47 protein-coding genes, 1 pseudogene and 1 CRISPR repeat array (1 of these 49 only partly in view) are annotated in these 57,671 nt (G+C 66.2%); of the genes and pseudogenes, 27 read left to right on the top strand and 21 right to left on the bottom strand.

Going from position 1 to position 57,671, the window contains the following annotated elements; genetic code table 11:
* Positions 1-3,322: the 3' portion of a M56 family metallopeptidase gene (locus BSF38_RS24045; RefSeq protein WP_076349635.1), read on the top strand. 41 nt of this gene lie to the left of the window's left edge; the window shows 3,322 of its 3,363 coding nt (coding positions 42-3,363); its start codon lies off the left edge, out of view; it ends in the stop codon at positions 3,320-3,322.
* 793 nt (positions 3,323-4,115) lie between these two features.
* A complete protein-coding gene (locus BSF38_RS24040; RefSeq protein ID WP_076343043.1) occupies positions 4,116-5,264 on the top strand; it encodes an IS110 family RNA-guided transposase in 1,149 nt (382 codons plus the stop codon).
* Between the two features lie 74 nt (positions 5,265-5,338).
* Here the strand turns inward: BSF38_RS24040 and BSF38_RS24035 are convergent, their stop codons facing one another.
* On the bottom strand, positions 5,339-5,659 hold the full coding sequence (locus BSF38_RS24035; RefSeq protein WP_237170588.1) for a hypothetical protein: 321 nt from the start codon (positions 5,657-5,659) through the stop codon (positions 5,339-5,341).
* 52 nt (positions 5,660-5,711) lie between these two features.
* Between BSF38_RS24035 and BSF38_RS30455 the strand changes: the two genes are divergently transcribed.
* Both BSF38_RS30455 and BSF38_RS24025 read left to right on the top strand, forming a co-directional pair.
* Complete coding sequence (locus tag BSF38_RS30455; RefSeq protein WP_076351384.1) at positions 5,712-6,017, top strand: DUF971 domain-containing protein; 306 nt, start codon at positions 5,712-5,714, stop codon at positions 6,015-6,017.
* The gene (locus tag BSF38_RS24025) at positions 6,014-7,003 is read left to right on the top strand and encodes a glycosyltransferase family 2 protein (protein WP_076349634.1); all 990 of its coding nucleotides are present in this window, start codon (positions 6,014-6,016) and stop codon (positions 7,001-7,003) included. The genes BSF38_RS30455 and BSF38_RS24025 overlap by 4 nt, the downstream gene beginning before the upstream one ends.
* A gap of 29 nt (positions 7,004-7,032) precedes the next feature.
* Here BSF38_RS24025 and BSF38_RS24020 read toward each other — a convergent pair whose 3' ends face one another.
* Positions 7,033-7,518 (bottom strand): RDD family protein, encoded by a 486-nt coding sequence (locus tag BSF38_RS24020; RefSeq protein WP_076349633.1) that lies wholly within the window; start codon positions 7,516-7,518, stop codon positions 7,033-7,035.
* Between the two features lie 300 nt (positions 7,519-7,818).
* Between BSF38_RS24020 and BSF38_RS24015 the strand changes: the two genes are divergently transcribed.
* Both BSF38_RS24015 and BSF38_RS24010 read left to right on the top strand, forming a co-directional pair.
* On the top strand, positions 7,819-9,897 hold the full coding sequence (locus tag BSF38_RS24015) for a YgiQ family radical SAM protein (RefSeq protein WP_076351382.1): 2,079 nt from the start codon (positions 7,819-7,821) through the stop codon (positions 9,895-9,897).
* An 84-nt stretch (positions 9,898-9,981) separates the two neighbouring features.
* On the top strand, positions 9,982-11,385 hold the full coding sequence (locus BSF38_RS24010; protein WP_076349632.1) for an RsmB/NOP family class I SAM-dependent RNA methyltransferase: 1,404 nt from the start codon (positions 9,982-9,984) through the stop codon (positions 11,383-11,385).
* A 9-nt stretch (positions 11,386-11,394) separates the two neighbouring features.
* Here BSF38_RS24010 and BSF38_RS24005 read toward each other — a convergent pair whose 3' ends face one another.
* The 8 genes from BSF38_RS24005 to BSF38_RS30940 form a co-directional block, all read right to left on the bottom strand.
* Positions 11,395-12,174, bottom strand: a complete 780-nt coding sequence (locus tag BSF38_RS24005) for a sugar phosphate isomerase/epimerase family protein (protein WP_076349631.1) — start codon at positions 12,172-12,174, stop codon at positions 11,395-11,397.
* 75 nt (positions 12,175-12,249) lie between these two features.
* A complete protein-coding gene (locus BSF38_RS24000; protein ID WP_076349630.1) occupies positions 12,250-13,623 on the bottom strand; it encodes a DUF1501 domain-containing protein in 1,374 nt (457 codons plus the stop codon).
* A gap of 574 nt (positions 13,624-14,197) precedes the next feature.
* On the bottom strand, positions 14,198-15,478 hold the full coding sequence (locus BSF38_RS23995; RefSeq protein ID WP_168189446.1) for a tyrosine-type recombinase/integrase: 1,281 nt from the start codon (positions 15,476-15,478) through the stop codon (positions 14,198-14,200).
* Positions 15,479-15,851: 373 nt separating this feature from the next.
* Positions 15,852-17,384, bottom strand: coding sequence for a hypothetical protein (locus BSF38_RS23990; RefSeq protein ID WP_076349628.1), 1,533 nt, complete (start codon positions 17,382-17,384; stop codon positions 15,852-15,854).
* A 92-nt stretch (positions 17,385-17,476) separates the two neighbouring features.
* Positions 17,477-17,704 (bottom strand): helix-turn-helix transcriptional regulator, encoded by a 228-nt coding sequence (locus BSF38_RS32730; protein WP_373926483.1) that lies wholly within the window; start codon positions 17,702-17,704, stop codon positions 17,477-17,479.
* A gap of 574 nt (positions 17,705-18,278) precedes the next feature.
* The gene (locus BSF38_RS23985) at positions 18,279-19,955 is read right to left on the bottom strand and encodes a hypothetical protein (RefSeq protein ID WP_076349627.1); all 1,677 of its coding nucleotides are present in this window, start codon (positions 19,953-19,955) and stop codon (positions 18,279-18,281) included.
* Between the two features lie 118 nt (positions 19,956-20,073).
* On the bottom strand, positions 20,074-20,292 hold the full coding sequence (locus BSF38_RS23980; protein WP_076349626.1) for a hypothetical protein: 219 nt from the start codon (positions 20,290-20,292) through the stop codon (positions 20,074-20,076).
* Between the two features lie 88 nt (positions 20,293-20,380).
* Positions 20,381-20,668 carry a hypothetical protein gene (locus BSF38_RS30940; RefSeq protein ID WP_145952301.1) on the bottom strand — a complete coding sequence of 96 codons (288 nt, stop codon included), beginning with the start codon at positions 20,666-20,668 and terminating at the stop codon, positions 20,381-20,383.
* A 343-nt stretch (positions 20,669-21,011) separates the two neighbouring features.
* Here BSF38_RS30940 and BSF38_RS23975 point away from each other — a divergent pair, with 343 nt between their 5' ends.
* The 4 genes and pseudogenes from BSF38_RS23975 to BSF38_RS32725 all read left to right on the top strand — a co-directional run.
* A complete protein-coding gene (locus BSF38_RS23975) occupies positions 21,012-21,545 on the top strand; it encodes a hypothetical protein (RefSeq protein ID WP_145952300.1) in 534 nt (177 codons plus the stop codon).
* A 496-nt stretch (positions 21,546-22,041) separates the two neighbouring features.
* Positions 22,042-23,169, top strand: coding sequence for an AAA family ATPase (locus BSF38_RS23970; protein ID WP_076349624.1), 1,128 nt, complete (start codon positions 22,042-22,044; stop codon positions 23,167-23,169).
* A gap of 594 nt (positions 23,170-23,763) precedes the next feature.
* On the top strand, positions 23,764-24,129 hold the full coding sequence (locus BSF38_RS23965) for a hypothetical protein (protein ID WP_076349623.1): 366 nt from the start codon (positions 23,764-23,766) through the stop codon (positions 24,127-24,129).
* A gap of 250 nt (positions 24,130-24,379) precedes the next feature.
* Positions 24,380-24,562: pseudogene (locus BSF38_RS32725) on the top strand (DNA cytosine methyltransferase); the annotation flags it as partial.
* A gap of 227 nt (positions 24,563-24,789) precedes the next feature.
* On the opposite strand, the gene BSF38_RS32240 reads toward BSF38_RS32725, so the two are convergent.
* A complete protein-coding gene (locus tag BSF38_RS32240; RefSeq protein ID WP_145952299.1) occupies positions 24,790-25,068 on the bottom strand; it encodes a hypothetical protein in 279 nt (92 codons plus the stop codon).
* A gap of 162 nt (positions 25,069-25,230) precedes the next feature.
* Between BSF38_RS32240 and BSF38_RS23955 the strand changes: the two genes are divergently transcribed.
* A complete protein-coding gene (locus BSF38_RS23955) occupies positions 25,231-25,833 on the top strand; it encodes a hypothetical protein (protein WP_076349621.1) in 603 nt (200 codons plus the stop codon).
* A 115-nt stretch (positions 25,834-25,948) separates the two neighbouring features.
* On the opposite strand, the gene BSF38_RS23950 is transcribed toward BSF38_RS23955, so the two are convergent.
* Positions 25,949-27,280 (bottom strand): 4Fe-4S binding protein, encoded by a 1,332-nt coding sequence (locus BSF38_RS23950; RefSeq protein ID WP_076349620.1) that lies wholly within the window; start codon positions 27,278-27,280, stop codon positions 25,949-25,951.
* A 112-nt stretch (positions 27,281-27,392) separates the two neighbouring features.
* Complete coding sequence (locus BSF38_RS23945) at positions 27,393-27,854, bottom strand: MarR family winged helix-turn-helix transcriptional regulator (RefSeq protein WP_076349619.1); 462 nt, start codon at positions 27,852-27,854, stop codon at positions 27,393-27,395.
* 53 nt (positions 27,855-27,907) lie between these two features.
* On the opposite strand from BSF38_RS23945, the gene BSF38_RS30925 reads away from it, so the two are divergent.
* Positions 27,908-28,093 (top strand): hypothetical protein, encoded by a 186-nt coding sequence (locus BSF38_RS30925; RefSeq protein ID WP_145952298.1) that lies wholly within the window; start codon positions 27,908-27,910, stop codon positions 28,091-28,093.
* A 368-nt stretch (positions 28,094-28,461) separates the two neighbouring features.
* Here BSF38_RS30925 and BSF38_RS31505 read toward each other — a convergent pair whose 3' ends face one another.
* Together BSF38_RS31505 and BSF38_RS23940 are read right to left on the bottom strand one after the other, a co-directional pair.
* Positions 28,462-28,632: a hypothetical protein gene (locus BSF38_RS31505; protein ID WP_168189445.1), complete on the bottom strand. Its 171-nt coding sequence runs from the start codon at positions 28,630-28,632 to the stop codon at positions 28,462-28,464.
* A 13-nt stretch (positions 28,633-28,645) separates the two neighbouring features.
* The gene (locus tag BSF38_RS23940) at positions 28,646-28,852 is read right to left on the bottom strand and encodes a hypothetical protein (protein ID WP_076349618.1); all 207 of its coding nucleotides are present in this window, start codon (positions 28,850-28,852) and stop codon (positions 28,646-28,648) included.
* Between the two features lie 643 nt (positions 28,853-29,495).
* On the opposite strand from BSF38_RS23940, the gene BSF38_RS23935 reads away from it, so the two are divergent.
* Together BSF38_RS23935 and BSF38_RS23930 are read left to right on the top strand one after the other, a co-directional pair.
* A complete protein-coding gene (locus tag BSF38_RS23935; protein ID WP_237170586.1) occupies positions 29,496-30,878 on the top strand; it encodes a carbon-nitrogen hydrolase family protein in 1,383 nt (460 codons plus the stop codon).
* 146 nt (positions 30,879-31,024) lie between these two features.
* Positions 31,025-32,986, top strand: coding sequence for a CocE/NonD family hydrolase (locus tag BSF38_RS23930; protein ID WP_076349616.1), 1,962 nt, complete (start codon positions 31,025-31,027; stop codon positions 32,984-32,986).
* 778 nt (positions 32,987-33,764) lie between these two features.
* On the opposite strand, the gene BSF38_RS31500 is transcribed toward BSF38_RS23930, so the two are convergent.
* The 6 genes from BSF38_RS31500 to BSF38_RS23900 all read right to left on the bottom strand — a co-directional run bounded on the left by BSF38_RS31500 (position 33,765) and on the right by BSF38_RS23900 (position 38,735).
* Positions 33,765-33,929: a hypothetical protein gene (locus BSF38_RS31500; RefSeq protein WP_168189444.1), complete on the bottom strand. Its 165-nt coding sequence runs from the start codon at positions 33,927-33,929 to the stop codon at positions 33,765-33,767.
* 509 nt (positions 33,930-34,438) lie between these two features.
* Positions 34,439-36,979: an excinuclease ABC subunit UvrA gene (locus BSF38_RS23920; protein ID WP_076349614.1), complete on the bottom strand. Its 2,541-nt coding sequence runs from the start codon at positions 36,977-36,979 to the stop codon at positions 34,439-34,441.
* A gap of 240 nt (positions 36,980-37,219) precedes the next feature.
* A complete protein-coding gene (locus tag BSF38_RS23915; RefSeq protein ID WP_076349613.1) occupies positions 37,220-37,582 on the bottom strand; it encodes a hypothetical protein in 363 nt (120 codons plus the stop codon).
* A gap of 27 nt (positions 37,583-37,609) precedes the next feature.
* Positions 37,610-38,101: a hypothetical protein gene (locus BSF38_RS23910; protein WP_076349612.1), complete on the bottom strand. Its 492-nt coding sequence runs from the start codon at positions 38,099-38,101 to the stop codon at positions 37,610-37,612.
* A gap of 199 nt (positions 38,102-38,300) precedes the next feature.
* Positions 38,301-38,504, bottom strand: coding sequence for a hypothetical protein (locus tag BSF38_RS23905; protein ID WP_076349611.1), 204 nt, complete (start codon positions 38,502-38,504; stop codon positions 38,301-38,303).
* A 39-nt stretch (positions 38,505-38,543) separates the two neighbouring features.
* Positions 38,544-38,735, bottom strand: coding sequence for a hypothetical protein (locus BSF38_RS23900; protein ID WP_145952296.1), 192 nt, complete (start codon positions 38,733-38,735; stop codon positions 38,544-38,546).
* A 353-nt stretch (positions 38,736-39,088) separates the two neighbouring features.
* On the opposite strand from BSF38_RS23900, the gene BSF38_RS23895 reads away from it, so the two are divergent.
* The 13 genes from BSF38_RS23895 to BSF38_RS23830 all read left to right on the top strand — a co-directional run bounded on the left by BSF38_RS23895 (position 39,089) and on the right by BSF38_RS23830 (position 57,645).
* Positions 39,089-41,401 (top strand): CRISPR-associated helicase/endonuclease Cas3, encoded by a 2,313-nt coding sequence (locus BSF38_RS23895; protein WP_076349609.1) that lies wholly within the window; start codon positions 39,089-39,091, stop codon positions 41,399-41,401.
* A gap of 635 nt (positions 41,402-42,036) precedes the next feature.
* Entirely contained in the window at positions 42,037-42,693 is a 657-nt protein-coding gene (gene cas5c / locus BSF38_RS23890; RefSeq protein ID WP_076349608.1) for a type I-C CRISPR-associated protein Cas5c, read from the top strand.
* The gene (gene cas8c, locus BSF38_RS23885) at positions 42,690-44,870 is read left to right on the top strand and encodes a type I-C CRISPR-associated protein Cas8c/Csd1 (protein ID WP_076349607.1); all 2,181 of its coding nucleotides are present in this window, start codon (positions 42,690-42,692) and stop codon (positions 44,868-44,870) included. The genes cas5c and cas8c overlap by 4 nt, the downstream gene beginning before the upstream one ends.
* Complete coding sequence (cas7c, locus tag BSF38_RS23880) at positions 44,863-45,792, top strand: type I-C CRISPR-associated protein Cas7/Csd2 (protein WP_076349606.1); 930 nt, start codon at positions 44,863-44,865, stop codon at positions 45,790-45,792. Before cas8c ends, cas7c begins: the two co-directional genes overlap by 8 nt.
* A gap of 3 nt (positions 45,793-45,795) precedes the next feature.
* Complete coding sequence (gene cas4, locus BSF38_RS23875; RefSeq protein WP_076349605.1) at positions 45,796-46,458, top strand: CRISPR-associated protein Cas4; 663 nt, start codon at positions 45,796-45,798, stop codon at positions 46,456-46,458.
* Positions 46,455-47,498, top strand: coding sequence for a type I-C CRISPR-associated endonuclease Cas1c (gene cas1c, locus BSF38_RS23870; RefSeq protein ID WP_076349604.1), 1,044 nt, complete (start codon positions 46,455-46,457; stop codon positions 47,496-47,498). The genes cas4 and cas1c overlap by 4 nt, the downstream gene beginning before the upstream one ends.
* A 50-nt stretch (positions 47,499-47,548) precedes the next feature.
* Positions 47,549-47,839, top strand: coding sequence for a CRISPR-associated endonuclease Cas2 (cas2, locus tag BSF38_RS23865; RefSeq protein ID WP_076349603.1), 291 nt, complete (start codon positions 47,549-47,551; stop codon positions 47,837-47,839).
* A 188-nt stretch (positions 47,840-48,027) separates the two neighbouring features.
* Positions 48,028-53,052: a CRISPR direct-repeat array (repeat unit 32 nt; unit sequence GTTCGTCCCCTCACGGGGACGCGGATTGAAAC).
* Between the two features lie 625 nt (positions 53,053-53,677).
* The gene (locus BSF38_RS23855; protein ID WP_076349601.1) at positions 53,678-54,040 is read left to right on the top strand and encodes a hypothetical protein; all 363 of its coding nucleotides are present in this window, start codon (positions 53,678-53,680) and stop codon (positions 54,038-54,040) included.
* A gap of 90 nt (positions 54,041-54,130) precedes the next feature.
* Complete coding sequence (locus tag BSF38_RS23850; RefSeq protein WP_076349600.1) at positions 54,131-54,325, top strand: DUF2997 domain-containing protein; 195 nt, start codon at positions 54,131-54,133, stop codon at positions 54,323-54,325.
* Positions 54,326-54,437: 112 nt separating this feature from the next.
* A complete protein-coding gene (locus BSF38_RS23845) occupies positions 54,438-55,916 on the top strand; it encodes an AAA family ATPase (RefSeq protein WP_076349599.1) in 1,479 nt (492 codons plus the stop codon).
* A gap of 110 nt (positions 55,917-56,026) precedes the next feature.
* Positions 56,027-56,995, top strand: coding sequence for a hypothetical protein (locus BSF38_RS23840; RefSeq protein WP_076351380.1), 969 nt, complete (start codon positions 56,027-56,029; stop codon positions 56,993-56,995).
* A complete protein-coding gene (locus BSF38_RS23835; protein ID WP_076349598.1) occupies positions 56,995-57,273 on the top strand; it encodes a hypothetical protein in 279 nt (92 codons plus the stop codon). Before BSF38_RS23840 ends, BSF38_RS23835 begins: the two co-directional genes overlap by 1 nt.
* Positions 57,274-57,372: 99 nt before the next feature.
* Positions 57,373-57,645, top strand: coding sequence for a hypothetical protein (locus BSF38_RS23830; protein ID WP_076349597.1), 273 nt, complete (start codon positions 57,373-57,375; stop codon positions 57,643-57,645).
* Positions 57,646-57,671 lie beyond the last annotated feature (26 nt).

Below are 57,671 nucleotides of genomic sequence, written 5' to 3'. Positions count from 1 at the left end.
CCTGGTCGCGGCTCTCCTGCACACGCTCTGGCAAGGGGCCTTGATCTCTTTGCTATTAGCCTTCGTGCTGCGGAAGTTGCCGGCCGGCCGACACGAGACACGCTACCTGCTGACTCTCGCCGCGCAGTTCAGCGTCTTGCTCGCGGGGCTGACGACCTGGGGCTGGCTCGAACGCCCCGAGGCCGCCGTCCCCGTCTCTCCGGTCCGTCGGGAAGCCGCCATCGAGAAGGCGACGCCCGAGATCGTCACCGAACCGATGGCGAAGCCAGTACAGCCGGCATCCATCATCGTCGAATCGACCTGGGTTCCGGTCCTCGCGATCGGCTGGCTGGCGGGCGTCGGCTTGATGCTGCTCAGGAGCGCCGGGTCTGTTCTCTCGGCCCATCGCCTGGCTCGCGGATCACGCGTCACGGAACCCTCGATCGTCTCGTTGCTCGATCGGCTGCGGGGGGAGCTTCGAATCCGACGTCCGATCCGGGTGGTCGCCTGCGAAACGATCGCCGGTCCCGCCGTGCTCGGAATGATCCGGCCGACGCTCATCCTGCCGATCGCGCTGATGACGGGCCTGCCGCCCGACGCCGTCCGCGCGATCCTGGCTCATGAATTAGCCCATATCCGTCGTCACGACTACGCCGTGAACCTGTTGCAGATGCTTATCGAGTCGCTCTTGTACTTCAATCCGACGGTCTGGTGGTTGGGCCGACAGGTTCGGATCGAGCGCGAGGCCTGCTGCGACGCCCTGGCCGTCCGCCTGCTGGGAAATCCACTGGCCTACTCGCACGCCCTGGCGGAATGGGCCGGCATGATGAGCGTCCCCCTCGGCGTCGCGGCCTGGAGCGGTGACGGTCGACCTTCCACATTATTGGAGCGGATTCGCCGCGTCCTCCGCCCCGGCGAGCGGTTCGGCCCCCAGCGGATCTCGCTTGCGAGTCTGTTCGTCCTGCTGGCGATCGGCCCGATCTTGCTGGCGTTGCTCTGGAAGGGGACCCAGGCCGCCGTCGTCCTGGCCGTTCAGGCCCTCACGCCCGCCCAACGCGTCGAGAAGATCGAGCAGGCGCAGGCGATCTACGGCGTCGGTTCCGGCGGCAAAGCCGTGCTCAAGGGGACGATCCGGACGTCGGACGGCAAGGCGCTCGCCTCGGGGGGGACGCTGTTCCTGCTCACATCCAACGGCAACAGCAGCAGCCAGGGGACGGCCGGCGATTTCCGTGACACGTTCTCCATCGAGTCGGGAACCGGCTCCGCCTGGATCTTGGCCGATGCCGACGATTACGCTCCCAGGCTGGTCGGCCCTTTCAAGGCCGAAGCCGGCAAGACGATCGAGGACATCGCGATCGTCCTCGATCCAGGCTTCCCTTACCGAGTTCGCGTGATCGACGATCGCGGCAAGCCGATCGCGGGCGCTCTGGTCAAAGGGAACTTGCTCAGCAGGGGCAGTTGGTCGTCGAGCCGCCCGGGCTGGACGACGGATGCGAACGGCGTCGCGACGATCGCACACGCCGCGGCTCGGACCTACGGCTTCTCGATCTCGGCTCACGGTTTCCAGATCCCCGATACGAACTTCCGAGCGACTCCTGAGCCGGGAGGAACGGCGAGCTTCTCCCTTCAGCACGCCCAGGAGACGCGCGGAGTCGTCGTCGATCGCGACGGCCGCCCGGTGGCCGACGCGACCATCCGGATCATGGCGGAACACCAACCCGACCGAGGCGGTCGCGACAATGGAACCAATGGGCCGATCGTCGGCAAGACCGACGCCGAAGGCCGATTTCGAATCGACACCCTGTCGGACGGGGCCAGATACTTGCTTCTCGTCGAGTCCAAGACCAAGGATAGCGGCTTCATTCCCAACGTGCAGCCGGGGCAGAACGATCTGCGGGCGACGGTCGTCCCATGCCCGACTCTCGAAGGTCGAGTCGTGGGAGATCTGAAGGCCCTGGAGCATCACCACGGCGTGCCGATCCTCTGGTCGACCCAGGACGTGCCGACCGGTTTCGTCGCGAAGGGCGCGAGCGGACCGGAGACGACGCGATCCAACGGGAGAGTCGCCGTTGATCCATCCGGCGGCTTCAAGCTTGAGAACCTCGTCCCTGGCGCGATGTCCATCCGGTCCGGGAATCGAGTCTGGAAGTATACGATCCCCGCGACGACCGCCCCGCTGATCGTCGACCTGAATCAAGCCCTCAAGGGGCCGGCCGACCGTCGCGTCGCGCTTCATGTCGTCTCGGCGGATGGGGCGGTTCGTTCCCCGGGCTTGATCCGGATCTTTTACAAGAACGGCGACGTCGATCTCGATCGCAAGGTCGAGCTTCGCGATGGACGAGCGGGTTTCGACGCGCCAGTCGGCAGTCAGGTGAGCTATGAGCTTGAAGCGTTGGCCGGTTATTGGTTTGCAAGCGGCAACCTGACGGTGAAGCCGGGAGACGACGATCAAACGGTCGAGATCAAGGCGATCCCGGCGGGCGCGATCGTGGGTCGGGTGCTCAATGTCGACGGCGCGGCGATTGTTGAGAATGTGAGCCTGAACTGCAAGTGCGTGAAGCCCCCCGCGGGTCTCGCCGACCAGTATCTGCACGTCAACAACGTCAGCGTGGACGCCGGCGGCCGGTTCTTCATCTCTCCGCTGCCGCTGGGAGGGACCTACGTCGCGGTCGCGAGTCGCGGCCATGCACCGCAAGCCGGCGATTCGATCCTGCTCGACGAGGTGGAGCCGACGAAGGAGGTCGAGATCCGACTGCCGCGCACAACCGTCGCGACCGGCCGGGTCCTCGGACCCGACGGCCGTCCGTTGCGTGACGCGCCCGTCTCCCTGGTCCTCGAAGACCCCCTTGTGGGAACCAGTTGGGGGTCGCCGGTCTTGACCGATCACGACGGCCGATTCCGGTTCGACGATCTTGCGGCGGATAGGAACGGGTACGCCGCAAAATTGAACTTCCGGAAGGACTTCCAGCCCACCAAGGCGTCGCTGCACCCCGGCGGCGGCCCCACGGAGATCCAGGTCGAGCGCGGAAGGCGGCTGGAGGGCCGGGTCGTGGAGGCGTCGACGGGTCGGCCGATCCCCGGCGTCGAGATGTACGCGATGACGCGAGATCCGGGCATTCCGGGCAGCTACCGGCGATTCGACCCGGAATCGGTGACGGACGACGACGGGCGGTTTCGGTTCAGCAACTTGCCCGAGCAAACGGTTGAGCTGAACGACGGCTCCGGCCTCGATTGGAAGTCGCCGACCTCGCGCGAGGCCCACCCCGACCAGAGCCCGCCGATCGTCATCCGCGCGGCGCTGCCGAGTTGGAGTCAGCTCAAGCCGTCGCCGCCGAAGGAGTGATCGACCGGGTTGCCATGAAAATAGTCCGTGGGACGATCGGGAGAGCGAAATACGAGCCCGAAGCGCCAGCGAGTGAATTCCCCCGTCAGCGTGCCGAGTCAGCGAACGCAAACCAATGCACTCGCTGGCGCTTCGGGCTCGTTTAGGGAGGGCGCTCGCGGCACGACCCGGAGTCCATTTTCATGAGGACGGGCCCCCCAAACTGGGCGATCGCGTCGTATGCTTTAGGTAAGGGAATCTCCGTCCGGAGCGTCCTGGCTCGTTGACAATTCGGTATCGGTGAAGGCGGAAGCGACGTCGAACCATCCCAAATCCGCGCGAACCAACCTAATTGACCAGCGGACGGCCGGGGCGGCGGAAGCAGGGTCGATAACCAACGTGTTCCGAGCGATCGAAGCCAATCCGGCGGCGCGGCGTGAGGCATAGCCATCGCCCGAAAGCATTACAACGGTGAAGCTTGGAACGGACAGTGCCGCCCGCTTTACCTGGGGCGACTCGCTGGTTCCTCTACGAAGGAACGGTCATGAGCCTTTGGCTCAACCCGTCCCATGAAAATGGGGTCGGGTTGGGTTATGCTGCGGATGTCCGGCCCTGGGCGAGAGGCCGTCATTGGCTTTGGTGTCGCGAACCCGCGAAGGAACTTGGTCCCGGCCTCGGCTCGACTTCACGTCGAACCCCGTCCTGTCGCCCCCCGGAAGCGGGGGAGCACGTAGAAGAAACTGCTTTACGCCCCGAGGTCGTCCCACCGGCTCGGACTGCTTCGTTTCCGACCACTCGAGTTGGAGGGGACGTCATGGACATCGTTCACGATCGCTGCGCCGGGCTCGACGTCCACAAGAAGACCGTCGTCGCCTGCGTCCGCCACATCAACCCCGACGGCTCGGTCGCCTCGGTGGTCCACACCTTCGGCACGATGACCGCGGACTTGCTGGCCCTGGCCGACTGGCTCGACGCCCACGGCGTCCGCGAGGTCGCCATGGAGAGCACGGGCGTCTACTGGAAGCCGATCTTCCACATCCTGGAAGGGCGATTCGACGTGATGCTGGTCAACGCCGGGCGGCTCAAGCAGGTCCCCGGCCGCAAGACCGACGTCAAGGACGCCGAGTGGATCGCCCAGTTGCTCCAGCACGGGCTGCTGTCGCCCAGCTTCATCCCCAAGCCGGAGATCCGCGAGCTTCGCGACCTGACCCGGCAGCGCACCGAGTTGGTCCGCGACCGCGCCGCGGTGGCCAATCGCCTCCAGAAGACGCTGGAGGACGCCAACGTCAAGCTGGGGTCGGTGGCCAGCGACGTCCTGGGGGCCTCGGGGCGCGCCATGATCCGGGCGATCATCGACGGCCAGGACGACCCGGAGAAGCTGGCCGATCTGGCCAAGCAGCGGCTCCGGGGCAAGATCCCCGAGCTGAGGCGGGCGCTGTTGGGCCGGGTCACCGACCACCACCGCTTCGTGCTCCGGCTGCTGACGGATCAGATCGACGCGTTGGAACGCCTGATCGAGCGGCTGGACGAGCGGATCGACGAGGCCATGAGGCCGTTCGACGAGGCGGCGGGCCGGCTCCAGGGGATCCCCGGAGTGGGGGATCGGGCGGCGGAGGTGATCGTGGGGGAGATCGGGCCGGACGTGGAGTCGTTCCCGACCGCGGGCCACCTCTGCTCCTGGGCGGGGCTGTGCCCGGGCAACGACCAAAGCGCCGGCAAACGCCGCAGCGGCAAGACGACCAAGGGGAGTCCGTGGCTGCGTTCGCTCCTGGTGCAGTCGGCGTGGTCGGCCAGCCACGCCAAGAACACCGCCTTCAGCATCTGCTACCGTCGATGGGTCCCACGACTCGGGAAAAAGAAGGCTCTCATCGCCGTGGCGCACAAGATCCTGGTGGTGATCTGGCACCTGCTCAAGAACGGGGCCGACTACCGCGAACGCCAACTACCAGCCCCTGCAGCCTGACACATGGCCCGGAAGATTTTCAGAAGAAGCCAATTTCCGCGAGTCGGGTCGGTGGGCGGCTGCCGCTGCTCAAGTCAGATCTCGTGCCGGATTCGGTTGTCGACCGATCCCGGCCGAGGCACCACGCGCAGGCCGGCCTTGCCGAGGCGGCTGACGAGGATCGACCAGTGGCGAGCGAGGCTGTGGGCGTCCATCGTGTGCGAGCAGGCGATCGTCTCGCGGTCGTGCCGGCCGACGACTTTGGCACCGCCGGGGGCGCGAAACAGCGCCCGACGCACGGCGTTGACGCTCGGGGCCAGGACGTAGAATCGTCCATCAAGTGCGTCGGCGTCGGCGTGTTCCGGGGGCGTCGCCTCTTCGTGCCAGGGACGTTTTTTGCTATCCTGGTGTCTCATGCTTGCGATCCCGCGAGCGGCGGCTGATTCTGATTTTCGGGGCTTCGTGGCCATGGTTGATCCTCCCAGCAATATCCGGGCCCATCAAGCCGAGCAGCTTCTCGAGATCGTCTGGCCCGACGGCGCGGTGAATCGGTTCCCGTACCGGTTCCTCCGCTCGGAATGCCCGTGCGCCAGTTGCCGGGACGAGTGGACCGGCGAGCGGATCATCCGGATCGAGCACGTCCGCGAGGACGTCAAGCTCGCCGGGATGGAGATGGTCGGCAACTACGCGGTCCAGCCCTCGTGGAGCGACGGCCATTCGTCGGGCATCTACACCTGGGAGATGCTTCACAACCTGGCCACCGAGATCCCGTGACGCCGACCATCACCGTCGCGATCCCCACCTACAACGGCGAACGCCACATTACCGAAGCCCTGCGCGGGATCTTGGCCCAGGAAGACGCCGCGTTCGACCTTCTCGTCTGCGACGACTCTTCGGACGACCGCACGCTCGAATGGGTTCGCGCCGAGGCCGGCGACCGCGCGCGAATCGTGACCGGCTCGGAGCGGCTCGGCCTGGCGGCGAACTGGAACCGCTGCATGGCCGAGAGCCGCACCCCCTGGGTCGCGATTTTTCATCAAGACGACGTGATGCGGCCGGGGCATCTTCGCGACCATCTCGAAGCGATCGACCGCGAACGGCCCTACGCGCTGGGCTTGATCGCCGGCCCTGCCGACGTCGTCGACGAGTCGGGTAAGCCGGTCGCCGCCGACGTCGTCGACCCCGGTGGCGTTCCGGACTCGACCGGGGCCAGCCCGGGCCGAATCGGGCTTTACCAGCCAGGTGGATTCGTGAGGTCGCTCGCGAGCGGCAACATTCTCCGATGCTCGGCCGTGACGACGAACAAGCGGGCTCACGAGATCGTCAGCGGCTTCGACTCGTCGCTTCGCTACGCCGTCGACTGGGATTTCTGGATCCGCGTCGCCGAGCGGTTCGGCGTGGCGTGGTGCAACGGCCCGGCGACCGTCTCCGTGCGGTGGCACGCGGCTAGCGAGACGCATCGCTTCAAGGCGACCCTCGACGATCTGGAAGAAACCGCACGGATCACGGCCAAATTCCCGGCTCTCGATCAGCGAGCCTGCCGCCGCAAACTCGCCCGCGCATATCTCAACCGCGCGTATGACGCACTCCGCGCCGGCCGGATCGAGCTGGCCCGCGCGGCGCTCGGCCGATCGGTCCATCTCGCGCCGGCGATCGTCGCCACGATCCTTGCCGATCCCCGACTCGCCGCGCAGATGGGCGTTCTCACGCTCGCGCCTGGGCTGGCAAGGCATTGGTTTACCTCGAATCAAGGCGACTGAGAACGCGGTCGAGTCGGAGGCGGCGAGTGTTAGCCTTTCTGCCGCCTGGCCTGCTCTCGCATGTACTTCCGGAAATTCTTCTGGGTCGGGGTCAGGCCGGTCGGCCGCAGGTCGTCCACTTCGAGATCGAGCCACTCGTCGTAGAAGGTCCGGCGTCGGGTCGCGAGGCTCTGAATCGCCCAGAAGATGCCAAGGATGAAAGCCAGGGAGACGGCCTTGATGAGTTCCCGGACGATCCCTTGCGCGATCCCGGGCGGGTCGCCTCCGCCGTCCTCGACCTTCAAGAAGGTGATCAACTTGCCTGGCGAGCGACCGGTCAGCCCCGTAACCGTCCCGAGGAACAGGACCGGGAGCGCCAGAGGAAGCGCCCAGGAAACCGGGGAACCGAAGCTGAGGAACTGCGAGGGGACTCGTTCGAAAACCTCGTTCTCGGCGAAGGCGGAGAGCGCAGAGAGCGGGGCCACGACCACCATCAGGTCAATCATGTACGCGGCGATCCGCTTCAGGATATACATTGGGAGTCGCCCTTCGAGGAATCCGGGTCTTCTTCGCCCGCATTGCATGCGCTCAGTCAGACACGCCGCGAATTGCCATCTGAGCATAAGACCGGCCGAACTCCCTGTAAACGACGTGCAGATCCCTCACTTTTCGATTTTTCAAAAGCGCCGCATTCGACTCATCGCTTATTGGCCCAAGCCTCTTGCGACGGCGGCTGGGTCTTCAGCGTGCCTTGTGTTACGGTTGACGCCTGGAGCATAATGGTAAGATTCCCTGGTTCTGGATCAGACGCTTACCGTGTTGGCCAATCGAGAATGATGAATCCCGTGGCGATCGCCCCACCCCCCTGCTCTTCCCGGAACGCGGGTCCGAACGAGGCGCCGACGCAACTGCCGGTACTGCCGCTCGTTCCGCTCACGCTTCCGCACCTGCCGTCGTCTCGGGCCGAGATGGACGCGCGCGGATGGGACTACGTGGACGTGGTGTTCGTCACCGGCGACGCCTACGTCGACCACCCGGCGTTCGCCATGGGCATTCTGGGCCGCGTGCTGGAGGCGGCCGGATTTCGGGTGGCGATCTTGAGCCAGCCCGATTGGCGGAGCGCCGCCCCCTGGCGGCAGTTCGGCCGCCCCCGGCTGTTCTTCGGCATCAGCGCCGGCAACATGGACAGCATGATCAACCACTACACCGCGAACAAGAAGGTTCGCAACGACGACGCCTACAGCCCCGGCGGCCAGATCGGCCTGCGTCCCGATCGCGCGACGATCCCCTACTCGCATCGCGCCCGCGAAGCCTTTTCGGGCGTGCCGATCATCGCCGGAGGCGTGGAAGCCTCGCTCCGCCGCCTGGCTCATTACGACTACTGGAGCGACACCGTCAAGCGGTCGATCGTGCTCGACGCCAAGGCCGACCTCGTCGTCTTCGGCATGGGCGAGCAGCAGATCGTCGAGATCGCCCGACGGCTCGCGGCCGGCGAGACCGTCAAGGACCTCCGCGACATGCGCGGGATCGCCTACGCCTTGGGCGCGAGCGAGACCCCGCCGGAACTCGCCCTCAAGCTGCCATCGTATGAAGAGGTGAAGACCGACAAGCGGAAGTTCGCCCTGGCGACCAAGACCATCCACCACGAGACGAACCCGCTCAACGCCAAGACGCTCGTGCAGTACCACGACCGCCAGGCGATCATCTGCAATCCGCCTCCGTTGCCGATCAGCCAGGAAGACATGGATCGCGTCTACGGCCTCTCTTACACCCGCCGTCCGCACCCGATGTATAAGGGCGCGCGGATTCCGGCCTACGAGGTCGTCAAGGACTCGGTGACGATCATGCGCGGCTGCTTCGGCGGCTGCACGTTCTGCTCGATCACGGCCCACCAGGGGCGGATCATCCAGTCGCGGTCGAAGGAATCGATCCTCACCGAGCTTCAGCAGATGGGCCGCGACCCGAAGTTCTCCGGCGTGGTCTCGGACATCGGCGGCCCGACGGCGAACATGTACGAGATGCGTTGCACGAAGCCGGAGGTCGAGGCCAAGTGCAAGCGGCTGTCGTGCGTCCATCCGACGGTCTGCAAACTGCTGGGGACCGACCACGGCCCGCTGATCGAGGTGATGCGCGAGAGCCGCCAGGTGGCGGGAATCGACAAGGTGCTCGTGGCCTCGGGCATCCGGATGGACCTCGCGCAGAAGTCGCCCGAGTACCTTGAGGAGCTGGCGCGGCACCACGTCGGCGGCCATCTCAAGGTCGCGCCCGAGCACACCGACTCGAACGTCCTGAAGCTGATGAAGAAGCCGAACTCGAACGACTACGACGGTTTCGCCGAGGCGTTCCAGGCGGCGAGCGCCAAGGCGGGCAAGAAGCAGTTCCTCGTGCCCTATTACATCGCCTCGCATCCGGGCAGCGACCTGGACGCGATGATCGACCTGGCCCTGTTCCTGAAGCGCAACGGCTACCGGCCCGACCAGGTGCAGGACTTCATCCCAGCCCCGTTCGACATCGCCACCTGCATGTATTACACCGGCTTCGACCCGTTCAGCGGCGAGCCGGTCTACGTCGCCCAGCACCTCCGCGACCGCAAGCTTCAGCGGGCGCTTCTCCAGTACTTCCGGCCCGAGAATTACTTCGAGGTCCGCAAAGCGCTCATGGCGGCCGGTCGACAAGACCTGATCGGCTCGGGCTGCGACGCCCTGATCCCCGCTCAACCTCCCAAAGCCGCCCTGCAATCGCGGATGGCCGACGCCCAGCGCTCGCTCGGCGAAGGGAAATACGTCCATACGATCCCTTCTAAGGACGGCGACAAGCCGACCCCCGCCCCGGGCGCGAAGCCTCCCAAGCGGGCCGGCGCCGGAGGGGGTTATCGACCCCACCGCCGCACCGCCCAGAAGCGTAAATCGCGCTGAGGCTCGCCCCCGATATTCCGTCGCCAGGCCGACCGCGTCAGCCGGCGACTTTCGCTCGATTTCCCCCTCCGAGGTCGCTCCGGCATGTCGCGCAAAAACACCCAACCTCCTCGTAAAAGAACCTCAAAACCCTCAACGAACCGTCGACTCTCGGCGGGCGGACGGCCGGTCGGTCCCGCTCGCGGCAAGTCGATCCCCGCGCTCGCCAGCCTGATCGCCTCGCTCGCCCCGGGAGTCCTCCGCGACGTCGTCGAGAAGGACAAGCGGCTGGAGACCTCGCTCACCGCCGCCCACGAATCGATGCGCGGTCTGCCGCGCGCCGACCGTCGGCTGATCTACCGCGCGTTGTCGTCGCTCGTCCGGTGGTGGGGCTGGATCGAACCGCTCAAGCTGGTCCACGTCGAGGATCAGCTTCTGCTCGCCTGGCTGCTCGAGGCGCCCGACGTCCCGGCGGTCTGCCGGTTCTGGGCGAACAAGTCGATGCGCGACCCCGACCGATTGTTCTCCAGCGGCGACGCCCCCAACTGGACGGCCCGGGCGCAGGGCCTGAAGCGGTTCATGGACGGGAAGACGGTCACCGCCGACCCCTGGATGCTGTTTCCGGCCTGGCTCCGCGACGAGCTTCCGGTGCCTCCCGGCGACGAGCCCGCCAAGAGCCGCCGCTTGGCCTTCCTGCATTCGCTACAGACCCGGCTGCCGCTCTGGGTGGGCGTCCGCGGCAAGCCCGAGAAGCCGGTCTGGAACGAGCTGCGCGACACGGGCCTCAAGCCCTGGATTCACCGCCGGATCGAGACCGCGGCGAAGCTCGACCGCGACACCGACGTGGGATCGCTGGAACCCGTCAATCAGGGCTTCGTGGTCGTCGAAGACCTCGCTTCGCAGGCCGTGGCCAAGGTCTGCGATCCCGACCCCGGCGAGCGCTGGTGGGTCGCCTGCGGCGGCACCGGGCTGCACGCGCTGGACCTCGGCGCCGAGATGGCGAACAAGGGGGCGGTCATCGCCACCTTCGACCACGACGCCGCCCGTCACGCGGCCGCGCTGCGGCTGCGCAAGAGCCCCTTCCGCAACGTCGCGGCGAAAGTCTGGGACGGCAAGTACGCGCCCGGCAAGTCGGGCACCTACGACGGCGTGCTGCTCGACGCTCCTTGTTCGGGCGTCGGCGTCTGGCGGCGTCACCCCGAGGTCCGTTGGATCGTCCGCAAGCCGCAGCTCGCCCTATTCGTGGAGCGCCAGCGCCAGCTTCTCGAACTGGCGGCCACGGCCGTTCGACCGGGAGGCGTCATCGTCTACACCGTCGCCACGGCCACGCTCTGTGAAACCCAGGGGCTGGTCACGAAGTTTCTCGCGGACCATCCCGAGTTCCAGCTCGACCCGTTCCCGAACCCGCTCGAAGAAGCGTCGACGACCGGCATCCTCCAGATCTGGCCCCAGATTCACGACTGCGAAGCCCGGTTCATCGCCCGACTGATCCGGTCCCGGGCGAAATGACTCGACGCCTCAGCGGCCGTCGGCCTCGGCCTTCGGCTGGTACGCGGTCCAGAGAGCGCGAAAGTAGCGCAAGACGCGCTCGGGATCGCGACTTTCGGGGATCTCGGCGAGCGTGAAGCCGTCGTACTGCTGACCGGCGAGGAGGGCGAACAGCTCGCGCCAGGGGTACTGGGCGTCGAAGAGATCGCGGAGGTGGACTTCGCGAATCTTGGGCGCCACCAGCGCGAACGTCTCCTTGATCGAGCCGTCGACCACGTCGGACGGATTCGAGTTCCAGCATACGTAGACGTTGGGATGGTCGGCGTACCCGATGATCTTGGCGAGGTTGCGAAGCTCGGACGTGACCGCGCCGTGCACCTCGACCCGGATCTCGACGCCGAAGCCGGAGGCGTGCTCGCCGACCTCGTGAAGCGCCCGGCCGATCTGCCGCAGCGTCTGATCGAGGTTCGCCCCGGCGGGTATCCCGTTGGGCCGGACCTTCACCCCGGGCGAGCCGACGTCGTGGGCGAGGAGGACGTATTCCTTGGTCCCCTCGACGTTCTTGCGAACCACGGCCGGGTCGGCCGCCTGATACTCGAACGCGCTGCCGAGCCCCGCGAGCTGCACCGGCGAATCCTCGAACCGCTTGCGAACCTCGGCCCGCTGCCCGGCGTTCAGCCCGACCTCGACGCCGTGCGCGTGAGTCGTCCGCAGCTCGACCCCCTCGTAACCGAGCGTCCCGAGCGTCTTGATGATCGTCGGGAGGTCCCAATCCTTGGCGATGTTGTACGTGACGGTGCCGAGCTGCATGATCCGCGTTCCCGTGCTCGAGTTGAAGATCGACCGAAAGCGGCGTGACGCTCGGCCGCACTCGCCAAGGATCGGTCAGGCGAACAGGCTCGTCAAGGCCGCGCCGGTGTTGATCCGCATCGGTCGGCCGAAGGTGTCGGGGATCTCGCTGGCCGGATCGACGCCCAGGGAGTGGAGGATCGTGGCGCCGAGGTCGTCGGGGCTGGCCGGGTCGCGCGCCGGGTAGGCACCCCAGCGATCGGAGGTACCCCAGATCTGGCCGCCGCCGATTCCCGCGCCGGCCAGGGCGGCCGAATAACAGCGCGGCCAGTGCTCGCGCCCCGCATTGGCGGCGGTGATCTTCGGGGCTCGACCGAACTCGCCGACCCAGACGACCAGGGTCTCGTCGAGCAGCCCCCGCGCGTGCAGGTCGTCCAGAAGGGCCGAGAAGCCGCGATCAGCCGGTGGCATCAGATCGTTTTTGAGACGGTTGAAGTTGTCGCCGTGCGTGTCCCAGAAGTTCTGGCCGTCGTTGTGCCAGTTGACCGTGACGAGCCGGACGCCGGATTCGACCAGGCGACGGGCCATCAGCAGGCATTGTCCGTGGATGTTCCGACCGTACATCTCGCGGATTCGCGGGGCCTCGCCGTCGATGCGGAACGCGCCCTGCGCCTCGGCCGAGCCCAACGCGTCGAGCGCCCGGGCCTGGTAGGAGTCCCACGCGGGGAGGTCGAGCGCATCGTTCGAGCTCGCCAGCAGCGCCCGCCGCTCGTCGAGCCGTCCGAGCGAGACGCCGTCGGGCAGGCCGAGCCCCGGCACGCGGAAATCGGGCGCGTTGGGGTCGCCGTCGATCCGGAATGGATCGTAGACCTTGCCGAGCCAGCCGCCATGCTGACCGGGCGCCTTCCCTCCGGGCGCCGCCGGGTGGGCGACCGTCCAGGGCATCGTCACGGAGTCGGGTATGGCACCGCTTCGAGGATGAACCTTGGCGACGAGCGCGCCCAGGTGGGGCCAGTCATTGGGCGACGGGCCGGCGTCGTCCGAATTCGGCCGGGGCGCCAGGTGTCCGGTCACGACGCGATGGGCCGTCGAAAGATGGGCCGCGTCGTCGTGGGTCATCGACCGAATGACGGCCAGCCGATGCGACCGCGCCGCGAGCATCGGGAAGTGCTCGCTGATCATCAGGCCGGGCGTACTCGTTGCGATCGTCGAGAACTCGCCGCGAATGCCCGCCGGAGCGTCGGGCTTGGGGTCCCAGGTGTCCAGGTGGCTGGGACCTCCCCACTGGAAAATGAGGATGCACGCCCGGGCGCGGCCGAACCCGTTGGCCCCTGCCCCCTGCCCCCTCGCGTAGAGCTGCGGCAGACTCAGGCCGGTCAATGCCAGGGCTCCGGCCCGCAGCGCTTCGCGGCGTGAGACGTTCTGACGCCGGAAATCACCGCAGCCGAAAGCTTCGGAGGGGCTTGCCATCGCGATCGATCCCCCAGCGCAAAACGAACCCGCCCGGCCGTAATTATTTGAGGCTTGATTAACAATCGTCGGCATCGAAACTATACCGGACGCTCGTGGAGGCGTCCAGTACGGACGATCGATCCGTGGTCGCCGCGAAACGCGATGGCGGAGGACGATCCGGTTATCCCGACGGTGACGACTGAAGTCGATGAGTGCGCGGCGAGCCGTTCCAAACATGCCTTGGCTGAGCAACGGGGGCTGGACTCGCGAGGCTGAAAAGCGTACCTTAGTCGTGTCTTTGACATTTAGCGACCGGGTAGCTCAGTCGGTAGAGCAACGGACTTCAGTTGCGGTTTGCACTGCATTCGGAGCCTCGCGCGGGAAGAAACCGAACCGCGACGAGTGGATGCCGCAGTATGCTGGGACGCCCTGAGAGCCCCTTGCACCACAACGAGGCCGGCGACGGCGATCGTGAAGGTTGAAAAGCCGAGGGGATTGGGTAATCAGCAGGCAAGGGACCGATGGATCATCGGCCCCAGCCTCAGAGACTAGACGCGGCACGCCTGTGATGGCGAAGAGATAGTCCAGACTTTCAACACCGATCCTCGGCGGATCGGTTGGTCGGTGAAAGCCGATGAGGTATGTTAATCCGTTGGTCGTGGGTTCGAGCCCCACCCCGGTCACTCGACGCAGAAGCCGCCGTAAGGCGGCTTTTTGCGTCTAGATCCGTCTTTTCTCGGGGCGAACCCTTCATCGCCGATTGCTCATCCGATCCCGTCAAAACGTCAGGATGCGACAGATCCCGCCCCAATCCGTCCCCTCCGGTGGGCAAATGGTGGGCAAAGACATCGCTTATGGGTTGGCCTTCTGTCCAGTGATTCACCGGATCGGTGGGGTTCGGCCCCTCAGAGGGAACCGCGAGACGGTGGGCAAGACCAGCGGTTCCCGTCGCGGTCTGGATGAATAGGGCGGCTTGAAAAGGCTCGGGAGAACGTAGCGACGGCAGAGACAAGGCCGCGCGTTCCACGTCAACGGCTCGGGGCTTCGTGTAGCGGTCGGTCAGGCCGGGCGTACTGTGCCGCATGATGCGTTGGGCGACGCGCGGCGTCACCCCGGCGGCGTCAAGTAACGTCGCGGTTTGGCATCGAAGGGAATGAAAGTCGAAGAATCGGCCGGATGCATCCACGTAGGGGATGCCGGCGGTCGCCAGGTCGGCGCGCAGCATCTCGGCTCCCTTGTCGACGGGCAGAGGGAAGACGGCCGCATCATTGGCCGTGGACGTCACGAGGGGCCGTAGGTCGCTTGCCAGGTCGCCAGGCAGAGGCATCGTCGCGGCTTCGCCGTTCTTCGTGTAGGCGGGGCTTACGGCGACGGTGGGCGGATCGGCCGTCCAGTCGAACGACGCGGGTGTGATGCTCGCCAGCTCCGCATACCGCAAGCCAGAGGCGACGGCCAGCCGGTAGCACAAGGCTCGGGCCGGGCCGGTCATTCCCAGAACAACAGGGCCGGTGCGGGCGGCTTCCACGAGCTTGTGCAGTTCGGCCACGGCGATGGTTCGTCGATCGTGGCGTCGGTCTTCCTTGGCGTTGTACGTCTTCACCCCTCGCAAGACGCTCTCTCGCGTGCGGTTCGTGTCGTGGCACCAGATGGCGAACGACCGCACGGCCGCGCGGTAATGGTTGAGCGACTGGAGCGACATGCCTTGCGACCGGAGCGCCGCCAGGGCCTTTTGCACGCTTTCAGTCGTCAGGTCGCCAAGCCGGGCCGACGCCAGCCACCCGGCCACCCTCGCTTCATGTTGGGGCAGGTCGGCGCGCTTCGCGGTTCGTGGGTACTCGACATCGGAAAGCGCCGCCCCTCGAACGATCGCCACGAGGCGGCGGACGCGGGAAACCGACATGGAGACGTGACGCGGCGTCCCTCCCTTGTCCCGGATTGCGTCCCCCCACGAAGTGATATGCTCGCCGATCGGTCGGGCCTCATGCTCTCGCCGCACCAGGTCGCGGGGATCGACCAGCCCTGCCTTGATTTTCGCGGCCTCGGACTCGGCGGCCCGAGCCAGCTCTTCGGTCGCGCGTTTGTCGGAACATCCCTTCCTCTCGACCTTCTGGCCGTCGGCGTCGGTGAATCGGTAATACCAAGCCCTACCACGCTTTCGCAGACTCGCCATCGAGTTCCTCTCCTGTTGTCTCAGAGTTCGAATCAGGGGTGCGGGACCGCCGGCGACGATCCCGCCCCCTCGACTCCTATAGGGTTTGCGGCCGGACCGCCCAGCGGGCCACGTTCTGGACGCCGTCCCGTCCGACTTTGGTCAGGACGCGACCGTCGACCACGCACCCATAGAGCGTTCGGAGATGGTTTCCGAGCTTCCTCTTGAGAACGCGCGGATCGCTCGTGGCGAACTCCGCCTCGAGGGCTTCGCGGAAGCCGGCGAGGTCGTCTCGGGTCTGGATCGCCGCGACGGCGTCGCGGACCGTCAGGCCCTCGGTTCCTCCCGGGATCGCGGCCCAGCCCTCGATGAGGCGACGGCGGAAATCCTCCCCAACATCCGTCGCGACGACGGCGGCCTGCGCGGCGATCGGGTCCACGCCCGTCACCCAGTGGACGGCGCCGGCGATCGCCTCCGACCACGCCTCGAAGCTTCCCAGCCTAGTCGGCGGCTCGGGGCGCCCCGCGACGTGGAAAGCCCGCAGGATCACGAGGCAGTCGCGGAGCAATGAGGCTCGGTCGGCCGCGACGTGGGCGAGTAGGCTGTCGTGCCGAAACCCCGTCCGCATCTCGGGGAACTCGTCGGCCGACGCCAGGTGGATCGGGAGCATGCGGCGGGCGAAGTCTCCTTTCGTACGGAGATTGTTCCCGGTCGCGAACCATGTCAGCGACAGGGTGAGCGACGGCGTCATGGTGCTCTGATTGAGGACGCGATCCGTCCAGTTCACGGTCGTCATGGCGTCCTCCAGGGCGGCGCCCCCCAACGGTTCCGTGACGTTGCCCAGCAACACGACCCGGACGCCCGATCGCGCCATGGCCGTGATGCGTCGCCGCATCTCGGAGTTGGACTCGGGCGGCGGCGACGAGTCCAGCGGACGGCCGGCGGCGATCGTCGCGAGTGATCGCACGAGAAGATCCTTGCCGGTCCCCCGGCGGTTCGCCGACACGCCGAACAGCGGCGTCGGGCCGGAATAGGTCGGCCGCCCGACCAGCGTGAGAAGCGACGCCAGGGCGACCGCTCGATCAATGTCGCCGCGAAACGGGAAGTCCACGAGCACTTCGCCGCGGAGACGCTCCCAGGCGGCTCTGGCGTCCTCCAGCGAGGGATTCGCCGGGGTCGGTTCGATGACGATGTTGGGCGCCAGGATCAACCCCGTGAGCGGGTCGTAACCAGGCACGGAAAGAATCGAGCCGTCGGGGCGGATCGTCGGCGCGTCGAGCACGCCGCGAACCACGGGAAAGCGGCCGTCGGGGGCGCGAGCCAAGACCAGTGACAGGACTGAGGGCGGCGGCGAGATCGTCCTGCCGGTAGCCACGTTGAACCACCCCACGCGGCGGTCGAGATGCTCGCGGATTCGCGGCTGGTCGAGCGGTTGAAGTCGCGGCGTCTCGCTTGTCGGCGTGAACTCGACCAGCTTGCCGCCTTGCAGATAAAGATCGGGCGCGGCCTCCAGGGCGCTCATGGCACTGTCAGCGGCGACGGCGGCGTCGTGGTCCCACGGGAGGATCATCCGGTCGGGCCGTAGTCCGGCTGCGGAAGCCGGGGCTTCGGGCTCATAGCCCGTGATCAATCGAAGATTCGCGCCCGGAGAAGTCCGAGACTCCCGGACTCCCGGGGGCTGGTCGGCCCCCGGGAACGAGGAAGAGGAGGCTGGGGCGTCCGTCATGGGCGGCCGCCATTCTCGATGAAGGTGCGAATCGTCTCGACCCGCCACCGCGGCATTTTCCCGACGTGCAGGTCGGGCCGGGGCAGTTTACCTGCGGCCCGAAGTCGTTCGACTACGCGGCGACTGCACGATAGGTGCTGCGCCAGGTCCGTGATGGAGAGAAGCGGGGCGAGAGTGGGCGTGGAGCTGGCGCGGGGCGCCGTTGGAGGAAGAATGATTGGCATGTTGCTGCCTTCAAGATGAGGCGTTTGCGGGGCATGCCGCGTGTGCTCCAGGGCGGAGCGGTCGCGTATATCCGGGAAGTCCGGTCGAGGGGCCCCAACGCGCAGGGAGGGGCCTGGTCTCTGTTGAAATGCTTAGGGCGATCGATTACGGCGGCAAGGGGGGTAGTGGAGAAATCGAGAAAAAAAGCCCTGCCAGCGGTCTAGGGGAAGATCGCGGAAAGGGCCGAGTCGCGTTGCAAATCCCATTTTCGTAATGGTTTAGGGCCGGCGATTAACGTTAATCGCCCAGCTGGTCAGATGTGGGACCAGGTGCGCCGGGTGACTATGTTTGAGACGGTCTGAGGGGCGATCCCGAACCGCGAAGCGATCACTTTCTGTGTAAGTTCGCCAACCAGCGATCGGATAGTCGCGACGTCGGCGTCGGTGAGCTTGGCGCAGCTGTTCTTCTCGCCATGGGCGGAGCGGCCCCAGGTCGAGACCGAGTAGGCGTGGTCGAACGGCGCAGGCGGGGTTCCAGACTTCGGGAGATGGTTCGGACAAGGCGGTGGATTCCGGAGGGAGAAGGGTCGGGGATTCAGGAAGATAAGGCGGCCCGCGCGGCGACGAACCAGGCGGGTCTCATCGGCTTCCTGACAGACCCAGACTCGGGCGCATCGTCCGGAAAAACGGGCTCGGGCGCGGATTCGTCGGCGGGCATCACGTCGTCGCGATCGAGCGACCAGCTCTCAGGGCCGGCGGGCGCGGGGCCGACGGGCGCGGCGGCGGGGGCTGGCTCGGGAACGGGAGGGCAGGCGGCCGACACCGCGAGAGAAGCGACGAACGCCGGCAGCGGCTCCAGGTGGAGCAGGAGGCCGGACTTGAGCGCGAACGAGATCCGGAAGCTCCGGTCCCGCTGCGCCACGTCGCTGTGATGGTTGTGGAGGACGCAGAAACTCCCGCAGCCGCGTACGCCCGTCTTGACCCGCGACCAGGGGAAGATGACGCCCAGCCGCTTCTCGTGCGGGTATCGCGAACGCAGGTCGATCCAAGCGGAGTACATCGAGGACGACGTCACGTCGTTGAGCAGGTTAGTGGCGACGTCGTCGTAGTGGAACACGTACCGCCCGACGGAGAGCCGGACAGGGAAGTCGCGATGGATGCGATGGAAGTCGTCGAAGCTGGCCAGGTTGCCTTCGCGACTCTTGGCCCCCTCGGCGCGCACTTCCTGGATCGTCCCGAGCTTGGTCAGCTGGAGCACGGCGGATACCGCCTTGTCCTCCAGGTTGGACAGGTTGTCCTCGAAACGCCGCAGGAAGGTCGGCGTCCGCGCGAGGGTCTCGGCCCGGCGGCGCACCTCCTCCCATTTTTCACTCGGATTCCGCGGCGTAGCGATCGGGGCGGGCGGGGGCGGCGAGGGCTCGTCGTCGCCGAAAGGCCACGGATCGCCGTCCCTCGGGTCGTCTTCGTACTCCGGTGCCGGCGTCGGTTCCACGACGTGCGCGGGCTTCTCCGCGACGAGCTGGTCGCGGACGACCTGGTCGGGTTCGGGCGCGACGTCCAGGGCAACGGGCGCGGACGTGGGATCGGATTCGTCTGGGTAAACCACGTCGTCGAGATAGAGCGGCCAGCCAGCAGGGGCGTCGGGTTCGTCGGACGGCGCGGGTGGCAGGTCCGGGCCGACGAACTTGTATTCCTTGGACTTGGCGAGATCGCCCTTTCGAGGGTGGAACGTGTAGTCGTCCGAAACGCAGACGATCAGTCTTTCGTCGCCCATCCACCGCAAGAATTGCGTCACGGTGTTCGACTTCAAGCCGGACAGTTGCTCCAACTGTGTCCGCGCGACGAAGAACGTCCGCCCCGGGTTCCCGCGACTCAACAAGTAACACATCGAGACAAAGCGTTTGTACTTGGGAGTCAGGTCCAGGCACGGATACGGAGTCACTTCGCCCACGATCCATGCGAGCGCCAGGGGGTTGGTGTCGCCCGGGAAGCGCACCAGGGCGAACGCGCGGAGGAAGTACCCGCCGTAGAAGTTATCGAAATCCCGGCCTTGAAGTACGCAAAAGTGAGCCGCGGCGGGCGCCAAGGGGGTTGGGTCGGCGCTGACGCCCCTGAGCGCGCGGGCGAGCTTGAAGGCGGCTCTGTAATCCGGAATACGCGGGTCGACCGCGGCGTGGATCTCTTCCGCCTTGCGGATGAAACGGGCGGCGTCGGATAGGTCGGAATCGGTGTTGCTCGGCGCGACGGCTGGCGTAGTATCGATGCTGCTCATGGAACTCCGGGACCGCGGCGGTTGCACCCGCCTCGGTCCTTTCGCATTGGGGCTGGGCCGGGATGAGGAAGTGAGGGGCGCGCGGGGATGGGCCGGTGCGCGCGACCGGGTGCAGCCGTCAGTCGGCGAGCGTGGCGGCGGCTTCAAGGCGGGCGACCTCTGCATACAGCAGTGTGCGGATGGCGGCGCTCACGGTTGTGCGCGGGGGCAGGCTCGCCAGCAGGAGGTCGAGCATCGGCATCTCGTCCCGGGCGAGCGCGAAGCCGAACGTGGCGCGACGGGAACCCACGGCGCGGCGTTGCTGGGTCGGGATGATGGTCGGGGTCTGGGTGGGCATCGTTGAGCATTCCTGAGAAGACCGGCGGAGCGGATGTTCGCTCCCCAGACCTGATGCTGCCATAGGCTGCGAGATTGCAACAACAATATCAATCGAAGAAAATCGCTGCCGTGATGCTTTTTTGAAACACGCGGCCCAACGTGCTGGGCAGCTCGCCCGGACCTTCGCTGCACGCGGCGCGGACGTCGAACCACGTCGCCATCGAACCACGTCGCCATCGAACCACGTCGCCATCGAACCACGTCGCCATCGAACCACGTCGAACCACGTACAAGCGGGGTCCAGGGGCGGCAGCCCCTGGAAGAGCGAAGCGAACATCGATTCGCGGATGAGCCGAAGGCGAACCGCGAATCGATAAATCAATCTGTTGGCTCATGGAGATTCCTGGAAAGACTAGAGATACTGAAGAGACTGGAGATTCGTGGAGAGACTGTTGTTTCTGGTGTCTCTGGTGAAAACGCAGGAATTTCGATGGATTCGCCCGGTCAGATATATCGCCCTCATCCGCCGACTGGCCGCCTCACCAGCTCACCCCACCTCATCCGCCGACTGGTCGCCCCCTTGCCGTCGGGGCTGGTCGGCCTACTATGCTGGTAGCAGTACAGGCCCGTCCTCCCACGACGGTAGCCCCTGCGACCGGATTTCCCGGATATACGCGACCGCCCCGCCCTGGGGCACCCGCGGCATGCAACACGAACGCCTCATCCGAAGGCAGCACCATGCCAATCATGATTCCCCCGCCGACGCCCCGCGCCGGTTCCGCGCCCGGACTCACGTTGAAGGCCGCCCTTTCCCGCTTCCCCGAATCCACGACTCAGTGTCCGCACTGCACCGACAGTCAGCAACGGTGCGTCGCCTTCTTTTCCCACCGCCGCTGGCGATGGCACAACGAATCGGGCAAGCCGTGCCGCTACCTCTTCTCGCCGCCGGTCGACCCTGCCAACACGCTCGCCTGCGCGTGGTGCGGCGTCTCCGGTCCCGCCGAATCGTTCGACGCGACGACTGAAGCCTGGCGGGAAGTCCGCCGAACCGCCCGCACGGCCGCCGAGATCCGGGCCGCGCGGGACGCGGCTCTAGGTGGTGACGACCCCTTCGCCGGCCTCTTCGACGACGCCGACGACGAAGCCGACTGGGGCCCGACCGACGCCGGCGAAGCCGACGACGAAGCCGGGACCACGACCGACGTTCCGATGGCGGAGCGAATCTACGTCATTCCTCACAGCCCCGGTTGCACGATTCGACTCGTGGGCTGATTCGACGGCGTGCTGGTTGGCACCTTGTCGGCGCCCTGGGGGTCTCATGATTCTTTTTTGAAACATGAGACCCGCCCGGGTGTCCATCCGTAGGTGCCCTCCTTGTCAGTTCGCTCGCCCTTCGTTTCAATATGCCCGGGATCGCAGGCTTGATCGGGGTGCCACCCCCACCCCCGGCCGCTCGTATTTTCGCCGTAACACGATCAAGCCCGCACGTGGACCTCGTTGAACATCACGAAAGGCCCCGCATGCCGAGTAGCATGCCCCTCCCCCGCCCCGCGCAACAAGCCGCGACAGCCTCGCTTCCTGAAACCGGCCCCGAACGTCCGCCTCTCGAAACGCTCTCGTCCATCGCGACCCTGGCTGCCAGCCGTCGCGCCCCGGGGCGGATTTGGTCCGCCGGCAGACTCCCCCAGCCCGCCCTCCATGCCGGCAAGATAGCATCCCGCAGGGCGCACTCATGGATCCACCGTGGGATCGAGGAAGGCGGTCGCGCATGACGCGCACGACCAAACGCCCGCCGGACCACACAGCCAAGCTCGTGACGCGCCCGTTCAGCGAGGTCGTCGGCGAGGAGGTGGGTTGGTTGCTGGACGAGCGCGTTCCCTACGGAATGCTGACCGTGTTCGCGGGCGAGCCCAAGTCCGGGAAGTCCCTCGCCACGCTCGCGATCGCCGCCGCGCTCAGCCGCGGCAGACCTCAGCCCCTCACGCCGCCGGGCGAAGCCCGGGACGTAGTCCTTCTGAACGCGGAGGACCACTCGGCGAGCGTGGTGCGGCCCCGGCTTGAAGCCGCGGGTGCCGACATGGCCCGAGTCCATCAAGTGCAGGCAGTCCATCGCGGCGACGACGATCCCGCGTCGCCATTCGATCTCGGCCGCGACGTCGCATTGCTGGCCGAAAAGGTCGAGTCGGTGGGGGCCGGGCTGGTCGTGATCGACCCGATCAGCGCCTACCTGCCCCGGGGCGCGACCGAGAACGGGGCGTTGCGGCGGATACTGATGCCGCTTAAGAAAATCGCCGAAGACGTGAACGCTGCGGTGGTTGTGGTGACGCACCTGACCAAGAGACCCCAGTCGAGCGCCAAAAATCGCATCATTGGCTCGATCGGTTTGGCCGGAGTCGCCCGGTCGAATTTCATTTTCGAGCCGGCCGACGGGGGCGGCGTCATGACGGACGTGGGTTGTAACCTGGCGGCCCCGCGCCCCCTAGCCTACCGGATCGACCCCGGCGACAAGGCCGCCGCGCTCGTTTGGCTGGACGAGATCGACGAGCGCAGCGAGGACGTAGCATCGCCGGTGGTCGTTTGGCTGGCGGACCTTTTGGCCGGGGGCTCCGTATCGGCGACCGAGGTCTTTGCTCGGGGCGCCGCTGTGGGCTTGTCCGAAGACCAGCTCAAAGGGGCCAAACTCAAGCTGGGGGCTCAGAGCAAGCGAGTCGGCTTCGGTCCCGGCTCGCACATCGAATGGGTGCCGCCCGCGAACGCTCCGTTGCATAGAGGGGACGCTCCGCTATGCGCTCTATGTCCCCCACAGCGTCTCGCCCTGCCCGCTCCGGAGCGTCCGCCGGGGAGGGAAATCGTCCTCTGGCGCCCCCCCGCCGAGTCCGTCGCGGAAGCCGCCTGACAGCCTCCGATGTAGCAAAATGCGGAGGATGGGTCAACTTGGCACCCATCCTCCGCCCGTTCATCCGCGGTGAGATCGACGCAACAGATCCCGCCCGATCTTCAAACCAAGAGAGCCTGACTCGATGTTGCCTGGTCGTCAGGCACGTCCGGGACTCCCGGGACTTCTCGCCGTTCAGCTCGCTGTCAGGTGACAGTTGGCACCCCCGGCCGAACCGTCACCTAGCTGCTCCGCTGGTAGCTGATCCCCGTCGACCTGGTCCCCGACCAGCCCACTCATGAGCTGGTGCCTCATGAGCTGGTCCCGGCGCCGTCTCGTGAGCTGGTGCCTCATCAGCTGATCCCCTGGTAACTGATCCTACGTAGCCGGGTGCGTCACGAACTGGTCCCGCAACAGCTGTCGGAAATTTCCGCTCTGTGAGTCTGAGTCAGGGGCGAAAGCCACTTGGCATAGGCGAGGGTGCCCCTGGCTCTCGGTCCGCGGCCGGGCGGATTAACGTTAATCGCCCGACCTCCCCCGCATTCGCTCTGCTCGTCGCGTCCGCGCCACACTCGGGGCATCGAACACATTCCTTCCCCGAAAGGCTTCCCGGTCTTGTCCACCGTCTCCTCGCTGATCTCGTTCCTTCGCCCCAATTGGTCGGCCGTCGCGGCGATCCTGTCGACGGTGCTGGCGGTCGCCTTGCCCAACTCGCCCGCTGTCGTGGCCGACGTCCTTCAGCTCCTCACGGCCCTGTTCGGCGGCGGCGCGATCCTCAAGTCGGCCATCCGTCAGCAGGCCGCTGAAAACTTCAAGGCGGCGTGCGCCCTGTGCGACGTCTCCTCCACCACGGTGACTGGCGTTGCGGCGGCTCACGGCTTCCGACAAACCCGCGCCGCGGAGTGGACACCGCCCGTGTCCTGCCCGTACGTCCCGCAATGCACGTCCTCTCACTCTGCTCCGGCGGCGGACTCGACCTAGGAATCCGGCTCGCTGTTCCGGCGGCCCGATGCATTTGTCATGTGGAGGGGGAAGTCTATGCGGCCTCGCTCCTCGTCCGCCGCATGGGAGCGCACGCCTTGGATCAGGCTATTGTCTCGTCTGACGTGCGGTTCTTCGACGACTGCCCTTGGCGCGTCGTGGATTGCGTCGCCGGCAGATACCCGTGTCGGCCTTTCAAAACGGCCGGAATCCGACTCGGCCACGCTGACCCCGCCACCCCTGGCCCTCCATCAGCCGAATCGTCGACGAAGTCCGGCCCGGCGTCTGTTTCTTCGAGAACGTTCCCGGCCATATATCGCCGGGATTCGAGGCCGTCGCCGACGACCTGCAAGCGATGGGCTACCGAGTTGCGGCGGGCCTGTTCTCGGCGGAGGAAGTCGGCGCCTCACACAGACGGGAACGGCTCTTCATCATGGCCCACGCCGGCCGCGTCGAACCTGAACGAGGGGGAGCATCCTTCGACCTGGTCGACCCGCCAACCGCGGATCAAGCGGGCGACGAGGACCGGGCGCGGGATGCCGCTGGGGATTGCGGTCCAGTCGTGGGCGATGGCGGCGTTCCAGTTCTACTGCTGTTCCGATGGGTCTCATGCCTATGCCACGATCGGACCGCCGGGTTGTTTCCTGGGCCATGCTGGAGTCAGCAAGCAAGACCAGCGCACGGTCCAAGATCACCGGGCGAGCTTTCATCGCGTCGAGCATCGCCTCGCGGGCGTGGTCGCGGGCGGCTCGCCCGGCTCACGTCGAGCTTGAACAGGCCCGACTCGGGGTCGACGTGGATGTCGTGCGACACGCCCTGGCCGGGCATGACGTCGACGTGGCCGTCGAGCTCGCCGTCCTCTTCGAGCCGGGTGAAGACGTCGGGGCGGAGCCGGAGCTGGCTCGCCAGGCTGTCCTGCGACCCGCCGAACATAAACATATCATTATTCGTATAGTAGGGGACGTGGGTTAGCGCGACGTAGCGGGACGACATTACCTGACGAAGGCCGAGATCAACGCCCTCTACTTCGCTACCTACAAAATGGGGCGGCCGCGTGGCTGAGACGGCGCTTTCCCCGTCGGGAGGTACCGGCGCGCCTCGTTGGTCGTCTTCTTCAACTATTGCGTCGACACCGGGACTGTCTGGCAGTCCACGTCCATTCACGAGCCGACCCTCCGGCGACACGTCATCTGGGACCGTCGTCCGCCCGACCGCGAGGCCAAGGAGCAGTCGCCCCGGGGCCGGCTGTTCTACCGCCGGATGAAGACCGGCAAGGCGTTCTGCCGCCCGATGAACCGCGTGGTGCACGCCCACCTCAGGGACATTATGCCGGCCGACCCGCGACCCGACGCGCCGATACTCCTCGGCGGCGGTGCCCGGCCAAACGCACGCTTCCAGTCGCTCTGTTCGCTCGCCGGAATCAAGCCGAGGCTGGACGTCGAGACCGGCATGGAGGAACCGTGGGAGCTGAAGGATTCGCGGAAGACCTGCACCACTTACTATGACGAGCACGTCCCCGAGTCGTCGATCGAGATCCTCGGCCACTCGGTCGGCGGGATCACCTACCGCCACTACGCCCATCGCGCCCCGCTGGCTTTCCGGGCCATCATGACCCTGCCGCAGCCGACGGCCTTTACGGCCATCCTGAAGGGCATCGACGGCGAGAGCCCGTGCTGCCGAAGGCGGTTCGCCGACGTCGGTTGAATCGGTCGACCACACCGAAGCTTGCTTCGCCGTCATCAGGGCTGCTGGCTCGTCCTCATCAAGAGGGACCCGAGATAAAGGGAATAATCTCGGGCAAAGCCCTCGGAGGGGTCCTTCAGGATGGGAAGCATCGCCCGAAGGCGACTAGAAACCGAGGGGAACCCTTCAGGCGTATCTTCCTCCGAACCAAGGCCCAGGCGAGGTTCCGCTCCTTCGCCAGGAAGCCGAGCCAGGTCATGCTGTCGGCGGCGATGCGGAGGTTGGGGGTGCCGACGTGCCCCGGTTCGACCCGGATCGTTTTGTCGCGGATGACGACCGTGGCCTCGGCGGCCTCCTCGCCGGTGAACGTGAAGTGATAGGTCGCCTCCAGCCCCTCCGAGGCGTGCCGCTGGAAGGCGTGGGGGAGTGCGGACAGGAAGGACCGGATCGACCTGAGCCGTCGGCCTCCGCCGACCCGCCTGGGCCGCTTGTGGGGGAACCGCTTCGAGACATACGCCTCGGCGTCCGAGCCCGGCACGACGTAGACCGGCTCAACCTTCTCCTGTAAGGGGGTCACAACCTCCTTCAGGAAGCCCTTGCGGTCGGTCAAGAACGGCCCGATGATGTCGTCGCCCGCCGGGCAAGCCGCCATGCAGTAGGCCGCCTTGTAGTTCGGGCCAAAACTCAAGCTCTGCCACACCGAGACGGTCTCGGAGTCCTCGACCCGGCGGCGATAGTCGAGGGCGTCCTTGCTGTCGGCGACCTGCTCGACCCAGTCGGTGAAGCCCCCGAGGAACTCCCGGTAGTTGTGCGTCAGGCAGGCCGTGAAGTCGAAGTGGCCGTCGGGGCCGATGGCCCCGACCGGGCAAGCCGCCACGCACAGCTTGCAACTCAAGCACGGGTTGTAATCGATGGGTCGCGACTGCTCGGGGATTTCGGCCTCGACGAGGACCGTGCCCAGGAGGATGAAGTTGCCGAACTTCGGGTGGATGACATTGCGGTGGATGCCCATCTGACCGAGTCCCGCCGCGACGGCGACCGGCTTGTGCGAGACGACCCAGATCTTATCGGGGAACCGGCCCACCTCCATCGGGAAGCCCATCGCCGGGTTGACCGCCCGGATCCCCTCGACCTCTAGGGCGGTGACGATTCCGCTCGCGACCGCGTCGACCTCGTGGCCCGTGTTGTGGAATTCCAGGTTGGCGACCGACCGGGCCGGGCTACGGACCGGCTCGCGGTTCATCCGGCATACGATGCTGATGAGCCCCTTCGTCCACGGGTAGAGGCCGAGGATCTCGGCCCGCTGGTCGTCGAGTTCCTGGCGGTCGATGGCCACGAAGCCGACGTCGTCGGCCCCGGCATCCAGGCAGATTCGCCGCAGCTTCTCGATGTCGATACGCCCCGGTTCGGTGCGGGTTTCGGATTGTCGGAAGCGGACCACGCTGGGATGGTCTTCGAGCTTGGGCATGATGCTCTCCTCGTCCTGTTTCTCGCCGAGCCGAGCCCGCCTACACCGTTGGTCGCGATGGTCCCGTAGCGGCTTCGTTGCAATTACAACAAAATGGCCTTAAGAGAGACTCTCACGGCCCGGTCGCCCCGTCTTTCCAGAGGCGGTCGACGGCACGCCCCAGAAAGGCGGTCACATCGCCCCCCAGCATCGCCCGTACTCGCTCCTGGGCATGCCGCCAAGCCGGGACGACCAATTCGATCAGAGCACGTCCCTCCGCCGAAAGCTTCAAAGGCCGGGTTCGCTTGTCCCCCGAATCACCCACTTCGAGCCAACCCTTCCGCCGCATCAGCTCAACGTCTCGGCTGAGGGTGGATTTCTCCATCCTGAGGAAGCGGCAAAGATCATTCGGCTTGGCGGGCTCCATCCTGGCAACAGCAACGAGGAGGTTCAGTTGCCCAGCCCTCAGCCCGTGGGGCCGCAGGGCCTCGTCGTAGAGTGCGGTGACGGCTCGGTTGAGCGTCCGCACCCGGACGCCCAAGCACTCGCCCGCGATCAGTTCGGCGGCCGGTGTGGTGTCCTTCGTCCGCGACATGGCTCCTCCTCCTTTAGACTAGTTGTATATGCAACAAATTAGGAAGTCAAGAGATGGTCGAGGCAACTCGGGAAACTAAAGACGACTTATGCGACATCCGTCCGGTCAGGGCGCGCTGCAATCAGGCTAATCAATACAGTTTTTCTCAATCGAACATAAAGAGTATTCGCGGCCGCAGCGAAGAGGGCGTCACCCGGGGGCAGATGGAAGCGATGGCGACGGCGGCCCAAAGTCGCTGATTGGTGATCCCGTCGGGGACCAACCTACATGCTTCGGTCCGGCATACCGACGCGTTCTCGAACTTTGCATGACTGGTTCGCGCATCGTACCTCGAAGGGGCCTTCTGCGAGGAAGCACGCAGCCGCAACGGCAAGAGTCCGAGCCCACTCGAGGGATCCCTCTTCCCGTTCCATAGCGATCAGGGCACCCCTCCTCAGCTCTCGATGTATGAGCATCGGCTGGGAGTCGCGATCTCTGCGGCTTCCGCGATGATCAGCGTAGGCGCCACGCGAGGGTCCGTACTTGGGCACACATGATGAACCCTCATTGGTCCGGTTGCATCGCGATGCCGGATGATCAATTTCCGACGATGGAGGCACTTTGTCTACTACTTCCAGAATGGGCAGACGTCGGGGTCTTCGGTCAGTTCATCCACCTTAGCGTTGCAACCCTCGCACAACCATTCACGGCAGACTTCGCACCAGCGGACGTCGCCGCCGGAGTCGGAGTCGAACACGTCGCGGCAGCAACTGTAGACCTGATGTTGAACTTCGCTCATCGGCGTCCTCTTGTCAGCCAGGGCTGTACCCGGTGAGCTCGTACGTGGAGCGCCACGCTTTCTCGCAAACCACGCAGATGACTTGCTGAGTGGCGCGCGGCCCGTCGACGTCGATTGGGCCGCCCTCGACCGCATCACCGCCGCAGGATGGACGAACCACGCCTCCGGCCGCGACGCATCCCTCGTCGGTCATCGGCTCGTCGCGCTCGCGCATCGTCATGACAATCCTCTTCGGGCTCCAGCACTCGAGACATCCTCCACCGGAAGGCCTGCGCGAGCCGGTTCATCTTCCGGTCGATCTCCAGGGTCCCGCGCCGGCCCCAGGTCCAGCTGAACTCGCAACCCAGGGCCGCCATCCGATCGAACGTCGCCCCGAGCGGCCGCGCGACCTGGAGCCTACGGGCATCGACCATCTGGCCCCCGTCGCGCCGTCGGCGTCCGGCGACCCGGCCGGTTGGATTAACGTTAATCGACCCGGCGGGCCCGCCTTTCATCCGTTGGAGAAAGCCGCTTGTCCGGCCGAGCCACCGAGATCCTCTTGTCGCGATCCCTCCCCGAACCGCTCGTTCAATCCGTCTGCGCGCCGGCTTCGACCCATGACCCGTTGTTTCGCACCTGGTCGAGGAGGTCGTGCGCAGCTGATCGAAAACCGGCCCTCTCGGGATCCCGGATCGACTCGGGCTGGCTGCGGCGGGTCGGCGACCGTTCGGTGCTTCCAGGGGCGGGACCTTGGTGTGATCGACCCATCCCAAAGCGGGTCGAGCAGCGTCTACCTTGGATCGCTCCGGCTGATAGAGTAGGAGGGGGTGAGAATCGGAGCCCGACCGAAAACTCGATCAGCAGCGGGGTGAACGATGAGATCGATGACGCGCGGCCGACTTCCTGGTCGCCTGTTCGCGGCGGCGCTGGTGGGCGCGTGCATCGCCGCAGCGCCGCCGCCGAGCGCGGCTGTCGAGGTCCCAGACGATGCGGGCTGGTCGACCGGCGCGCCGCGCGACGAGATCCGGCCCGAATTCGCATGCGAGCCCGGCGACGAGCCGGGCCGTCCAGCGGTGCTGATCATCAAGGCCGGGCCGCGCGACGGTGTGGACGGCTGCTGGACGAAGGCTTTTCCGGTGCAGGGGGGCCGCCATTACCGCTTCGACGCGCGCTACCAGGCGAAGGGCGTGGAGGTCCCCCGACGCAGCGTCGTGGCCGAGCTCCACTGGAGAGACGCGAACGGGCGGCACGTCCCGCTCGATGAGCCGGCCGTCAGCGGCTACTTGCGGGGGGCGACGCCGATGGCCGAGACGGAATTCCCCGCGACGCGGGGGGACGACGTCCGGGGCTGGGCCGAGGTTTCCGACACCTACCGAGCCCCTTCGCGAGCCACGCAGGCGGTCGTCGAGCTGCACTTGCGATGGGCCCGGGGCGGCGAGGTGCGATGGCGCGGCGTTTCCCTGAGCGAAACGACGGCTCCTTCGCCGCGCACGGTGCGGCTCGCCACCGTCCACTTCAAGCCGTCGGGCGGCAACACGCCGGAGGAGAACCGCCGGCTGTACGAGCCGTTCATCGCCGAGGCCGCCCGCCAGAAGGCCGATCTCGTGGTGCTCGGCGAGACGCTGACCTACCCGGGACTGGGCAAGAAGTACCACGAGGTGGCCGAGCCCATCCCCGGCCCGTCCACCGAGTACTTCGGCCGGCTCGCGAAGCGGCACGACCTCCACATCGTGGCCGGCCTGCTGGAGCGAGACGGGAACCTCGTGTACAACGTCGCGGTGCTCATCGGCCCCGATGGCGCGATCGTCGGCAAGTACCGCAAGGTCTGCCTCCCGCGCGGCGAGGTCGAAGGGGGCATCGCGCCGGGCTCCAGCTATCCCGTCTTCTCGACCCGCTTCGGCAAGGTCGGGATGATGGTCTGCTACGACGGCTTCTTCCCCGAGGTCGCCCGCGAGCTGACCAACCGCGGCGCCGAGGTGATCGCCTGGCCGGTCTGGGGTTGCAACCCGTTGCTCGCCCGCGCCCGGGCGTGCGAGAACCACGTCTACGTCGTCAGCAGCACGTACGAGGACGTCTCGCGCAACTGGATGATCTCGGCCGTCTTCGACCACACCGGCGAGGTCATCGCCCAGGCGAAGGACTGGGGCACCGTCGCGGTCGCCGAGGTGGACCTGGACAGGCGCCTGAAGTGGGTCAGCCTCGGCGACTTCAAGGCCGAGATCCCCCGGCACAGGCCGGTCGCAGCAGCCGGTGAAACCGACAGGTAGTCCGACGTCGCCCGCCGTACCGTGCTCCGAGACGACCGCAAGAGGTCCCCGTGATGCCCAGGCGTCTGGTCCAGCTTACCCGGATGGAGTGTGCCCCCATGAGAAGTCGGAGAGGCAAGACCATGAGGTCCGAGAGGGATCGGTTCATGGCGGGCGCCTGTTCTCGCGCGTTCCTCCTCGGGTTGGCCGCGCTGGCCGGGACGGCCTCGGCGCAGGATGAGACCAAGCCGCCCGCGACTTATAAAGACCTGCCGAGCGAGACCCCCGCGAAGTTCGAGCCGACGAACGACGGCTTCGACCACGTCAGACGGGAGGTGATGATCCCCATGCGGGACGGCGTGAAACTCCATACGGCGCTCCTGGTCCCGAAGGGCGCGAAGGGCGCGCCGATCCTGCTCACGCGGACTCCCTACGATGCCAAGAAGCTCACGAGCCACGCCGAGAGCGCGCATCTCGGCCCTGTCCTGAACGGCTACGACAATGCGATGGACGTGATCGTCGAGGGGGGCTACGTGCGGGCCGTCCAGGACGTGCGCGGCAAGCACGGCTCGGAGGGCGATTATGTCGTGAACCGGCCCCTTCGGGGGCCGCTGAACTCGACGCCCGTCGATCACGCGACCGACACGTGGGACACCATCGACTGGCTGGTGAAGAACGTGCCCGAGAGCAACGGGAAGGTCGGGATCCTCGGGATCTCGTACGACGGCTTCCTGCCGCTGATGGGGCTCGTCGATCCGCACCCGGCGCTCAAGGTGTCCGTGCCGATGAACCCGATGGTCGACGGCTGGGTCGGCGACGACTGGTTCCACAACGGCGCGTTCCGGCAGCTCAATGTGACCTGGATCTACGACCAGGTCGCGACGCGGAAAGGGGAGGCGAAGTGGTGGACGAGCCACCACGACGTCTACGACATGTTCATGCAGGCGGGCTCGGCCGGGGAGCTGGGGCGGCGGCGCGGACTCGATCAGATCGGATTCTGGAGGAAGCTCACCGAGCACCCCGCCTACGACGCGTTCTGGCGCGAGCAGGCGGTGGACAAGCTGCTGACGAAGCGGCCGCTGAAGGTGCCCGTGATGCTCGTGCACAGCCTCTGGGACCAGGAGGACATCTACGGCGCGCCGGCCGTCTACAAGGCGATCGAGCCGAAGGACGTGGACAACGACAAGGTCTTCCTGGTGATGGGCCCCTGGTATCACGGCCAGGAGATCGCGGACGGAAGCGAGCTGGGGGCGCTGAAGTTCCACGCCGACACGGCGCGGGAGTTCCGCCGCAACATCCTGGCGCCGTTCCTCGCCCAGCACCTCAAGGACGACGCCCCGAAGGCCGATGTCGCCCCGGTGACGGCGTTCGAGACCGGGACGAACTCGTGGCGGCGCATGTCCGCATGGCCGCCCAGGGCCGAAGAGGCGGACGGGGGCGGGCCCAGGCGTCTCTATCTCCGCTCGGGCCTGGCTCTGAGCTTCGACGCGCCGGGTGCCGGCGACGCGGCGTTCGACGAATACGTGTCCGATCCCGCCAAGCCGGTGCCGTTCCGCGCGCGGCCGATCCTGCCGATGGGGTACGCGCAGGGGCAGACGTGGTCGCGATGGCTCGTCGACGACCAGCGCGAGGCCTCCGGGCGCCCGGACGTCCTGGCGTTCGTCTCCGAAGTGCTCACGAAGCCGGTGAAGGTCGCCGGCGAGCCCGTCGCCAACCTCGTCGCCTCCACGAGCGGCGGCGACTCCGATTGGGTGGTCAAGCTGATCGACGTCTACCCCGACGAGGTCGCCGGGCAGGCGGAGATGGGCGGCTATCAGCTCATGGTCTCGGCGGACATCTTCCGCGGCCGGTACCGCGAGAGCCTCGAGGCAGCGAAGCCCATCGCCCCGGACCAGGCGCTCGCCTACCGGTTCGCCCTCCCCACGGCGAACCACGTCTTCCTGCCCGGGCACCGGCTCATGGTCCAGGTCCAGTCGAGCTGGTTCCCGCTGTACGACCGCAACCCTCAGACCTTCGTGCCCAACATCTTCTGGGCCCAGCCCCGGGACTACGCGAAGGCCACCCAGCGGGTCTTCCATGAACTCGGCCGCATGAGCTTCGTGGAACTGCCCGTCGTCCCCTCGCACTAGCGCCCTAGGACCGAGTCGGCGGTTTTCGGGCGAGTAGAGGCGATCGTTCGACGGGTCGGGGCCGTCGACGAGAGGACGCGGCGCCCAAGGTCTATCCACGCGCCCCGCCCCGCGGCGTCCACACAACGCACGCCCCCTCCGCCCTCTATGGCGAGTCTCCCCGCCGACCTCCCACTGCCCGGGACTCACGGGACTCCGGGACTCCCGAAGTCCCGGCCTCTCGTCCGCGTCCGCCTTGTACTCCTTGGCCGTCTTGCCGAGGGCCGCCAAGTTGCCGATGTCGCTGATCTTGGCCTCGGCGTTGTCCCACGGGCGCCGCTTGCAACCGCGCTCGTCGAGCGTGCCGGACCGCACGCGGCGGTCGAGCAGGCCGCGATAGAGCTCCACGATCCAGCCCTCGACCTCGCCGCGCGCCCGCCAGTAATTGAAGGCGTGCTCGACCTTGAGTTCGGAGTCGCGCACTTCCTTTACGTAGCGCACGAAGCACGCGTTGACGACCTGAAGGATCGCGGAGCTGAGCCGCTACCACCGCCACTCGGCCGGTTTGCAATACGCGTCGGCGCCCGCAGCCTTCCAGAGGTCGGTCAGGCTGACCTGCCCGCCCTCGTTCCGAGCGATGTAGCGGTGAGCGTGGACGAAGGAGACCCGGAGTTCGGTGCTCGAAGTCGGTTCCTCTGGATATCGGCGAGAAGGCCGAATTCTTTGGAGCCGCTCGAAAGCGGCCGGGAAGAAACCCACCCGATCCGAAAACCCTGGGAGGCTGCGTCCGCCCCGAGGATCAGTCGGAGGACGCGATGGGACTGGCGATCGGCGACCGGACGGTCGACGAGACGCGGCCGAGCCGGACTTCCAGCTCGCCCAGGGTGTCGTAGTCGTCGGCGGCCGACGGCCCGTGGCCGGTGGCCGCGACGCGGACTTGAGCCCAAACGGCGAACGTCCCCACATGACGGACGTCCCAAGGGGGCGCATCCCCAAGACCTCCGTTCCCTGGCGACCGGCCCGTTCGTTCGACTCGCCGCAATCGCCTGATCACACATCCCGCCCCTTCCGCGCCTGACCAGGGCGACTAACGTTAATCGACCGTCCCCCCGGCCGTTTCGTACATCTCCATCAAATCAAAAACCACGGCCGGAGGTGCCCGGGCCGTGGTCGCAAGTCAACCAACAAGTGGATTCCACCATCATCGCCGTTGCGCCCAACCCCATTTTCACCGCTTTTCAGTCCATTCCCGTTCCTGCCGAGCTGCAGTCGCTCGACCGCCGGACAACGCTGTACAGCCAGGGTGCCGAGTGGCATCCCGTCCACAGCGACTCGCCGTCGCTCGTCCAAGCTCAAGCCTGGTCGAACGTGACGACTCCGGTGCCGCCGGCATCAGCTTCCGACTCGACGCCGACGACCCATAGGAGCCAATTGGGCAACTCAAGCGTGTCCGCTTCGGCTGGCGTAAGGGCCCTACAAGAATCGGGCCAGATAGGAGCCGGTCCGGCTACTTGACGCTTTGGCCACCTCCGCGGGCGGCCCGAAGGCGACGATGCGCCCGCCCTCGTCGCCCGCGCCTGGGCCGACGTCGACGACCCAGTCGCTCGCCGCGACGACCTTCATCTCATGCTCGACTACGATCACCGTGTTGCCGGCCTCGACCAGCCCGTCGAGCTGCGCCATGAGCTTGTCCACGTCCGCCGGATGGAGTCCGGTGGTGGGCTCGTCGAGGACGTAGAGCGTGTCGCCCCGCTGGATTCGTTGCAGTTCGGTCGCGAGCTTGATCCGCTGCGCCTCGCCGCCGGAGAGTTCGGTCGCGGGCTGGCCGAGTCGGATGTAGCCCAGCCCGACCTCACGCAGGACGATGAGGGAGCGGAGCACCTGCGGCTCCTCGGCGAAGAAATCGCAGGAAGCGTCGACCGTCATCCCCAGTACGTCGGCGATGCTCTTGCCGCGGACTCTGATCTCAAGCGTCTCCGCGTTGTAACGGGCTCCGTGGCAGACCGGGCACGGCGCGTAGACGCTGGGCAGGAAGAGCAGCTCGACCATCACGAAGCCCTCTCCCTCGCAATTCTCGCAGCGTCCCTTGGCGACGTTGAACGAGAATCGCCCGGCGTCGTAGTGACGGGCCCTGGCCGCCTTGGTCGCCGCGAACAGCTTGCGGATGTGGTCGAACAAACCCGTGTAGGTGGCCAGGTTGGAGCGCGGCGTGCGCCCGATCGGCTTCTGGTCGACCCGAACTAGACGTTTAACGCCTTCCATACCGGCCGTGACCCGGCCGTCGAGGGCGGCCGCCGCCGGGCGCTCCAGCTCCGAGCCCTCCTCCTCGTCCATGGGGAGCTTATGGCCGAGCTGCTCCGCCACGAGCTCGACCAACGCCTGACTCACCAGGCTCGACTTGCCCGAGCCCGAGACGCCGGTCACGCACGTGAACAGGCCCAGAGGGAATGCGGCCTCCACCCGGTGCAGGTTGTTCCGGGTCACGTCGGCCAGCCGCAACCATCCCGTCGGCGTCCGCTGCTCCCGTCGCAGCGGCGAGGCGCCGCCGAAGAGGTGCCGGCGGGTCTGGGACGACTCGACGCTCCGCAGCCCTTCGGGCGGCCCGCTGTAGAGCACGAAACCTCCCTGTTCGCCCGCGGCGGGCCCTACGTCGACGATCCAGTCGGCATGGCGTATCACGTCGAGATCGTGCTCGACGACGAACAACGAGTTCCCGGAGGCCTTCAGGCGATCAAGAGCCCGCAAGAGCGCCTCTGTGTCCGCCGGGTGGAGCCCCGCCGACGGCTCGTCGAGGACGTAGACCACGCCGAACAGGTTGGAGCGGACCTGTGTGGCCAGCCGTAATCTCTGGAGTTCGCCCGGCGAGAGCGTAGGCGTGCTCCGTTCCAGCGAGAGATAGCCGAGCCCGAGGTCGCTCAGAACGGCGAGCCTCCCCGCGAGGTCCTGGGCGATCCGCCGGACGACCAGTAGTTTCTCCGGGTGTTTCGTCGCCAGCCTCTTCAGTCCGGCGGCCGTCCCCTCCGCGTACGGGCGCAGAATGTCCGCGAGCCGGGCCAGCGGGACGCGGGAAATGTCCGCTATATCGAGCCCGGCGAACTTCACGCCCAGCGACTCGCAACGGAGCCGCTTGCCTTGGCAAAGAGGGCATTCGCCGCTCAGCATGTACTGCATAGCCCGCTTCTTCATCAGCGGGCTCTGCGTGGTGGCGAATGTATGCAGAACGTGCCGCCGGGCGCTCGTGAAAGTCCCCTGGTAGCTCGGCTCATCCTTCCGCTTGAGGGCCCTCTTCACCTCTTCCGCCGTGTAGCCCGAATAGACGGGCACGGTCGGCTGCTCGTCGGTGAACAGGATCCAGTCGCGATCCTCCTGCGGCAGGTCGCGCCAGGGTTGATCGACGTCGTAGCCGAGCGTCATCAGGATCTCGCGCAGGTTTTGCCCGTGCCATGCGGTCGGCCACGCGGCGACGGCTCGCTCGCGGATCGTCAGGGAGTCGTCCGGCACCATTGACCGCTCGGTCACCTCATAGACCCGGCCCAGCCCGTGGCAGTCGGGGCACGCGCCCTCGGGCGTGTTGGGCGAGAACGACTCGGCGTAGAGGATCGACTGCCCGGGAGGGTAGTCCCCGGCCCGCGAGTAGAGCATCCGCAGCAGGTTGGAGAGCGTGGTGACGCTGCCGACTGAAGATCGGGTGGATGGCGAGCCACGCTGCTGCTGCAGGGCAACGGCGGGAGGCAGGCCGTCGATCTCGTCAACCTCGGGGACGCCGAGTTGGTGGAAAAGCCGCCGGGCGTAGGGCGAGACGGATTCGAGATAACGCCGCTGCGCCTCCCCGTAGAGCGTGCCGAACGCCAACGACGACTTGCCCGACCCGGAGACGCCCGTGAAGACGACGAGGGCGTCCCGCGGAATCTCGAGATCGACGTTCTTGAGGTTGTGCTCCCTCGCCCCGCGCACGCGGACGAAGCCCGTGAACTCCGGACTCGCCACTCTCTGACCTGGACCGTCGGTTTCCATGCGGGAGGCTCGCCGTCGCTAGAGCGGTTTTGCTTTGACCGTATCGCTTGATGTTTTGCCTCAGCACCGTTACGGGCGGGCCAGTTCCGCCTCAGCTACACGACAGGGATCAGGCCGTCAACCGATACGGTCAAAGCAAAATTGCTCTATGGGTCGTGTCGAGTGGAACGTCGGATTCGGCCCGTTCCATCTTACCCGTCATGAGTCGCGTCGGGGTGGCAATCGAAGCACCAGGCCGTCTCAATTCCGGGCGTCTTCCCCGCAGGGCCGCGCTTTGCCCGGGGCCGTCGCACGGCGACCGCGCCGTCCCAATCCCCGACGCCACCCCATGATCACGAACGGCTCGCCGAGCGCCGCCGTCTCCGCCGGCTCGGCGAGCGGCTCCTCCCCCGGGCCGTCTCGCAGCTCGAGTCGGCGGCGTACGTCGGCCGTCGCGACTTCCAGACGTTCCGCAGCAGCCCGGCGCTCCCCCGGCGACGAGTCGTCGCCCGCGTCGTGGCGAGACGGGAACGGAGCGAGGGGGGCGGTCAAGGCCGGCCGGTCCGTCTCCCCGCCGAATCCCTCCATCTCGCCGATCCGCAGCCCGATCATCGAGGCCGGCATCCGCCTTCGTCTCGGCGAGATGATCCCTCATGGACGATCGCGACCGACTTCGGTCGTTCCGAGCCCTCGTTCGTCGGGACCGGGGCGATTAACGTTAATCGACGTCGGCCGGGACCGGCCTCTCTTCAACAGCCCGCCCACGTCGTCCCCGTAGTGAGGGCAGTGTGGGTCGGGCGGGTCGACCCGCCGGAGGAGGCCGCCGATCTCGCCGGCCTCCTCGTCGAACCAGGTCGCGTAAGGCGTTTGGCCGTCGAACCGGAGCGTCGCGCGGCCGAGGTTCTTGCCGGCGATGGGGCGGTTCCACCACCGGTGCATCTCGTGCCGGTGGAAGTACTCGGCCAGCCCCTGGTCGCCGACCTTCAGCAGCCGCTGGTGGAGTCCTTGGCGCGTCAGGCCGGGCTCCTCCTTCAGCCGCTCGAACAGTGCTCCTCCCCCCTGCAGCTCGTAGGTCTGGCCGTCGCCCGTGCGATCGGTGACGAGGCGTTCGAGGGCCTCGTAGCGAAAGCTCCGGTCGTGCACCGCGCCGTCGAGCCGAAGCAGGACGGCCGTCTCGGCTCCGCGCGCCCGCTAGTCGCTCGACATCCAGTCGAATATGGCCTGGCCCAGGTCGTCTCCCCCCAGACGCGGAACGCCAACGAGGACCAGACGCGCCAGGCGTGGCGCCTGGAGTCGAAGACGCCGGCGTAGCCCACGCCGCGCAAGCCGATGCGGCGCTGCGTCAGCTTGCCGGAGGGGGAGATCGCGTAGACGCAGGTCGGGGCCTGCCCAGCGGCATCACGTAGCAGGCCTGCCGCCGCGAGTTCTCCACCCGCCCGCCGATCTCGCCCGGGCCGGCGCCGGCGTGGTTCGTGCGCCGCAGGCTGAAGTCCTGGCGGATCGCGGGCATCTCCGTCTCGATGATGCGGTTCTGAAAATGGTCCATGCCCGGGTCGCGGAAGAAGTCCTGGCGGACCTGTACGAGCTAGCCGTGCAACGAATAGGCGAGAACCAGGTGGATCAGCCCGCAAGCCAAGATGGGCGGCGACGAGCGCATGGAACGGCCCTCGCCGGCGGAGATCAGTATGTCGGGGCCCGTAACGATCTTCGCGATCAGATCGCTCGCGTCCGCGGCCGTCGTGCGGTAAACGGCCCCATGCGGCCGCATCCACTTCATCCGAAAGTCCCCCATGCCGTGCAATCGCCTCAGGCTGGCCTCCGCGGCCGATGATCGACTTCGGGAACGGGCTGTTCCCAGGAGACCGTGACGGGTACCCACTTCTCCTGGTGAATTGACGAGCCGGCCCGATGCAAGGATTTCGCGAGCGAGCCGGCCGGCGTCCAGCACCGCCGAGTCCTTCGCATCGTCAACCTGCAGCGGCAGGTGAGGTTAATCTGCTGAGTCCTGAAGTCAAAAGACGACGAACCCGCTAGATTTTTTCTGAAAAGTTCTCAAGCCAAACGACGGCGCTTTAGGTTAAGCGAAGGGCACGAGCAGACACTCTTCGTCAGGAATCAGGGAGGTGAACCGTGACGTCGGATCCCAACTTCTATGCACATTCTCTTCCTCCTCCCCGCAGCAGAGAAGACTGGGAGTCTCTACCCGATCACCTAGCCCGGGTGGCTGACGGCGACGGTGACGAGCTCCCGGGCGCCTCGCACTTCGCTGAAGCCTTCGACGCCGCGGAATGGGGCCGACTGCTCGGCTTATGGCACGACCTCGGGAAGTACAGTATCCCTTTCCAGAACTACATCCGCGCGACTGCGGGGCTGCGCGACGCGGTACATGGCTCGGAGATGACTGGTAAGGTCGATCATTCAACCGCCGGGGCCCAGCATGCGGCGAGCCGGGGTTCGCTGGGACGCCTGATCGCTTATTGCATCGCGGGGCACCACGCGGGCCTTCCAGACGACGAGGGCGGCGAAGCTGGGCTGTCAATGCGGCTGAAGAAACGTATCGAGCCCACCGATGCGGCACCGGCTGACTTGCTTGCAAGACCTTTGCCGCAGCCGCCGAAACTCCGAACCACCGGCAGCAGGCAACGCCAAGCCTTTGCCGTGGGGTTCTTCACCCGCATGCTCTTCTCGTGCCTGGTCGACGCCGACTTCCTGGCGACCGAGTGGTTCATGAACACCGAGCGCGCCTCGCAACGGCCCGGTGCGGGAGCGACGCCGGCCCGACTGCTCGCCCGCCTCGACGAACATCTTGACAAGATACAGAGCCAGGCGAGCGACACGACCGTCAACCGGCACCGACGGCAGGTGCAAGCGACGTGCCGCGAGAAGGCGAAGCTCGCTCCGGGATTCTTTTCGCTGAACGTCCCCACCGGCGGCGGCAAGACCTTGGCTTCGCTGGCGTTCGCGTTGACGCACGCCGTCGAGCACGACTTGCGACGCGTGGTCTACGCGATCCCGTTCACGAGCATCATCGAGCAGACCGCCGACACGTTCCGCGAGGCGCTGGGCGACGATCTACAGAGCGAAGTACTGGAACATCACAGCAACCTCGAACCCGACGACCCGCAACGGCAGTCCGATCGCTCCCGCCTCGCCGCCGAGAATTTCGACTCCCCCCTCATCGTGACGACGAACGTGCAGCTTTTCGAGTCGCTGTTCGCGAGCCGGACGTCGCGCTGCCGAAAGCTCCACCGGCTCGCGAGAAGCGTGATCATCCTGGACGAGGCGCAGGCGTTGCCGCCGAATCTCCTCGCCCCGACCCTGGCCGCACTCGAGGAGTTGGTGCTGAACTACGGCGTGACCGTGCTCCTTTGCACGGCGACGCAACCGGCGATCGAGAAACGCGACCAGTTCCCCATCGGCCTGGCCGGGGTCAGACCTATCATCGACGAGCCCCGAACACTCCACCAGGCGTTGCGGCGGACGGAAGTGACGTCGGTCGGCAAGCTCTCGAACGAGCAGCTCGTGGAACGACTCCGACGCGAGGAGCGTTGTCTGTGCATCGTGAACTCGCGCAAGCACGCCGCCGATCTGCTCAAGCTGCTCGCCGATCCGGACGCCCTGCATCTCAGCGCCGGCATATGCGCGGCCCACCGGAGCGACGTCCTGAATGAGATCCGGTTAAGGCTGAAAGGCGGCTCGCCCTGCCGAGTCGTCTCGACTCAGGTCATCGAAGCGGGCGTGGACGTCGATTTCCCGTTCGTCGCCCGCGCCGCGGCGGGGCTCGATTCCGTTGCGCAAGCTGCCGGTCGGGCGAATCGAGAAGGAACGTTGCTCGACGCGAATGGCCGCCCCAGGCTCGGGCAGGTCGTCGTCTTCGATTACGACGCCAAGGCGTATCCAACGAGTCGAATGATCGAGATCGGCGCGATGCATTTCCGGGAAGTCACGCCCGAACACCAGGACGATCTGCTGTCCCCGGAAGCGATAGAAGCCTACTTCGGATTGCACTACTGGCATCAAGGCGGTGACGACGGCCACGGCTGGGATCGAGGGCGAGAAGGACGCAGCGTCATGCGCTGCTTCGGCGGCGAAAACGGCGATTGGCCCCACCACCAGTTCCGCGAAGCCGCTGATGCATACCGCCTCATCGACGATGCCCAGACGCCAATCCTCGTCCCCTACAGCGAACGCGGTCGCGAGCTGATCCACGAGCTGCAACAGATGCCCGACGAGCCCCCCCCAGGTGAGCTCCGTGCGTTCGACCGCAAAGCCCAGCGCTACACCGTCGCCGTGTACGACCAGGCATTGATCAAACTGCTGAACAACCAGGTGCTGCTCGACTTCCACGGCCGCTACTACCTGGCTAACACGATCGCCTACGACCCCAAGCTCGGCCTGACCTTCGAGGCGGTCGGGCTGGATCTCGAACTGTTGACTCTGTGATTCGGAGACGGACTCGATTTCCGGGAATTAAAAGAGGGCGAGCCCGAAGGCTTGCCCTCTATATCAATGCCGACAAGCATTCAGTCACACGTTTCAACCCACACCTGCGGAGACGCAAGTGACACACTTGACGCAAGAATCCCGAGATTCCGGAGCAGCGACGATTGATTTCACTCTAAAGCTCAGTATACTGGCCGGACAACCCGGATGCAATCGTTCGTGTGCCTGAATGCTTAAGTTTCGCAAAGGAGGCAGTCATGACCTCAGCTCGCAGACTCGATGTCGCTGCTAGGCTTGCCGCCGAGTCGCTTTTACCGCTCGACCGTCTGCCGTACACCCCGGCGTTCGATGATCTTTACGCCCGCTACGTCAAGGAGATCGGTCGGGATTGCTCACGACACGATTGTTGGTGGGCTCTGGTCGACGCCCGGAAGCGCGGCCTAGTCGGTTCCTCTCGTCGACGTCCGCACGATCCCGATCGCAAGGAGTAGTGCGACAGGACTGCGAGTATCGGTTGTCGCTCCCCTCATCCGGCCGTACCGGCCACCTTCTCCCCCCACCAGGGGAGAAGGCACCATCACGACCGTCGGCCTTGAGGCCGCCAGCAAACCGAATGGCTCCCATAGGATAATGAAATGAGTATTAAATTGCATGTCTGGGGCGACTTCGCCTGCTTTACACGTCCCGAGATGAAGGTCGAACGTGTGAGTTATGACGTGATCTCCCCGTCGGCCGCGCGCGGCCTCGTCGAGGCCGTCTACTGGAAGCCGCAGATCCGCTGGCAGGTTACAAGCCTTCATGTCATCAAGCCAATTCGCTTCACGTCCCTTCGGCGGAACGAGGTGGCCAGCAAGGCGCCCTCCGGGAGTATCGCCAAGGCGATGAAGAACGGGCGGGGGAGTCTGGGGCTTTACATCGAAGACGACCGCCAGCAGCGGGCGGCGACGATCCTCCGCGACGTGTCCTACGTGATCGAGGCGCGGTTCGACATCCTCTCGGGCGAGGAGAACGTCGCCAAGCATCTCGACCAGTTCAATCGCCGGGCGCGCGACGGCCGATGTTTCCAGCGCCCGTACCTGGGCTGCCGGGAGTTCGCCGCAGATTTCGCCCTCGTCGAAGACGACCACGCGATGCCGTCCGTCGACCCGGAACTCATGGGCGAGCGCGACCTGGGCTACATGTTGCACGACATCGATTTCGCCCACGACATGACGCCGCATTTCTTCCGCGCGGTCATGCGAGACGGGGTGATCGAGGTGCCGCCGCTCACCGGCAAAGGGGTGAAGTCATGACGCAGCCCCTCGGCAGCCCGCTCCCCGCGCTTATCAGCTACTACAACCGGCTGGAAGCCGACCCGAACCAGATGGTCGCCGGCTTCGGGTTCAGCCTGGAGAAGATCCACTTTCAGGTGGTACTCGAATCCGACGGCACGTTCGTCTCGCTCGACGACATCCGCGAGCGAAGCGACCGCGGCAAGCCGATTCCCCTATCCAGGCTCGTCCCCGACGGAGGCGGCCGGTCCGGCACCGGCCTCAAGCCCTTTTTCTGCTGGGACAACACCGGATACACGCTCGGCCGCGACAACAAGGGGAAGCCCGAGCGGGCCGCAGAGATGTTCGCCGCCTTCCGCGACCTCCATCTCTCGTTCCGCGAGGAATTGGGAGGCGACCAGGCGTTTGCCGCACTCTGCCGCTTTCTGGAGAAGTGGGATCCCGCCCGCGCAGAGTCGGAGTCGACCTGGAGCGAGGCGGCGGGGCTGAACGTCGTCTTCAAGGTACGCGGTCATGCGGCCTTCGTACACCAGAGCGACACGGTCAAGGCGGCTTGGTTGCGGCGGCAGGCCGCCGACAATCAAACCGAGGGCAGGGTTCATGGGGTTTCACTCGTCAGCGGCCAACGCGAGGAGATCGCGCGTCTCCATCCGTTGCTCAGCGGCGTGATCGGCGCCAACACGATGGGCGCGGCGATCGTTTCTTTCAACGCGTCTTCATTCGAGAGCTACGGCAAGTCGCAAAGCTACAACGCCCCGGTGGGCGCCGTCGACGTGTTCCGCTACACAACGGCCTTGAATCGACTCCTCGCGGACAAGGCTCGCCGCGTCTCGATCGGCGACGCCACAGTCGTCTTCTGGTCGGATCGAGCCGAGGCGGCCGACGCTGAAGAGATTGCGCAACAGTTCTTCATCGAGCCGGTCGCCAAGGATGTCGCCGCCGAAGACGGCAAGATGATCAGCCGCCTGTGGGAATTCCTCAAGGCCGCCAGGCAGGGACGGCTAGAGGACCACGTCTCCGACTCGGAAGCGCCCTTCTACGTGCTAGGGCTCTCACCCAACGCCAGTCGGCTTAGCGTCCGCTACTGGCTGGCCACCACCGTGCGGCAATTCGCGGAACGCCTGGAGCGGCACGCGGCGGATCTGGAAATCGCCGGCGCACGCCCAGGCGCCCCGCCGCTCGTCATCCGCGGAATGGTGGCGGAGATCATGCCGCAGGAGATGACGTCAGACTCCCAGAAGAGGTACGCCGCCCAACTTGCCGGTGAGATCGCGCGAGCCGTCCTAGGGGGACTTCCTCGCTTCCCGGAGGCGCTCCTCAACTCAATCGTCCGACGCATCCGTTCCGACGGCGTGATGTCCTGGCGACGGGCATCAATCCTCAAGGCCTTTCTCAAACGCGAAGGGAGTTTTGATGTGGACGTCTATCTCAACAAGGAACATCCGGAGAAAGCTTATCACTGTGGTCGGCTCCTCGCCGTTCTTGCGTTCGCGCAGGAGCAGGCTCTCGGCAAGGTCAATGGGGGAGTCGTACGCCGCAACCTGGGAAGTGTGATGGCAACGCCGGGTCTGATGCTGGGCCGTCTGCAACGTGCGGCGGAGATCGGACACATTCCAAAACTCGAGGGCGATCTCCCGGACTTCGTCCGCGACGAGCTCAAGGATATCAACGTGAGGCTTCAGGACGATGTGCCATCACGACTCTCCTTGAGGCAACAAAGTCTGTTTGCGCTTGGGTTCTACCAACAGCTACAGTACCTGGATTACACCGGAGGCCAGGTGAAGGCGAATAAACGATGGCGGACTCCTCAAGGCGAGTGGGCTCGTTCCAAACTGGAGGTCAAGGTCGCAGAAGCGCTCCAACGGTTCAAGTTGGTCTATATGTACGAGCCCCGCGCGCTTCTCGATGAAGGCGAGAGGTGGCCGGATTTTGTGGTCCGTCGAGGACGCGGCAAGGACTTGTTCATCGAAGTGCTCGGTATGAATACGCCTGAGTACAACAACAGATGGGATATCAAGCAACACGCATACGAACGCTTTGGCATCACGCGGGAGGGTGGCCCTGAGGGTCGATTGATCGTCCTGGATTTCCGTGACAGGGCCTACAACGAACGTGTCGTCCACGAAGCTCTGCGACCGTATTTCTCCAATCAGGAAGACAGCCTTAGCCAAGAGATGCAGGAGCCCAGCAATGACTAATCCCGTGTCCTCTCGTTACGACTTCGCGTATTTCTTCGACATCACCGACGGCAACCCCAACGGCGACCCCGACGCCGGCAACCTGCCGCGCATCGACGCGGAGACCGGCCAAGGGCTCGTCACCGACGTCTGCCTCAAGCGGAAGATCCGCAACTACGTCGGCCTCGCGCACGGCGAACAGCCGCCGTACGAGATCTACGTCAAGGAGCGGGCCGTCCTGAACCGCCAGCACGACCGCGCATGGCAGAAGGTCGACCCGAAGGCGACGAAGGACAAGGACAAGCTGCCCAAGGACGAGAAGAAGGCTCGTGAGCTGACCGCCTGGATGTGCGGCAACTTCTTCGACGTCCGCGCCTTCGGAGCCGTCATGACCACGGAAGTGAACTGCGGCCAGGTCCGCGGTCCTGTCCAGTTCGGCATCGCCCGTTCGCTCCATCCGATCGTCGCCCAGGAGCACGCCGTCACGCGGTGCGCCGTGACGAATGAGCGCGATCTGGAGAAGGAACGCACGATCGGCCGCAAGTTCACAGTGCCCTACGCGCTCTACCGCGTCCACGGCTACGTGAATCCGAATCTCGCGGGCGATCCGAACGGGACGGGATTCTCCGAAAGCGACTTGAGCCTGTTCAGGCAAGCGCTAGACCAGATGTTCGAAAGCGACAAATCCGCGGCACGCGCCAACATGCGTCCCGTGGCTTGCATTGCGTTCCGACACGAGAGCCGGCTGGGCAACGCCCGAGCGGACAAGCTGTTCTCTCGCGTCCTCTGCACCGCGAGGCAGGGCGTGCAACCCCTCCCTGGCGCGGAGAATGGCGATGGTGACGGACGCCCGCCCCGGTCGTTCGGTGATTACGAGCTTACGGTCGATGAGCAGGATCTACCCTCCGGCGTGACGATCGAACATTGGATCGACTGGCGGTGACCGATGTTTTCTGAAGACAACCTCCTCCCCATCTCGGCGCTTCAGCATCTGCTGTACTGCGATCGCCAGTGCGCGCTGATCCACGTCGAGCGGCTGTGGGCCGAGAATCGGTTCACGGCCGAGGGGGGCATCCTCCACCGCCGGGCGCACTCGGGGAAGTCCGACACGCGGCCGGCGGGGCGCTCGGCTCGCGGGCTGCCGGTGCGGAGCTTGACGCTGGGGCTCTTCGGCGTCGCCGACGTCGTCCGCTACGAGAAGGGCGCCGACGCCCCAATCGTCCCCGTCGAGTACAAGCGCGGCCGGCCCAAAAAGAACGACTGCGACCGCGTCCAGCTCTGCGCCCAGGCGCTTTGCCTGGAGGAGATGCACGGCCGCGATCTCCCATTCGGCGAGATCTTCTACGGCAAGACCAAGCGCCGCGTCCGCGTCGAGTTCACGCCCGATCTGCGCCGGACGACAATCGACGCGACGGCCCGGCTCCACGACCTCGTCCGAAGTGGCCGGACGCCCCCGGCCGATCCCGGCCCCAAATGCGATCGCTGCTCCCTTCGCGAGCTCTGCCTGCCGCGTCTGGGAGGTCGCGTCGCGCGCAAAGCGTACAGCTTCGATCGCGAGATCGACGCCCTCCTCGCCAGCCCTTCCTTCCCCGGTGAGACGTCGTCATGAAAACCCATCTCAATACCCTGTACATCACGACGCAGGGCGCCTACCTCGGCCGGCAGGGCGAGGCGGTGGTGGTCCGCTGCGGCAAGCAGACGCTCGGCCACCTGCCGCTGCACAATCTCGCCGGCATCGTCTGCTTCGGACGGGTCGGCTGCTCGCCGGCACTCCTGGGCGCCTGCGCCGAGAAGGGGGTCGCGGTCTCGTTGCTGACCGAGCGCGGCCGCTTCCTGGCCAGCGTGCGCGGGTTCACGTCCGGCAACGTTCTGCTCCGCCGCGCCCAGTACAAGATCGCCGACGACCCCGGCGTCGTGCTCGACGTCTCGCGCCGGATCGTCATGGCCAAGGTCGCCAACTCGCGGTCCGTCCTGCTCCGCACGGCCCGCGACTGCGACGCCGACGACCCCCGCGGCGCGCCCCTCGATTCCGCCGCCGGCCGGCTCGGAGCGTCGATCCACGAGCTTCGTCAGGCCGACGCCGTCAACAAGGTCCGGGGTCTTGAGGGCGAGGCCGCAACCCACTATTTCGGCGCGTTCGACGCCCTGCTCAGCCCGGTCCCCGACCGCGACGCCTTCCGCTTCGTCCGACGTTCGCGCCGGCCGCCGCTCGACCCGATCAACGCTCTGATCTCGTTCCTCTACACCCTCTTGCTCCACGACGCCCGCTCCGCCTGCGAGTCGGTCGGCCTCGACCCGGCCGTCGGGTTCCTGCACGCCGACCGCCCCGGCAAGCCGAGCCTCGCCCTCGACCTCATCGAAGAGGTCCGCGCCTTCCTCGCCGACCGGCTCGCCTTCTCGTTGATCAACCGCCGCCAGGTCGCCGCCGGCGGCTTCGTCGTCCGTGACAACGGCGCGGTGGAGATGGACGACGGCACCCGCAAGGTGGTCCTGGCCGCGTACCAACAGCGCAAACGCGACACGATCACCCACCCGGTGCTCGACGAAGCGACGACCGTGGGGATGCTGCTTCATCTCCAGGCGGCGCTCATGGCGCGTTGGATTCGCGGCGACATAGACGCCTATCCGCCGTTCCTCTGGAAAGGCTGACCGCCTGCCGTTCGTTCGACCCTCAACTCATCCCGGACCCGCCGGCCGCCATGTACGTCCTCGTCACCTACGACATTCAAACCCTGACGCCCGCCGGCAAGCGACGCCTCCGCCACGCCGCGAAAGCGTGTCTCGACTTCGGCCAGCGCGTCCAGTACTCCGTCTTCGAGTTGAAGGTCGACCCCGCCCAGTGGGCCCAGTGCAGGGACCGACTCCTCCGGATCATCGATCCCGAAGTCGATAGCGTCCGCTTCTATTACCTCGGCACGAACTGGGAGCAGCGCGTCGAACACCACGGAGCGAAGCCCGGCCTCGACATCGAAGGCCCGCTGATCCTCTGACTCCGCCCCAGACGCGATCCCCCGGCGCGCACGAAAACCCCGGCCGGTTCGCGATCCGCGCAAAGCTCTTTGTCAATTCGCTTTGCGGAATTCCATATCCAAGCGGAGCGAACCGGCCTTGCCTCGCGAGCCCGGTTCGCGAAAACTGACGTCTAACCGCCGCCTCCGACAGCAGTTGGAACCGCGGCGTTCGTCCCCTCACGGGGACGCGGATTGAAACATATCGGGCTCGACCTCTCGACAAGCGACGACTTGTTCGTCCCCTCACGGGGACGCGGATTGAAACCGGACCACAGAGCGAAAATGAGATCCGCCCAATTGTTCGTCCCCTCACGGGGACGCGGATTGAAACCGTAATCAGGCTCAGGCTATCTACGAACAGTATCGTTCGTCCCCTCACGGGGACGCGGATTGAAACTCGATGTGCTCCAGGTACGCCGATGCGTCCACCAAGTTCGTCCCCTCACGGGGACGCGGATTGAAACGACCGTGGCTCAGACGGGCATCTCGAAGCGTCTCGAGTTCGTCCCCTCACGGGGACGCGGATTGAAACTGCTTGCTCACGCACGGCAAACTTCAGCTCCTCGGGTTCGTCCCCTCACGGGGACGCGGATTGAAACCTGACGACGCATCGGCATGAACGACGGCGTCGGCCAACCCGTTCGTCCCCTCACGGGGACGCGGATTGAAACCTGACGCCACGTCCCAGGACTACGTCCGATACGACGTTCGTCCCCTCACGGGGACGCGGATTGAAACGGGGGCGAGTCGGACGACTTCGAGGACATCGACCCGTTCGTCCCCTCACGGGGACGCGGATTGAAACGTCACCGAAGGTTGATCGAGGGATCAAGCATCACATGTTCGTCCCCTCACGGGGACGCGGATTGAAACACCGACCAAATCATGATCGGCCGGCGCGTCTACGGTTCGTCCCCTCACGGGGACGCGGATTGAAACACCACTACATCACCGTGATCCACCTCGACGCGACCCGTTCGTCCCCTCACGGGGACGCGGATTGAAACACGGAGGAAAGCAAATGCCCTCACAACGGGCCGATGTTCGTCCCCTCACGGGGACGCGGATTGAAACGACCAGCCGCGCGGCAAGCGGGGCGACGCGACCGAGTTCGTCCCCTCACGGGGACGCGGATTGAAACACGTTCAGCTCGTCGCAGACCTTTACGATCGGCGAGTTCGTCCCCTCACGGGGACGCGGATTGAAACCGGGAAAGTGGTGCTGACCATCGCATCGGGGAGTAGTTCGTCCCCTCACGGGGACGCGGATTGAAACTCGGGAACACCGCCGCCAACGGCCTCTGGCAGATCAGGTTCGTCCCCTCACGGGGACGCGGATTGAAACCAGTTCCGCCTCTTTGGCTTGGACGACCAACGCATGTTCGTCCCCTCACGGGGACGCGGATTGAAACTGGACGTGCGCGGAGGGGCCAGGGTCAGGCTCGGGTTCGTCCCCTCACGGGGACGCGGATTGAAACTCGGGCCTGAGACCCTTCAGGGCCACGATGAGGCGTTCGTCCCCTCACGGGGACGCGGATTGAAACGTCTCGGTCGAGCGGGTAGGCCAGGAGTCGAACCTGGTTCGTCCCCTCACGGGGACGCGGATTGAAACCGCAAGACGCTGCCGGGCCGCGACGACGAGACGTGTTCGTCCCCTCACGGGGACGCGGATTGAAACAAAGTGCTTTACGACGGCTACAGCTCCGAGCGGCGTTCGTCCCCTCACGGGGACGCGGATTGAAACGACTCGGCGATCATCGAACGCGCCGTGGCGTCCCAGGTTCGTCCCCTCACGGGGACGCGGATTGAAACCCGAAGGCGATCACGTCGAACCTCAACGTGGCCACGGTTCGTCCCCTCACGGGGACGCGGATTGAAACAATCACGACCCGTCGTTGATCCTGGGGCGGACGAGTTCGTCCCCTCACGGGGACGCGGATTGAAACTCGTTGGCGACGGAGTCGAGATCGGTGACGTCCGTTCGTCCCCTCACGGGGACGCGGATTGAAACGGCGGCCGACCGGAGCTTGAGGTCCGTGTAACAGGTTCGTCCCCTCACGGGGACGCGGATTGAAACTTGAACGTGATGTTCGAAAAGGCGCCCGTCAAAGTTCGTCCCCTCACGGGGACGCGGATTGAAACACCGACTACACTCGTCGGTTCCTCGAACAGACCTCGTTCGTCCCCTCACGGGGACGCGGATTGAAACAGTCTCTCCGCATCGCTCGCATTTGAACTCAACGTTCGTCCCCTCACGGGGACGCGGATTGAAACGGCCGGCGGCGCCGAGGAAAACCTCACCGCCAGGTTCGTCCCCTCACGGGGACGCGGATTGAAACTTCTACTCGCACGGGTATAAGGATTTTGCTGCTACGGTTCGTCCCCTCACGGGGACGCGGATTGAAACATGGTTCTGGCGATAGGACGCGAGTTGATCGAGCGTTCGTCCCCTCACGGGGACGCGGATTGAAACGGCCATCGAATCGCGTCCGCTGACAGTCGGGGGTTCGTCCCCTCACGGGGACGCGGATTGAAACGCGTCGATCCGCGCCCTGACCAAGGCCAATCCCGACGTTCGTCCCCTCACGGGGACGCGGATTGAAACCTCGTCGCAGGCACCACCCGCGTTCTGGAAATCGAGTTCGTCCCCTCACGGGGACGCGGATTGAAACTCGACCATGTCCGCTCGGCCTGGAATGGACTCGGGTTCGTCCCCTCACGGGGACGCGGATTGAAACCACTAGAAGAGGACGCAGGTGATGCCTGATCAACCGTTCGTCCCCTCACGGGGACGCGGATTGAAACGCCCTGGCGGTGGCCGCCGGGCTATCTCGCCAGGTTCGTCCCCTCACGGGGACGCGGATTGAAACGACGCCAAGGCGGCCGAACTGAGGCCCTTCGCGAGGTTCGTCCCCTCACGGGGACGCGGATTGAAACCGGGTTTCGGCCCGGCGGTGCTCCGGGGCTCCTGGTTCGTCCCCTCACGGGGACGCGGATTGAAACTACAAAGCCAAGAAAGTCAACTGAACCCCGGTTTCGTTCGTCCCCTCACGGGGACGCGGATTGAAACCCGCGAAAACACGGGAGAAACGGCCTGAAACACGTTCGTCCCCTCACGGGGACGCGGATTGAAACTCTCTGTCGTCCATGTCACTCCAGTCTTGTGCGGTTCGTCCCCTCACGGGGACGCGGATTGAAACTCGCAGACGGCCCGCTTGATGGGATTGGCCTCGTCGTTCGTCCCCTCACGGGGACGCGGATTGAAACGACCCAACCGCCTGTCCGGATTCGATCGGCGAGTTGTTCGTCCCCTCACGGGGACGCGGATTGAAACTATGGGCTCGACGACGCGATCACGGATCGGCTGAGTTCGTCCCCTCACGGGGACGCGGATTGAAACTCGTGAGACACGTTCACCCCTTTCTCGGCTCAGGTTCGTCCCCTCACGGGGACGCGGATTGAAACCGACTGCACATCGCTCTACGCCCCGTTTGCAATCGAGTTCGTCCCCTCACGGGGACGCGGATTGAAACTATCGGGAACAAGTCGGGGAAGAACGTGGGGCCGAGTTCGTCCCCTCACGGGGACGCGGATTGAAACATATTACGTTTCGGCGAATCGCGGCAGTGACTCCAGTTCGTCCCCTCACGGGGACGCGGATTGAAACTGTACGACCGGGTCGAGGGCGAGCTGATCGAGGCGTTCGTCCCCTCACGGGGACGCGGATTGAAACCGGGTCGCGGACCGTCTTGACGGCCGCCAGGTCGCGTTCGTCCCCTCACGGGGACGCGGATTGAAACGCCAAGATGATCATCGACGGCGTAATGACGTACACGTTCGTCCCCTCACGGGGACGCGGATTGAAACTTAGCCTCGGTCAACTGAGTACCCCAGACCCACAGTTCGTCCCCTCACGGGGACGCGGATTGAAACCTCGCTCACCTTGGCGGCGGTGAGCATGACGTTGTTCGTCCCCTCACGGGGACGCGGATTGAAACCTTTCCGATCGCCGTCGGTGCGGCGTTGGGCGTGTTCGTCCCCTCACGGGGACGCGGATTGAAACTGAGCGTGCTGTCGATCCCCGGCATGTGCCTCGTTCGTCCCCTCACGGGGACGCGGATTGAAACGAAGTGAAGCAGAAATCCCTCGACGACCTCCGGCGTTCGTCCCCTCACGGGGATGCGGATTGAAACCGCCGCGCGTCAGGCGCAGCAGAACGCCAAGCTCCAGTTCGTCCCCTCACGGGGACGCGGATTGAAACTGGCCCACCGCGAAGAGCTGATCAACCAGGCCGCCGTTCGTCCCCTCACGGGGACGCGGATTGAAACAATTAAGCGGGACGCGACGGGAGAGGGGGAAGCCCAGTTCGTCCCCTCACGGGGACGCGGATTGAAACCATCAGGGCCGGCGGCCCGGATCGCCTGATCTCCGTTCGTCCCCTCACGGGGACGCGGATTGAAACGCAAGACCGTCGGAACCTACGCCAAAACGTGGGGCGTTCGTCCCCTCACGGGGACGCGGATTGAAACCGGCCAAAAGGGATCGGGTCCGGGAGAGCCCTCGGTTCGTCCCCTCACGGGGACGCGGATTGAAACCTACGGTGCGCCGAGCCGATCGACCTGCGCGGCCTGGTTCGTCCCCTCACGGGGACGCGGATTGAAACAGCATGCGTCGGATGAGATCACTCCCGGCGACATGTTCGTCCCCTCACGGGGACGCGGATTGAAACCTCGACTGGGGCGCGATCCCGAAGGCCGGAACAGCGTTCGTCCCCTCACGGGGACGCGGATTGAAACATGGGACGGCGAGACGGGGATGACTCCAGTATTCGTTCGTCCCCTCACGGGGACGCGGATTGAAACCGGGCCTTCGAAGTGAAGCAGAAAGCCCTCGAGTTCGTCCCCTCACGGGGACGCGGATTGAAACGCTGCTTCAGACGGCGTAAGCCGCCGGCCTCGGAGTTCGTCCCCTCACGGGGACGCGGATTGAAACTCCGAGCACTTCAAGAGAGACGGGCGGCCCGACTGGTTCGTCCCCTCACGGGGACGCGGATTGAAACCTCCTCTTGCGAGGGGTCCCCGTCGTCGAGATCGCGTTCGTCCCCTCTCGGGGACGCGGATTGAAACGACCTGGCTGCGGATCTCCGCCGCCGTTGCGTCGCGTTCGTCCCCTCACGGGGACGCGGATTGAAACATCATCCTGCGGCGGCGTCCAGTCGGACGGTGCGCGCCCCATCGACGGCTCGCGCGCGATTCGAACGTCTCTCCGACGCTCCGCCGAGTCGAGTTGGATCGACTTCGACGTTTTCAAGCTTCACGCCGCCGCCGCGACGGTCCGACGACGTCCGCGACACGCCCCAGGGACGTCGGTCCGACGCCGCCGTCGGCGCGAGGGGCGTCGCCGTCGAGGCGACCGAGGCCGATTAACGTTAATCGACCTCGGGGCCTCGCCCGACTCCGGCCGTCGAGCTCGATTCCGGACCAGGCCGGCTCGGCGCCGCCGCCGCCCATTTCGGCTCCTGATCTCCGCACCTCATCGTCGCGGCTGTTCGCGCAAGGCTCCGCTGCGCGCGCATACGACGCTTCCGGCTTTCGAACCCGGTTCCGTGACGTGGGCGACGCCGGCCGCCGAAGGAGTCGCGCCGGGGCGTTCCGCGATTCCTCGTCTTCGATCGATCGAGACGAGCGACTCGATCGCGGCGCCGCCTCCTGAATATCGGCCGAAAACGCGTCACCAACGAGTGGTGCGACTAGCCGTCGGGCCACTGCGTCGAACACAGCGTCGTCCGTCGTTCCTTATCCTTGAAGGAGGATCGATCATGAGCCACGTCGTCGTCATCGCCACGAAGGTCCAGGATCCGGTCGCCGTCGCCGCCGCGTGTCGGCGGCTGGGCCTGGCCGAGCCGGTCTACGGCTCCGCCGAGCTCTTCAGCGGGGAGGTCGCGGGGTTGGTCGTCAGGCTGCCCGATTGGGTTTATCCTGTGGTCGTTGATACGACCACCGGTCGAGTCGCTTACGACGACTTCGAGGGCCGCTGGGGCGACCCGAAGCAACTCGACCGTTTCTTGCAAGTCTACGCCGTCGAGAAGGCCAAGCTGGAAGCGAAGAGGAAAGGCTACTCGGTCAGCGAGCAGGCCCTCCACGACGGCTCCATCCGGGTCGAGATCGTCGAGGCTCGTTGAAGCACCTCGGGCGACGGCCCATCGTCTCCCGTCGAAGTCCACTCCGCTCCCATCCAAACTACATGCAAGTCTCATCGGGAGTCGTCCAACATGTCTCGAATCATCGAGGTCGTGGTCTCGCCGCGCGGCGAGGCGACCGTGCAGACCAAGGGCTACGTCGGAGGCGACTGCCTCCAGGCCAGCAGGTTCCTGGAGCAGGCCCTCGGCGTCGCCGCCGGCGACCGCAGGACCGCCGAGTTCCACCAGGAACAGAAGCCGGAGCAGACCCTGTCGCAGCCCCAGTAGGCGAGTCGAGTCACGATGCGCTCGTCGTCCCCACGTTTCAAATCGCCGTGATCGAGTCCGCTTGCCCCTTCTCGGATCACGTCTCGAACCTCATCACACACAGGAGACTCGCATGACGCTCGCCGAGCGTTTGCAGGAGCTGGTGCGCGCCGCGTTCAGCGGCGTCTACGTCCAGTCGTTCGAGCACGACGACGCGATCGTCGAGATCGCCCGGCTCTGCCGCCGGGAGGGCTGGAGCCTGGCTGTGTGGGACGTCGATCGTGGGCTGGCCTCGGCCGGTCATGACGATCCCAGCGCGACCGACCCGTTGGCGGCGATCCGCGCCCTCGGCGGGCTGGCCGCCGTCGACGGGACGGCGCTCCTCGTGCTCAGGAACTTCCACCGGTTCCTGAACTCCGTCGAGGTCGTCCAGGCCCTCGACTCCCAGATCCACGCCGGCAGACGGAGCCGGACGTTCGTCGTCGTCCTCGCGCCGGTCGTCCAGATCCCGGTCGAGCTGGAGCGGCAGTTCGTCGTCGTGGAGCACGAGCTCCCCGACCGCGACCAGCTGCTCCGGATCGCCCAAGGCGTCGCCGTCGAGCCGGGCGAGCTGCCCGAAGGGGACGAGCTGGAACGGACGCTCGCCGCAGCCGCCGGCATGACCCGCATGGAGGCGGAGAACGCCCTCAGCCTGGCTCTGGTCCGGCGCGGCCGGGTCGTCCCCGAGGTGATCTGGGACATGAAGGTGCAAGGGCTCAAGAAGTCCGGCCTGCTGGAGATGCACCGGGGGGTCGAGACGTTCCGCGGCCTGGGCGGGCTCGAACATATGAAGTCGTTCTGCCTCCGCGCCCTGCAGAGCCGGTCGCGGCGGGCCGAGCCGCGGGGGATCCTCATCCTGGGGGTCCCGGGGACGGGCAAGTCCGAGTTCGCCAAGCGGCTGGGCAACGAGGTGGGCCTGCCCACGATCCTGGTCGACCTCGGGCGGCTGAAGGGGAGCCTCGTGGGCGAGAGCGAGCGGCGGACCCGCCAGGCGCTGCAGCAGCTCTCGGCCACGGCGCGGAACATCGCGTTCTTCGACGAGATCGAGAAGGCGGCCGCGGGCGTCGAGTCCGGCGGCCGGTCCGACGGCGGCGTCGCCGCCGGCCAGTTCGGCAGCCTGATCACGCACATGTCCGACCACGCGGGCGAATCGTTCTTCATCTTCACGGCCAACGACGTCAGCAGACTCCCGCCCGAGTTCACCCGCGCGGAGCGGCTCGACGCGATCTTCTTCGTCGACCTGCCGGGCCGCGACGAGAAGCGGGCGATCTGGGAGATCTACGTCCAGGCGTTCGAGCTCGCCCCCGCCCAGCGCCGGCCGCGCGACGACTCGTGGACCGGAGCCGAGATCAAGGCCTGCTGCCGTCTGGCGTCGTTGCTCGACGTCCCGCTGGTCGAGGCGGCGGCGAACATCGTCCCGGTCGCCGTCACGGCGGCCGAGTCGATCGAGCGGCTTCGGAACTGGGCGTCGGGCCGCTGCCTCTGCGCCGATCGCCCGGGGCTGTTCACGCGCGGCGCAGTCGCCGGCAGGACCGGCCGCAAGGTCGACCGGAGCGATCCGTCGCTCAACTGATCCAGATCCGACGACTCGATCCACTCAACCGGGGCCGGCGGGGAGATCGACCTCCCTCGTCGGCCTCTTCGCATTGACTTCAAATCACCTACTCACTGGAGGTCATGATGATGAGCACCGCGAGCTTGCTCGACCGGATCGAGACCCAATCCGCGACCACGGCCGGCGCCCGGCTCCGGACCACGATGGCGGCCGTCCGGGTCTCGTTCACCTGGTTCGGCGTCCGGAAGTCGCTCACGCCGCAGCAGAAGGCGCAGGCCGCCGAAAGCTTCGACGCCGAGGGCCGGTTCCTCTCGGCGGCCAAGAAGCTGATCGATACGAAGCATCCGGCGTTCCGCGCGGTCACCGCGATCCGGGGCGGGATCGAGCAGTCCTGGAAGTCGCAGAGCCTGCCGTTCCCGGAGCCCGGCGTGCGGCTGATCAAGCAGGACCAGGTCGAGCCGTTCGCGCTTCAGATCGACGACCTCCGGATCGAGCTGCGCGACGCGGTCGCCGAGCTGGATCGGCATTTCGACGAGTTGAAGCGGGCGGCCCGTCAGCGGTTGGGCTCGCTCTTCAACCCCGACGACTACCCCGCGACGCTGGAGGGCCTCTTCGACGTCGCCTGCGACTTCCCGAGCGTCGAGCCTCCCGACTACCTGGTCGCGCTGTCGCCGCGGCTCTACGAGCAGGAGCAGGCCCGGGTCTCGTCACGGTTCGAGGAGGCGGTGCGGCTGGCCGAGGAGGCGTTCCTGAGCGAGTTCGGCCGGCTCGTGAGCCACCTCGGGGAACGGCTGTCGGGGGTCGGCGGCGACGGCGAAACCAAGGTCTTCCGCGACAGCGCGATCGGCAACTTGACGGAGTTCTTCGATCGGTTCCAGCGGCTCAACGTCCGCTCCGACGCCCAGCTCGACGCGCTGGTGGCCGAGGCCCGGCGGATCGTGCGCGGGGTCGAGCCGCAGGATCTCAGGGACGATGCATCGCTCCGGCGGCACGTCGCATCGGAGCTGTCGCGGGTGCAGTCGACGCTCGACGACCTGCTGGTGGACCGGCCGCGGCGGCGGATCCTGCGGGGCTCCGCGACGAAGGAGGCGTCGTGATGCGGCTCGTCGTCACGACCTCGGGCGTCGTCCGCTGCCTGTACTCCGAGGTCATCGATCTGTCGTCGCTGGGGAGTCCCGCGATCCGCCGCGCCAGCCACGTCGAGCCCGGCCCCGACGGCCGATGGCGCGCCGACCTCCGGCCCGTCCAGGGGCCGGTGCTCGGGCCGTTCGATTCTCGCAGCGAGGCCCTGGAGGCCGAGCGGGCGTGGATCGAGGAGCACTGGCTCGTCGGCTCGTCCGGCGAGGTCGCTCCGCTTTCGCCCGCGTCGCCCTGATTCCTCTTCAAACCCTCGAACCCCGCGCGTCGCGACCCGCGGGGCCCGAGGGCCTGCGCGGGCGCGGCTCGACTCTTTTCTTTGATGAAGGAGCGTTCCATGACCCAACGTCAACTCGAGGGCGCCGTGGCCGACGCCACCGGCGAGTCCCTCGCCATGGTGCGGAACCGAGGCTTCGGCCTCATGACCCCCGTCCCACCGAGCCCCGCCCCCGAAGGCCTCGCCCTGGCGGTCGACTGCCCGCTCTGCCGCCGCCCGGTCGCCTATCCCGGCCGGGGGCGCGACGGCTTGCTGCACCTGGCCGAATGCCTCCCTTGCGACCTCTACTTCGCGATCCGGCCCGACGATATCCGGATCGGCGAGCCGGTTTGATCGTCGCGCCAGGTGCGTCTACACAT

The organism is Paludisphaera borealis (assembly GCF_001956985.1).
GTDB classification, from domain to species: Bacteria; Planctomycetota; Planctomycetia; order Isosphaerales; family Isosphaeraceae; genus Paludisphaera; species Paludisphaera borealis.
The sequence above is the reverse complement of the archived record's forward strand: the minus strand, read 5'-3'. Positions and strand labels throughout refer to the sequence as shown.

What these genes read in the sequence shown, in the direction of transcription:
- BSF38_RS24040 (WP_076343043.1), top strand. Translation starts at nt 4,116, where the DNA reads ATGGACATCGTTCACGATCGCTGCGCCGGGCTCGACGTCCACAAGAAG.
- BSF38_RS24035 (WP_237170588.1), bottom strand. Translation starts at nt 5,659, where the DNA reads ATGAGACACCAGGATAGCAAAAAACGTCCCTGGCACGAAGAGGCGACG.
- BSF38_RS30455 (WP_076351384.1), top strand. Translation starts at nt 5,712, where the DNA reads ATGGTTGATCCTCCCAGCAATATCCGGGCCCATCAAGCCGAGCAGCTT.
- BSF38_RS24020 (WP_076349633.1), bottom strand. Translation starts at nt 7,518, where the DNA reads ATGTATATCCTGAAGCGGATCGCCGCGTACATGATTGACCTGATGGTG.
- BSF38_RS24015 (WP_076351382.1), top strand. Translation starts at nt 7,819, where the DNA reads ATGAATCCCGTGGCGATCGCCCCACCCCCCTGCTCTTCCCGGAACGCG.
- BSF38_RS24010 (WP_076349632.1), top strand. Translation starts at nt 9,982, where the DNA reads ATGTCGCGCAAAAACACCCAACCTCCTCGTAAAAGAACCTCAAAACCC.
- BSF38_RS24005 (WP_076349631.1), bottom strand. Translation starts at nt 12,174, where the DNA reads ATGCAGCTCGGCACCGTCACGTACAACATCGCCAAGGATTGGGACCTC.
- BSF38_RS24000 (WP_076349630.1), bottom strand. Translation starts at nt 13,623, where the DNA reads ATGGCAAGCCCCTCCGAAGCTTTCGGCTGCGGTGATTTCCGGCGTCAG.
- BSF38_RS32730 (WP_373926483.1), bottom strand. Translation starts at nt 17,704, where the DNA reads ATGCCAATCATTCTTCCTCCAACGGCGCCCCGCGCCAGCTCCACGCCC.
- BSF38_RS23985 (WP_076349627.1), bottom strand. Translation starts at nt 19,955, where the DNA reads ATGAGCAGCATCGATACTACGCCAGCCGTCGCGCCGAGCAACACCGAT.
- BSF38_RS23980 (WP_076349626.1), bottom strand. Translation starts at nt 20,292, where the DNA reads ATGCCCACCCAGACCCCGACCATCATCCCGACCCAGCAACGCCGCGCC.
- BSF38_RS30940 (WP_145952301.1), bottom strand. Translation starts at nt 20,668, where the DNA reads ATGAGCCAACAGATTGATTTATCGATTCGCGGTTCGCCTTCGGCTCAT.
- BSF38_RS23975 (WP_145952300.1), top strand. Translation starts at nt 21,012, where the DNA reads ATGCCAATCATGATTCCCCCGCCGACGCCCCGCGCCGGTTCCGCGCCC.
- BSF38_RS23970 (WP_076349624.1), top strand. Translation starts at nt 22,042, where the DNA reads ATGACGCGCACGACCAAACGCCCGCCGGACCACACAGCCAAGCTCGTG.
- BSF38_RS32240 (WP_145952299.1), bottom strand. Translation starts at nt 25,068, where the DNA reads ATGTTTATGTTCGGCGGGTCGCAGGACAGCCTGGCGAGCCAGCTCCGG.
- BSF38_RS23950 (WP_076349620.1), bottom strand. Translation starts at nt 27,280, where the DNA reads ATGCCCAAGCTCGAAGACCATCCCAGCGTGGTCCGCTTCCGACAATCC.
- BSF38_RS23945 (WP_076349619.1), bottom strand. Translation starts at nt 27,854, where the DNA reads ATGTCGCGGACGAAGGACACCACACCGGCCGCCGAACTGATCGCGGGC.
- BSF38_RS30925 (WP_145952298.1), top strand. Translation starts at nt 27,908, where the DNA reads ATGGTCGAGGCAACTCGGGAAACTAAAGACGACTTATGCGACATCCGT.
- BSF38_RS31505 (WP_168189445.1), bottom strand. Translation starts at nt 28,632, where the DNA reads ATGAGCGAAGTTCAACATCAGGTCTACAGTTGCTGCCGCGACGTGTTC.
- BSF38_RS23940 (WP_076349618.1), bottom strand. Translation starts at nt 28,852, where the DNA reads ATGACGATGCGCGAGCGCGACGAGCCGATGACCGACGAGGGATGCGTC.
- BSF38_RS23935 (WP_237170586.1), top strand. Translation starts at nt 29,496, where the DNA reads ATGACGCGCGGCCGACTTCCTGGTCGCCTGTTCGCGGCGGCGCTGGTG.
- BSF38_RS23930 (WP_076349616.1), top strand. Translation starts at nt 31,025, where the DNA reads ATGGCGGGCGCCTGTTCTCGCGCGTTCCTCCTCGGGTTGGCCGCGCTG.
- BSF38_RS23920 (WP_076349614.1), bottom strand. Translation starts at nt 36,979, where the DNA reads ATGGAAACCGACGGTCCAGGTCAGAGAGTGGCGAGTCCGGAGTTCACG.
- BSF38_RS23915 (WP_076349613.1), bottom strand. Translation starts at nt 37,582, where the DNA reads ATGCCGGCCTCGATGATCGGGCTGCGGATCGGCGAGATGGAGGGATTC.
- BSF38_RS23905 (WP_076349611.1), bottom strand. Translation starts at nt 38,504, where the DNA reads ATGGACCATTTTCAGAACCGCATCATCGAGACGGAGATGCCCGCGATC.
- BSF38_RS23900 (WP_145952296.1), bottom strand. Translation starts at nt 38,735, where the DNA reads ATGAAGTGGATGCGGCCGCATGGGGCCGTTTACCGCACGACGGCCGCG.
- cas5c (WP_076349608.1), top strand. Translation starts at nt 42,037, where the DNA reads ATGAGTATTAAATTGCATGTCTGGGGCGACTTCGCCTGCTTTACACGT.
- cas8c (WP_076349607.1), top strand. Translation starts at nt 42,690, where the DNA reads ATGACGCAGCCCCTCGGCAGCCCGCTCCCCGCGCTTATCAGCTACTAC.
- cas7c (WP_076349606.1), top strand. Translation starts at nt 44,863, where the DNA reads ATGACTAATCCCGTGTCCTCTCGTTACGACTTCGCGTATTTCTTCGAC.
- cas4 (WP_076349605.1), top strand. Translation starts at nt 45,796, where the DNA reads ATGTTTTCTGAAGACAACCTCCTCCCCATCTCGGCGCTTCAGCATCTG.
- cas1c (WP_076349604.1), top strand. Translation starts at nt 46,455, where the DNA reads ATGAAAACCCATCTCAATACCCTGTACATCACGACGCAGGGCGCCTAC.
- cas2 (WP_076349603.1), top strand. Translation starts at nt 47,549, where the DNA reads ATGTACGTCCTCGTCACCTACGACATTCAAACCCTGACGCCCGCCGGC.
- BSF38_RS23855 (WP_076349601.1), top strand. Translation starts at nt 53,678, where the DNA reads ATGAGCCACGTCGTCGTCATCGCCACGAAGGTCCAGGATCCGGTCGCC.
- BSF38_RS23850 (WP_076349600.1), top strand. Translation starts at nt 54,131, where the DNA reads ATGTCTCGAATCATCGAGGTCGTGGTCTCGCCGCGCGGCGAGGCGACC.
- BSF38_RS23845 (WP_076349599.1), top strand. Translation starts at nt 54,438, where the DNA reads ATGACGCTCGCCGAGCGTTTGCAGGAGCTGGTGCGCGCCGCGTTCAGC.
- BSF38_RS23840 (WP_076351380.1), top strand. Translation starts at nt 56,027, where the DNA reads ATGAGCACCGCGAGCTTGCTCGACCGGATCGAGACCCAATCCGCGACC.
- BSF38_RS23835 (WP_076349598.1), top strand. Translation starts at nt 56,995, where the DNA reads ATGCGGCTCGTCGTCACGACCTCGGGCGTCGTCCGCTGCCTGTACTCC.
- BSF38_RS23830 (WP_076349597.1), top strand. Translation starts at nt 57,373, where the DNA reads ATGACCCAACGTCAACTCGAGGGCGCCGTGGCCGACGCCACCGGCGAG.